This window comes from Oribacterium sp. HCP28S3_H8 (genome assembly GCF_052064775.1).
Classification (GTDB): Bacteria; Bacillota; Clostridia; order Lachnospirales; family Lachnospiraceae; genus Oribacterium.
In genome coordinates, this window is record NZ_JBQHUZ010000011.1 from 1 (window position 1) to 54,249 (window position 54,249).

General features: G+C 47.2%; 60 protein-coding genes and 1 pseudogene. 57 read left to right on the top strand and 4 right to left on the bottom strand.

The features are described from left to right. Nucleotides 1-114: 114 nt before the first annotated feature. The 4 genes from ACTNEN_RS11695 to ACTNEN_RS11710 form a co-directional block, all read right to left on the bottom strand. Entirely contained in the window at nucleotides 115-336 is a 222-nt protein-coding gene (locus ACTNEN_RS11695) for a hypothetical protein (protein ID WP_441206681.1), read from the bottom strand. A 141-nt stretch (nucleotides 337-477) separates the two neighbouring features. Further along, nucleotides 478-2,313, bottom strand: coding sequence for an AAA family ATPase (locus tag ACTNEN_RS11700; protein ID WP_441206683.1), 1,836 nt, complete (start codon nucleotides 2,311-2,313; stop codon nucleotides 478-480). Beyond that, nucleotides 2,310-2,771, bottom strand: coding sequence for an ABC-three component system middle component 2 (locus ACTNEN_RS11705; RefSeq protein ID WP_441206685.1), 462 nt, complete (start codon nucleotides 2,769-2,771; stop codon nucleotides 2,310-2,312). The genes ACTNEN_RS11700 and ACTNEN_RS11705 overlap by 4 nt, the downstream gene beginning before the upstream one ends. Then, a complete protein-coding gene (locus ACTNEN_RS11710; protein WP_441206686.1) occupies nucleotides 2,759-3,697 on the bottom strand; it encodes an ABC-three component system protein in 939 nt (312 codons plus the stop codon). The genes ACTNEN_RS11705 and ACTNEN_RS11710 overlap by 13 nt, the downstream gene beginning before the upstream one ends. A gap of 586 nt (nucleotides 3,698-4,283) precedes the next feature. Between ACTNEN_RS11710 and ACTNEN_RS11715 the strand changes: the two genes are divergently transcribed. The 57 genes and pseudogenes from ACTNEN_RS11715 to ACTNEN_RS11995 all read left to right on the top strand — a co-directional run bounded on the left by ACTNEN_RS11715 (nucleotide 4,284) and on the right by ACTNEN_RS11995 (nucleotide 54,090). Further along, on the top strand, nucleotides 4,284-4,910 hold the full coding sequence (locus ACTNEN_RS11715) for a hypothetical protein (RefSeq protein WP_441206688.1): 627 nt from the start codon (nucleotides 4,284-4,286) through the stop codon (nucleotides 4,908-4,910). Between the two features lie 96 nt (nucleotides 4,911-5,006). Beyond that, nucleotides 5,007-5,375 (top strand): DUF3846 domain-containing protein, encoded by a 369-nt coding sequence (locus ACTNEN_RS11720; protein WP_441206690.1) that lies wholly within the window; start codon nucleotides 5,007-5,009, stop codon nucleotides 5,373-5,375. Then, entirely contained in the window at nucleotides 5,368-6,810 is a 1,443-nt protein-coding gene (locus ACTNEN_RS11725; RefSeq protein ID WP_441206691.1) for a DEAD/DEAH box helicase, read from the top strand. The genes ACTNEN_RS11720 and ACTNEN_RS11725 overlap by 8 nt, the downstream gene beginning before the upstream one ends. Before the next feature lie 32 nt (nucleotides 6,811-6,842). Beyond that, nucleotides 6,843-7,256: a gp33 family protein gene (locus tag ACTNEN_RS11730; RefSeq protein WP_441206693.1), complete on the top strand. Its 414-nt coding sequence runs from the start codon at nucleotides 6,843-6,845 to the stop codon at nucleotides 7,254-7,256. A gap of 80 nt (nucleotides 7,257-7,336) precedes the next feature. After that, nucleotides 7,337-8,122: a hypothetical protein gene (locus tag ACTNEN_RS11735; RefSeq protein WP_441206695.1), complete on the top strand. Its 786-nt coding sequence runs from the start codon at nucleotides 7,337-7,339 to the stop codon at nucleotides 8,120-8,122. Nucleotides 8,123-8,153: 31 nt separating this feature from the next. Further along, a complete protein-coding gene (locus ACTNEN_RS11740) occupies nucleotides 8,154-10,148 on the top strand; it encodes a bifunctional 3'-5' exonuclease/DNA polymerase (protein WP_441206697.1) in 1,995 nt (664 codons plus the stop codon). Between the two features lie 115 nt (nucleotides 10,149-10,263). After that, entirely contained in the window at nucleotides 10,264-11,043 is a 780-nt protein-coding gene (locus ACTNEN_RS11745; protein WP_441206699.1) for a phage antirepressor, read from the top strand. Between the two features lie 3 nt (nucleotides 11,044-11,046). Beyond that, nucleotides 11,047-11,505 (top strand): DUF7768 domain-containing protein, encoded by a 459-nt coding sequence (locus ACTNEN_RS11750; protein ID WP_441206700.1) that lies wholly within the window; start codon nucleotides 11,047-11,049, stop codon nucleotides 11,503-11,505. Beyond that, nucleotides 11,502-13,991, top strand: coding sequence for a phage/plasmid primase, P4 family (locus tag ACTNEN_RS11755; protein WP_441206702.1), 2,490 nt, complete (start codon nucleotides 11,502-11,504; stop codon nucleotides 13,989-13,991). The genes ACTNEN_RS11750 and ACTNEN_RS11755 overlap by 4 nt, the downstream gene beginning before the upstream one ends. A gap of 436 nt (nucleotides 13,992-14,427) precedes the next feature. Continuing rightward, complete coding sequence (locus ACTNEN_RS11760) at nucleotides 14,428-14,730, top strand: VRR-NUC domain-containing protein (protein WP_441206704.1); 303 nt, start codon at nucleotides 14,428-14,430, stop codon at nucleotides 14,728-14,730. Continuing rightward, nucleotides 14,727-14,963, top strand: a complete 237-nt coding sequence (locus tag ACTNEN_RS11765; RefSeq protein WP_441206706.1) for a hypothetical protein — start codon at nucleotides 14,727-14,729, stop codon at nucleotides 14,961-14,963. The genes ACTNEN_RS11760 and ACTNEN_RS11765 overlap by 4 nt, the downstream gene beginning before the upstream one ends. Continuing rightward, nucleotides 14,960-15,385, top strand: a complete 426-nt coding sequence (locus ACTNEN_RS11770; RefSeq protein ID WP_441206708.1) for a sigma factor-like helix-turn-helix DNA-binding protein — start codon at nucleotides 14,960-14,962, stop codon at nucleotides 15,383-15,385. Before ACTNEN_RS11765 ends, ACTNEN_RS11770 begins: the two co-directional genes overlap by 4 nt. 156 nt (nucleotides 15,386-15,541) lie before the next feature. Beyond that, on the top strand, nucleotides 15,542-15,901 hold the full coding sequence (locus ACTNEN_RS11775; protein ID WP_441206710.1) for an HNH endonuclease: 360 nt from the start codon (nucleotides 15,542-15,544) through the stop codon (nucleotides 15,899-15,901). Nucleotides 15,902-16,186: 285 nt separating this feature from the next. Further along, complete coding sequence (locus ACTNEN_RS11780) at nucleotides 16,187-16,456, top strand: hypothetical protein (protein ID WP_441206712.1); 270 nt, start codon at nucleotides 16,187-16,189, stop codon at nucleotides 16,454-16,456. Next, the gene (locus ACTNEN_RS11785) at nucleotides 16,368-17,624 is read left to right on the top strand and encodes a site-specific DNA-methyltransferase (RefSeq protein ID WP_441206714.1); all 1,257 of its coding nucleotides are present in this window, start codon (nucleotides 16,368-16,370) and stop codon (nucleotides 17,622-17,624) included. The genes ACTNEN_RS11780 and ACTNEN_RS11785 overlap by 89 nt, the downstream gene beginning before the upstream one ends. A gap of 121 nt (nucleotides 17,625-17,745) precedes the next feature. Continuing rightward, nucleotides 17,746-18,489: a virulence protein gene (locus ACTNEN_RS11790; protein ID WP_441206716.1), complete on the top strand. Its 744-nt coding sequence runs from the start codon at nucleotides 17,746-17,748 to the stop codon at nucleotides 18,487-18,489. Continuing rightward, nucleotides 18,486-18,710, top strand: a complete 225-nt coding sequence (locus ACTNEN_RS11795) for a DUF4314 domain-containing protein (protein ID WP_441206717.1) — start codon at nucleotides 18,486-18,488, stop codon at nucleotides 18,708-18,710. Before ACTNEN_RS11790 ends, ACTNEN_RS11795 begins: the two co-directional genes overlap by 4 nt. A gap of 1 nt (nucleotide 18,711) precedes the next feature. Then, complete coding sequence (locus ACTNEN_RS11800; RefSeq protein ID WP_441206718.1) at nucleotides 18,712-18,891, top strand: DUF5049 domain-containing protein; 180 nt, start codon at nucleotides 18,712-18,714, stop codon at nucleotides 18,889-18,891. Between the two features lie 241 nt (nucleotides 18,892-19,132). Continuing rightward, nucleotides 19,133-19,456: pseudogene (locus tag ACTNEN_RS11805) on the top strand (DUF7698 family protein); the annotation flags it as partial. Between the two features lie 180 nt (nucleotides 19,457-19,636). Beyond that, the gene (locus tag ACTNEN_RS11810; protein WP_441206719.1) at nucleotides 19,637-19,864 is read left to right on the top strand and encodes a DUF7678 domain-containing protein; all 228 of its coding nucleotides are present in this window, start codon (nucleotides 19,637-19,639) and stop codon (nucleotides 19,862-19,864) included. 145 nt (nucleotides 19,865-20,009) lie between these two features. Further along, on the top strand, nucleotides 20,010-20,483 hold the full coding sequence (locus ACTNEN_RS11815) for a phage terminase small subunit P27 family (RefSeq protein WP_441206720.1): 474 nt from the start codon (nucleotides 20,010-20,012) through the stop codon (nucleotides 20,481-20,483). Between the two features lie 20 nt (nucleotides 20,484-20,503). Next, nucleotides 20,504-22,099 (top strand): terminase large subunit, encoded by a 1,596-nt coding sequence (locus tag ACTNEN_RS11820; RefSeq protein WP_441206755.1) that lies wholly within the window; start codon nucleotides 20,504-20,506, stop codon nucleotides 22,097-22,099. Nucleotides 22,100-22,113: 14 nt separating this feature from the next. After that, entirely contained in the window at nucleotides 22,114-23,487 is a 1,374-nt protein-coding gene (locus ACTNEN_RS11825; RefSeq protein ID WP_441206721.1) for a phage portal protein, read from the top strand. Further along, complete coding sequence (locus tag ACTNEN_RS11830; RefSeq protein ID WP_441206722.1) at nucleotides 23,484-24,338, top strand: head maturation protease, ClpP-related; 855 nt, start codon at nucleotides 23,484-23,486, stop codon at nucleotides 24,336-24,338. The genes ACTNEN_RS11825 and ACTNEN_RS11830 overlap by 4 nt, the downstream gene beginning before the upstream one ends. Nucleotides 24,339-24,351: 13 nt before the next feature. Further along, nucleotides 24,352-25,545, top strand: a complete 1,194-nt coding sequence (locus ACTNEN_RS11835) for a phage major capsid protein (protein WP_441206723.1) — start codon at nucleotides 24,352-24,354, stop codon at nucleotides 25,543-25,545. An 81-nt stretch (nucleotides 25,546-25,626) separates the two neighbouring features. Further along, the gene (locus ACTNEN_RS11840; protein ID WP_441206724.1) at nucleotides 25,627-25,896 is read left to right on the top strand and encodes a head-tail connector protein; all 270 of its coding nucleotides are present in this window, start codon (nucleotides 25,627-25,629) and stop codon (nucleotides 25,894-25,896) included. A gap of 12 nt (nucleotides 25,897-25,908) precedes the next feature. Beyond that, nucleotides 25,909-26,241: a phage head closure protein gene (locus tag ACTNEN_RS11845; protein ID WP_441206725.1), complete on the top strand. Its 333-nt coding sequence runs from the start codon at nucleotides 25,909-25,911 to the stop codon at nucleotides 26,239-26,241. Beyond that, nucleotides 26,238-26,609 (top strand): HK97 gp10 family phage protein, encoded by a 372-nt coding sequence (locus ACTNEN_RS11850; protein WP_441206726.1) that lies wholly within the window; start codon nucleotides 26,238-26,240, stop codon nucleotides 26,607-26,609. The genes ACTNEN_RS11845 and ACTNEN_RS11850 overlap by 4 nt, the downstream gene beginning before the upstream one ends. A 15-nt stretch (nucleotides 26,610-26,624) precedes the next feature. Then, nucleotides 26,625-26,951: a hypothetical protein gene (locus ACTNEN_RS11855; protein WP_441206727.1), complete on the top strand. Its 327-nt coding sequence runs from the start codon at nucleotides 26,625-26,627 to the stop codon at nucleotides 26,949-26,951. Between the two features lies 1 nt (nucleotide 26,952). Further along, nucleotides 26,953-27,603, top strand: a complete 651-nt coding sequence (locus ACTNEN_RS11860; RefSeq protein ID WP_441206728.1) for a major tail protein — start codon at nucleotides 26,953-26,955, stop codon at nucleotides 27,601-27,603. A gap of 15 nt (nucleotides 27,604-27,618) precedes the next feature. After that, nucleotides 27,619-27,993 (top strand): hypothetical protein, encoded by a 375-nt coding sequence (locus tag ACTNEN_RS11865; protein ID WP_441206729.1) that lies wholly within the window; start codon nucleotides 27,619-27,621, stop codon nucleotides 27,991-27,993. 32 nt (nucleotides 27,994-28,025) lie between these two features. Then, complete coding sequence (locus ACTNEN_RS11870) at nucleotides 28,026-28,160, top strand: hypothetical protein (protein ID WP_441100600.1); 135 nt, start codon at nucleotides 28,026-28,028, stop codon at nucleotides 28,158-28,160. 55 nt (nucleotides 28,161-28,215) lie between these two features. Continuing rightward, a complete protein-coding gene (locus ACTNEN_RS11875; RefSeq protein ID WP_441206730.1) occupies nucleotides 28,216-30,867 on the top strand; it encodes a phage tail tape measure protein in 2,652 nt (883 codons plus the stop codon). 3 nt (nucleotides 30,868-30,870) lie between these two features. Beyond that, nucleotides 30,871-31,239, top strand: a complete 369-nt coding sequence (locus ACTNEN_RS11880) for a hypothetical protein (RefSeq protein WP_441206731.1) — start codon at nucleotides 30,871-30,873, stop codon at nucleotides 31,237-31,239. A gap of 15 nt (nucleotides 31,240-31,254) precedes the next feature. Beyond that, nucleotides 31,255-33,384 carry a hypothetical protein gene (locus ACTNEN_RS11885; protein WP_441206732.1) on the top strand — a complete coding sequence of 710 codons (2,130 nt, stop codon included), beginning with the start codon at nucleotides 31,255-31,257 and terminating at the stop codon, nucleotides 33,382-33,384. After that, nucleotides 33,381-34,841: a hypothetical protein gene (locus tag ACTNEN_RS11890; protein WP_441206733.1), complete on the top strand. Its 1,461-nt coding sequence runs from the start codon at nucleotides 33,381-33,383 to the stop codon at nucleotides 34,839-34,841. The genes ACTNEN_RS11885 and ACTNEN_RS11890 overlap by 4 nt, the downstream gene beginning before the upstream one ends. Next, entirely contained in the window at nucleotides 34,838-35,689 is an 852-nt protein-coding gene (locus tag ACTNEN_RS11895; RefSeq protein ID WP_441206734.1) for a hypothetical protein, read from the top strand. The genes ACTNEN_RS11890 and ACTNEN_RS11895 overlap by 4 nt, the downstream gene beginning before the upstream one ends. Nucleotides 35,690-35,706: 17 nt before the next feature. Then, nucleotides 35,707-36,036, top strand: coding sequence for a hypothetical protein (locus ACTNEN_RS11900; RefSeq protein ID WP_441206735.1), 330 nt, complete (start codon nucleotides 35,707-35,709; stop codon nucleotides 36,034-36,036). Nucleotides 36,037-36,039: 3 nt separating this feature from the next. Further along, nucleotides 36,040-36,309: a phage holin family protein gene (locus ACTNEN_RS11905; RefSeq protein ID WP_441206736.1), complete on the top strand. Its 270-nt coding sequence runs from the start codon at nucleotides 36,040-36,042 to the stop codon at nucleotides 36,307-36,309. A 129-nt stretch (nucleotides 36,310-36,438) separates the two neighbouring features. Beyond that, nucleotides 36,439-37,200 carry a LysM peptidoglycan-binding domain-containing protein gene (locus ACTNEN_RS11910; protein WP_441206737.1) on the top strand — a complete coding sequence of 254 codons (762 nt, stop codon included), beginning with the start codon at nucleotides 36,439-36,441 and terminating at the stop codon, nucleotides 37,198-37,200. Between the two features lie 147 nt (nucleotides 37,201-37,347). After that, nucleotides 37,348-38,250: a hypothetical protein gene (locus ACTNEN_RS11915; RefSeq protein WP_441206738.1), complete on the top strand. Its 903-nt coding sequence runs from the start codon at nucleotides 37,348-37,350 to the stop codon at nucleotides 38,248-38,250. Beyond that, nucleotides 38,250-39,962 carry a recombinase family protein gene (locus tag ACTNEN_RS11920; protein WP_441206739.1) on the top strand — a complete coding sequence of 571 codons (1,713 nt, stop codon included), beginning with the start codon at nucleotides 38,250-38,252 and terminating at the stop codon, nucleotides 39,960-39,962. The genes ACTNEN_RS11915 and ACTNEN_RS11920 overlap by 1 nt, the downstream gene beginning before the upstream one ends. 220 nt (nucleotides 39,963-40,182) lie before the next feature. Beyond that, nucleotides 40,183-40,995, top strand: coding sequence for a PD-(D/E)XK nuclease family transposase (locus tag ACTNEN_RS11925; RefSeq protein WP_441206740.1), 813 nt, complete (start codon nucleotides 40,183-40,185; stop codon nucleotides 40,993-40,995). Between the two features lie 104 nt (nucleotides 40,996-41,099). Then, nucleotides 41,100-41,303 (top strand): hypothetical protein, encoded by a 204-nt coding sequence (locus ACTNEN_RS11930; RefSeq protein WP_441206741.1) that lies wholly within the window; start codon nucleotides 41,100-41,102, stop codon nucleotides 41,301-41,303. Between the two features lie 655 nt (nucleotides 41,304-41,958). Continuing rightward, nucleotides 41,959-42,747, top strand: coding sequence for a glycosyltransferase family 2 protein (locus ACTNEN_RS11935; RefSeq protein ID WP_441206742.1), 789 nt, complete (start codon nucleotides 41,959-41,961; stop codon nucleotides 42,745-42,747). Beyond that, the gene (locus tag ACTNEN_RS11940; protein ID WP_441206743.1) at nucleotides 42,738-43,826 is read left to right on the top strand and encodes a glycosyltransferase WbsX family protein; all 1,089 of its coding nucleotides are present in this window, start codon (nucleotides 42,738-42,740) and stop codon (nucleotides 43,824-43,826) included. Before ACTNEN_RS11935 ends, ACTNEN_RS11940 begins: the two co-directional genes overlap by 10 nt. Further along, nucleotides 43,816-44,703: a glycosyltransferase gene (locus tag ACTNEN_RS11945; protein ID WP_441206744.1), complete on the top strand. Its 888-nt coding sequence runs from the start codon at nucleotides 43,816-43,818 to the stop codon at nucleotides 44,701-44,703. The genes ACTNEN_RS11940 and ACTNEN_RS11945 overlap by 11 nt, the downstream gene beginning before the upstream one ends. A gap of 151 nt (nucleotides 44,704-44,854) precedes the next feature. Next, the gene (locus ACTNEN_RS11950; RefSeq protein ID WP_441206745.1) at nucleotides 44,855-45,955 is read left to right on the top strand and encodes an EpsG family protein; all 1,101 of its coding nucleotides are present in this window, start codon (nucleotides 44,855-44,857) and stop codon (nucleotides 45,953-45,955) included. 5 nt (nucleotides 45,956-45,960) lie between these two features. Continuing rightward, nucleotides 45,961-47,010 (top strand): glycosyltransferase family 2 protein, encoded by a 1,050-nt coding sequence (locus ACTNEN_RS11955; RefSeq protein ID WP_441206746.1) that lies wholly within the window; start codon nucleotides 45,961-45,963, stop codon nucleotides 47,008-47,010. Between the two features lie 4 nt (nucleotides 47,011-47,014). Then, nucleotides 47,015-47,815, top strand: a complete 801-nt coding sequence (locus ACTNEN_RS11960) for a glycosyltransferase family 32 protein (RefSeq protein WP_441206747.1) — start codon at nucleotides 47,015-47,017, stop codon at nucleotides 47,813-47,815. Between the two features lie 305 nt (nucleotides 47,816-48,120). Beyond that, nucleotides 48,121-48,549, top strand: a complete 429-nt coding sequence (locus tag ACTNEN_RS11965) for a DapH/DapD/GlmU-related protein (protein WP_441206748.1) — start codon at nucleotides 48,121-48,123, stop codon at nucleotides 48,547-48,549. Between the two features lie 117 nt (nucleotides 48,550-48,666). Continuing rightward, on the top strand, nucleotides 48,667-49,257 hold the full coding sequence (locus tag ACTNEN_RS11970) for a glycosyltransferase family A protein (protein ID WP_441206749.1): 591 nt from the start codon (nucleotides 48,667-48,669) through the stop codon (nucleotides 49,255-49,257). A 10-nt stretch (nucleotides 49,258-49,267) separates the two neighbouring features. Continuing rightward, the gene (locus ACTNEN_RS11975; protein ID WP_441206750.1) at nucleotides 49,268-49,717 is read left to right on the top strand and encodes a hypothetical protein; all 450 of its coding nucleotides are present in this window, start codon (nucleotides 49,268-49,270) and stop codon (nucleotides 49,715-49,717) included. Between the two features lie 10 nt (nucleotides 49,718-49,727). Continuing rightward, the gene (locus tag ACTNEN_RS11980) at nucleotides 49,728-51,143 is read left to right on the top strand and encodes a lipopolysaccharide biosynthesis protein (RefSeq protein WP_441206751.1); all 1,416 of its coding nucleotides are present in this window, start codon (nucleotides 49,728-49,730) and stop codon (nucleotides 51,141-51,143) included. Between the two features lie 2 nt (nucleotides 51,144-51,145). Continuing rightward, nucleotides 51,146-52,258, top strand: coding sequence for a polysaccharide pyruvyl transferase family protein (locus ACTNEN_RS11985; protein ID WP_441206752.1), 1,113 nt, complete (start codon nucleotides 51,146-51,148; stop codon nucleotides 52,256-52,258). Between the two features lie 5 nt (nucleotides 52,259-52,263). Beyond that, nucleotides 52,264-53,256 (top strand): glycosyltransferase family 2 protein, encoded by a 993-nt coding sequence (locus ACTNEN_RS11990; RefSeq protein ID WP_441206753.1) that lies wholly within the window; start codon nucleotides 52,264-52,266, stop codon nucleotides 53,254-53,256. 6 nt (nucleotides 53,257-53,262) lie between these two features. Next, on the top strand, nucleotides 53,263-54,090 hold the full coding sequence (locus ACTNEN_RS11995; RefSeq protein ID WP_441206754.1) for an SDR family NAD(P)-dependent oxidoreductase: 828 nt from the start codon (nucleotides 53,263-53,265) through the stop codon (nucleotides 54,088-54,090). The last annotated feature ends 159 nt before the right edge of the window (nucleotides 54,091-54,249 follow it).

Here is a 54,249-nt window from a genome sequence, read left to right on the forward strand (position 1 = left end):
ACCTTAATCCGCAAATACGGGCGAATTCATCTTCATCGTCAGGCTTGATTCTTCAAAGCCTCTGATTTTCTTACAAACGGTACTACATAACACAGGTACCGCCTTCTCCCTCACTCACCCTCTCAGTTTCTCAATCGCCTGATCAATTGAAAGCCCTTGTTCTTGAATGACGCTCAAGACTTCATCAATTCTCTGCGCGTTCAGTTCTTCCTGAAGTTCCTCGATCTGCTTGGTTATACTATCCAGCTTCTGTGTGTATTTTTCTTTGTCAGCGTTCAGCTTCGCGAGCTTGTCCTGAAGCACCTCTGAGCGTGAACGGCGAGTGCGTTTTTCCATGATGGTATACTTCCTTTATGTGTGGTGGATGATGGATACATTTGTGATAATTATAGCACAGTATAAGCAGAAACTAATAGCAGAAAAGCCCCGGCCTAGGAAATTTTCGCTCCTAAGTCGGGGTTTTTTTTGTGGCTTCGATTATTTGATTTCGTCCTGATACATATCCGGCACAAATCCATAGATGCCGTGCTCTCTGTTATGTGTATATTCTATTACATTTACCCTTGTATTACCGCTGATTTTTAGGCGATCAGTATGATCCGCGAGGATCACCTGACCGTTGATCTTGCCGTTCAACAGATACTCGGTAAAGTTATGCTGGATCGTTTCTTTTTCTGCTTCATACTGTGATTCCGACAGCGATGTGAGAGGAGAATCTATAAAAACACATCCCGGCACATATTTACCGGAGTCTATCAACCACTGTTCATAAGCTATGAGCACACAGGCATTGACGATAGAGCAGAATCCACCACCCAGGATGCCCGTCTTACTTTTTTTGCCAAAGGCTACGTCAAAAGAAGACATATCCCAGAAAGCCGAGGATGCATTTGGGAAATGTACTTGCTCTAGAATGTCACGCAGATATTTTCCAAACGCGCCGATAATATTCTTGTTAAAATCGTTTTCAATTTGATAGATCTCATCTTTTGGCTTCTCCATCGCCTGATTCTTATCAAGGTCTTCATGAAGAAGATCCACCTGACCTGAGACCACATTAAGCTCAGTAACTATCTGATCATATTTGCGTCTCAGTTCAATCTTGGATTTCAAATTCTGAATCTTCGGGATGAGTTCCTGATTCAGTCGTATTTCTATGATGTGGTGCTTACTTTCAAGATCTGAAATCTCTTCTTTTATCTTATCACGTCTTTGCATAAGGTCGGCTTGCGCAGTCTGCAGGTCGGCCATTTTTTCTTTTTTCAGCTTCGATTCCGCAACGATGGCAGGGGCATACTCAGGATGATGCTGCCCTTGCTGCAAAGGCTGACCACAGACAGGGCAGATGTTCTTTCCGGGATAATTCTTTATCTTTGTTTCGCTCTCAAGGATCAGGCTCATCCGTCGGATGTCCGATTCATATTGCGTCTGCAGTGATCTAAACTGCTCTTCGATCGTATTAGCCTCTGAGAGCTTGCTGTTCTTTTCATAGATTTGAGCCATGATACTATGGCTTTCCTTTATGGCTGTATCGATCTGCTTCTGTATTTCTTCTACCTGAGCATCCAGATTCTCATCAAATGAAACAGAGAGAGCCATCTTGTTACGTAATGAAGTTAATTGGTCCATTCTGGGACCGAGAGAAGACAGCCGCCTCTCAATATACAGCTTTTCGCCTTCGTTTCTGGCTTTTGAAATCTTTGGATCCTCTGTCTTCTTAAAGCCGTCACAGTTGTTCCCGTTCAATAGAAATAGGAAGAGAGCTGGGCCAGTGATGGTGGCACTGGGATCATCTGGATTATAGAATATCGAACGCTCGGTTGCGATATGGCCCTGCCTGACATAGAAATTTGTTAGAAGCCCACGAAAAGAGACACTGTTTGGAGGTGCACTGGCTTTCTTTTTTGCACGGATTAAATGAGGCTCACGAATTCCAAGGAGACCAAGAAGAAAGTCGTTCAGCTTAGGCTGACTTTTACTTTTAGTGCTTATGTAATAAGTAGCCCCATTAATCAGTACATGATTATCGTTATCTATGGCACGTACAATCTCGAAGCTTCCTTCCGAGGTCTTAACCGTTACGTGGACAGCATTGTAACCATCCAAGGCTTTGATTTTCTCTGCATAATCCGTCTGCTTCGCATTGTGATGCACATATCCAAAGCAATAATCGATACATTCGAGTATGAGAGACTTTCCGGAATTTGAAGGTCCAAGTATCACATTAACGCCATCTGTAAACTCTACGACAGCATCCTTTTTTCCTTCTCCCGTTATTTTCACTTGAGATATATAAAAACCCTTACGCATCATAACTTAATATCTTTCACTGAATCCTGAATTCTACGTGTTATCATTCTGTGCAAATTTCTGGTCGGCTTATCCTTGAAACGATAATCAACTCTGTCAGCAACTTCTGCATATAGGCTCACATAGGAAGAGTCCAGACTATTGATAAAATCATTTCCATTATCTGTGATGGCATAGAAGCATCCCTGACTGGTTGGCTTAATGTGAATCAGTCCACGCTGAGCCAATTCCAATAGTGCCTTATTAGCAGTTAATGCTCTGGATGTAAATTCACCGAATCGGTACCCACCGTTTCCGTGCAGGTTACTGGACCCTATTCCAAAGTCAGCTGCATACGTTGTTATGAAATCAAGACAGTTTATTCGGTCTTCCGATAGTGGTTCATCCACAGTATACATTAATAAAAGGTACCGTATGGCTTGTTCAAATACGGACCCGATTCCAACACTTATTGCTTCCATACCATCTTTTTGTCATTTACAAGAAAATGACACACTCCTTGTTTCACTTTGTTACTGATCCAGTACTTGGAACTGCTCAGGATGTAAGCATCTACGGGAACAGCAGCTGCCTTATCCATTACTTCCAGCATCCGGTCGTAGCCGTTTATATCTTTGTTGCGTGCTACTTTCCGATAGGTGTTTTTCACTCCGTTCCATGTCTCAGACTTCAATACATCAAACTGGCCGCCCAACTGTGCCGAACATAATTCATCAATGCTGCATCGGATGGATTCTGCTGCAAAGAAATCAATCCGTCGTTCACTCAGATCTTCAGCATATTCTCCACTACAATTGTCTGCATTAATCTCATACCCGGCATCATCACCATAGGCGTCATAGAGAGCATTGATATAGGTGCGCTCACGCTCTTCGTCAATATCATCTGGTACTGGTATTGGAGTGGGCTTTGGAATAGCAGCGATATAGGCATCAAGTTCTTTTACCGCGTCAGAGGGCTCGTGGACATCTTTTGGAACAGCGCTTTCTGAAGGAAGCAATGTCTTCATCGTGGCAATAAAGCCCTCTATCACCTTGTCCACGATAACATCTTCATCCGGAAAATTCTTCTCCGTATCAAAACTCAGCTCTTTAGCCAGTTGATCCTGCGCATCTCCGGAGTCAGGTAGTCTGCTTATAAAGAATTTATCCAATGTATTCACAGATAGGTTCCTCTTGAAGTATCGCAGGTGCTCCTTATTAAAAGTCTTCCCATCAGAGCTGAGAATATTGTCGTAGAACTTTGCCTTGTGGTCAGTAAAGAAGCTGCAGTCACTTTTATCTTCGTTCACCATGGAAGAGAAAAGTGCAACCATAAAATCAGCTTTACTCTCATGTCCATTAGCAAAGTTGTCATACAAAAAGTTAAATTCACCTTTAAACCCCATCTGATCGTCCTCCCTCATAGTACGTTAGGAAACCCTAGGAATTCAAAGGAACGCTAAGGAATCAGCAACTAAGTCGGTTTGTTATGCTTATCTCAGAAAGCGAGGATTAATAAATTCACATGTGTATATTTTAACAATTTTCCGTCATGAATTCAATTTGATTTGGTAAATATGCTTAAGAAAGCGCGAAAAAATCAGCTGATTCATGCGAATAATTTCTATCACAGTCATATATAAGTAAACCTTTCTGAAAGGAGAAGGAAATGATGAGGAAGAAAAGAATAATGATCCGGCCACCGTAGAAAAAGGCCGTATTGCAGATGCAATTTCCTATTTCCCGGGAGGAACGTTCAGGAAAGAACGGCCTCCTACATTACCAATAAATCTATCTCAAAGTCTGAGTGCGCATAAGACGGCGGGAAGCACATAGAAGCAACAAGAATCCGATACCGGAATCTTGCCTATAAGTGCTTTTCACCGTTCTTGTCGTACACATTTTCAGGTGCCAGGAGTCGGTGAACTATCAGCCGGCTCCTTTTTTTGTGCTTTCCCGCCGCAGCAACAGCTCAGCGGAAAGGAACAAAAGATGCCAAGAGGCAAGAGTAAGGATTATTCCGACCAGTTCGGAGGACTGGATATCGCAAAGGACCGCTACGACGAGAACCGGGAAGGTTTCGTCGATGAGCAGGGCAACTACCACTACGTGACGGGCATTGGTATGGGTGCGGCAGTGCCGCCTGTTGTTCCGCTCCATGGCAAGAACGGAGAGGACAATTCTGAGTGGATCAAGATACTGGCAGAAGAAGATCACAAGGTGAATATCCAGAAGCGCAATGACAAAGATCATGCGGATGGCCTTTATATCTGTTACAAGAGGCGGCAAGACACAGATGACAGAGGGCTTAACGCTGGATGCAGTCCAATAGATAAGGAGACATATCTTCGGTGGGAAGCAAAGCAGAACGGAGAGGAAGACGATGATGAGGACTCTATCTTAGTGTTTGTCCATGAATTTCTCTGCAGCCTGAATGATGCGGACCAGACCATCATGTTCGGAGTTTTTGGAAGTGAACGGAAGCAGAATGAGGTTGCGGATGAGCTGCATCGGGATCCGAAGTCGATCAGCCGCAGCATCCAGCGAATTGAGAGGCGTCTTACGAAGGCTCTGGCCGATAAGCTTGGTTACCACGGAGAAGATCGTCACAAGGAATAAGACCGGTTGATTTTTATGGCTCCTTTACGGGGGAAGAGGGACGATTCCTTCTTCCCTTGTATTTCATTCATTTCTCAGAAAGGAGAGAAACACACGATGAACACATGGAAAGTTGTTGTTGCAAAGCCAGGCAAGAAGGCGGAGATCAGAGTGATTCCAGCAGTCTATGAGTCACTGAAGGAATTGGTCGGAGGCCCTGTCGAGGTGACGGAACCGCTGTCGGAGGATACCGCTGTTCTCTGCAATGAAGAGGGAAAACTCATGGGACTGCCGATGAACCGGATCATCAGGGGCGATAATGGAAATCCCGTGGATGTCTACTGCGGAACAATCGTTTGTATCGGCAGCCGCCCGGAGAATGAGGAGTTTGATTCCCTGACAGATATAGAGGCTGCCATCTACAGGATGATGTATGACGATCCGGATTTTATGTACCGCAAAGAAAGTGAGGACAGCGATGATTGATCGGTCGATGTCACTTCCAATGCCGGTCAAGGTTCGTCCTTATGCTCATCAGCAGGCGGGGTATGACTTCGCCTGCCGCATCTTCGGCTTATATGACGGCAGGATAAGGTCGCACGGGGTGGCATTTCTCATGGAAATGGGAACCGGAAAGACGCTGACGAGCATTGGAGTTACCGGTGCCCTCTATCAGTTTGGACTGGTGAACCGGGTCCTTGTGGCCTGCCCGCTGTCAATCACAGGGGTATGGGAAGAGGAGTTTCAAGCGTTTGCCGACTATCCGGTCAATATCACGGTATTGAAAGGCACTAGTGAAAAGAAGAAACAGCAGATCTCTAAGATCCCGTTGGATGGTATGCAGGTTCTCATTGTAAATTACGAGTCCGCATGGAGGCTGGAAGCGGAGCTTTTGAAGTTTGATGCTGATCTCATCATTGCCGATGAAGGCCATAAGCTGAAGGACAACAGGTCCCGCCAGTCAAAGGGGATGCAGCATCTTGGGGATAAGGCAAGATACAAGCTGCTTCTTACCGGAACGGTCATTACCAACCGGGAGATGGATGTGTTCTCACAGTATCGCTTCTTAGACAGCCGGATTTTTGGCACGAGCTTTTATGCCTTCCGAAATCGCTACTTTGACATGACAGGATACGGGAACCATATCCCGGTCTTCCGGCAGTCGATGGCAGATGACTTCCTAAAACGGATGCACTGCATCGCATACCGCGTGACCAAAGAGGAATGCCTGGACCTGCCACAGATCCGGGAGGAAGTACGAAAGATTGATCTGGAGCCGAAGGCAATGAAGATGTATGAACAACTGCAGGAGGATTGCTTCACTCAACTCAAAGGCTCCGATGTGACAGCAGCCAATGTCCTGACAAAGATGCTCAGGCTCTCCCAGCTTACAGGCGGCCATCTGACGGATGATGAACACCATGTCCGCCCGGTCAGCCATGCGAAGCTCGATGCCTTGTCGGACATCATCGATGCGGCGGTAAGCGATGGCCAGAAACTCGTTGTGATGGCACGGTTTGTGGCCGAGATGGATGACATCGAGGAGCTGCTAAAAGGCAAAGGCATCGGATACGCCGTGGTTCGCGGTGGGGTAAAGGATCGGGATGATGAAGTAAAGCATTTCCAGACGGATCCTTCCTGTCAGGTTTTTGTCGGTCAGATCGCAGCAGCAGGACTTGGGATCACACTTACGGCGGCACACACCATGGTGTTCTACAGCCTCGATTATTCCATGAGTAACTTTGATCAGGCCAAGGCAAGAATCCACAGGGTAGGGCAGAAACAGAAGTGCCTGTATATCTATCTCATTGCCAGAGGAACGGTCGACAGTAAGGTGCTCCGGTCGCTCCGAAAAAAAGTAAATCTTGCCAAAGCGCTCGTGGATGACTACAGAAACGGAAGAAACCCGTTTGATGAATAAATATACATCAAATATGCATTATGGAGGAAGACATGATGGAACAGACAGAAATATTTAAGATGGCTGACGAACTGAAGGCGGCAAAGGACGAAAAGAAGGAGCTGGAGGCAAAGACCAAGGAGGTCAATGCCAGGATCGAGGAGCTTGATCAGGAGCTTTCGGATGCCATGGCAGATGCGGAATGTGACAAATTCACCAGAAACGGCAGCACGTTTTATCTGAATTCGAGGCTCTATGCGTCTCCGGCGGCAGGAGGAAGGGATGCGCTAATTCACGCTTTAAAGGACAACGGCTACGGGAGTATCGTGACCGAAACAGTCAACGCTAATACCCTGGCTTCCTTCTGCAAGGAGCAGATGACCGCGAATGAGGATGAGCTGCCGGAGTGGCTTTCCGGTGTTGTGAATACATTCGAAAAGGTCACGGTTGGTATCCGGAAGAAATAAGCGGTTGATTTCTATGTCCCTATAACGGGAAAGAGAGGTTCTTTCCCGTGTAAAGGACTGTAAAAAAGGAGGACAGCAAGATGTCAGAAGAAAATGCAGTTATGAAAACAGAGAAGAAGGAACTCGCAGAGCAGAACAGCTTCGCATCCGGTGGGAATCTCGAGATTCTTCAGGACGCATTAGGCGGTGGTGAATGCACCGGCCTTACCTTCCGCTTCGATCGCATCAAAATCCCTTCTGGCGGGAGCCTTGCCTTTGAGGTGCCGGGAGATGAGGAAGAGACCGAGATGGCAAAAACCATCACGGCGATCATTGCGTTCCATCACCCGGCTTTCGGATACTATGCAACGAAGTTTCAGGGCGGCTCCAACCCACCGGACTGTGGATCATTTGACGGTATTCATGGCACAGGAAATCCGGGCGGCCTCTGCAGGGCATGCCCGTATAACAAGTTTGGATCCGGCGGGAACAAGTCCAAGGCCTGCAAGAACCGCCACATGCTCTATCTTGTGCGCGAAGGCGAGATTTTCCCGGTGGTGATTTCACTTCCAACCGGGAGCCTTAAGAGCTTCACCGACTATGTGAAGCATCAGCTGACCAAGGGCAGGAAACTTTCCAACATCGTGACACAGATCTCTTTGGAGAAGGCGACGAACGATGAGGGAATTGTCTATTCCAAGGCGAAGTTTAAGTTCGTCCGTGTCTTAAATGACGATGAGAAGAAATTCATCGGAGAGATGACAGGCCTTATCCGGAATTATGCTGATAGCCTTACGGTAGGCGACATGACAGACGAGGAAGCTTCCGCAGAGGAGCCCCCGTTTGTGGATACGGAGACCGGTGAGGTCATTAAGCCTCTGAAGTGACAAAAGCCTTTATGACAGGATGATCGAAGAGATGAAAGAGACAGGACTCCGGGAGAATGAAAATCCCGGAGTTTCTTTTAAGGAGAACAGCATGGATAAGAACTATAAATCCGTTACGGATATCGAGGAACTGAAGCACTATATCGGGGATGCCAGGGTCGTGTCATTTGACTATGAGACAGCGGCAGACAAGGGACACCGGAGCGAGGAGAAGGCGGCGCTCGATCCGCACAAGGCGCATATCACAGAGTGCAGCTATTCGGTGCAGGAAGGGACCGGAGTGTCTGTACCGCTAAGGCATCTAATCGGAAAAAACATGGACTGGGACGACTGGCTTTCCTTCCACAAGGAGCTATTGGAGAGCCACAAAGTAGTCAAGGTCTGTCACAACATCGCGTTCGAGTCTACCTTTTCTTATCACCTCGGGATCGTGATCCAGATTCCGGTGTATGACACCATCTGTGCGGCACAGATGACGCAGAATGGGGACTACTCGTTCAGAAGGCTTAAGGACAGTGGCCTTAAGACCTTGTCGGAGGAGCTTCTCGGTTACAAAAGAAAGACCTTTGCCGAGACTACAGACGGAAAACCCTTTGATGAGCTGGATCCGCAGAATCCTGAAACCATTGCATACGCCTGTGAGGATGCGGATCAGGCCCTTCAGCTGATGAGAATCTTTAACGACTGGTTTGACAAATTCCTGCCAAGGCACAGGTGGATCGTGGAACACCTGGAGTCACCGACGGCAGTATATCTTGGCATCATGAAACATAATGGTGCGCCACTTGATATCCCGCTCATGGAGGAGAAAAAGAAGGAAGCGGAGGAGACGATGGAGAAGCTTCGTCAGGAGATTGCTTTTCTGATCGGGGATGTGAACATCGGAAGCAACTGCAGTACGAAGGCCTTTAAGGAGTATCTCTATGGAACGCTAAAGCTTCCGGTCCTAAAGACGACACTTACGGATCGTGAAGCAGCGGATGATCAGACGATGACCATGCTAAAAGAGTGGTGCGATGAGAACCGTCCGGAACTTTCAGAGCTTTTTACTCTGGTGCAGGAATATCGGAAGTGGGGCAAGATCAAATCGACCTATATTGATGGATATCTGAAATTCTTAAATCCGGTGACAGGCTGTGTGCATCCGGACTTTTTTGCCCTCTCGACGGATACCGGGCGATTTAACTGCCAGCACCCAAATGCTCAGAACATGCCGCGGAAGACAAATGACCCCATTGGCGTCAGAAACTTTATCAAAGCACCAGAAGGCCACATCGTCATCAGCTTGGATTTTTCCCAGATCGAACTTCGTGTCGGGGCATTTTATCTGTCACAGGCCGGAGACGATACGATGCGCGAGGTCTACCTTCACAACCTGGACCTTCATGCCAAGACTACTTCAGTCATTTTCGGGGTGCCATATGAACAGGCGCATGACAAAAATTCAGAGAACTACAAGGAGCACCGGACGATTGCAAAAAACGTGAATTTCGGTGTTTTCTATGGTCTCTTTCCACGCGGCCTGCAAAAGACGCTGAAGTTTAAGGCAGGAATTGATCGTTCCTTTGAGGAGTGCTCTCAAATGATCGACAACTTAAAAGAAGGTTATCCTGGTCTTTCCCGATGGCAGGAGAGCGTGAAGGCGGATGCAGCGCGGCGCATGTACACAGAGACCTGGCTTGGCAGAAGAAGGTATTTGCCCAATATCAGGTCGGAGGACTGGGGACAGAAATCCTTCTCAGAGCGCTGTGCCATGAACACCCCGATTCAGGGAACAGCGGCGGATATCTTAAAGATGGCGGTTTGTCGGATCCTTGCCGGGCTGCCTGATCTGCCATGGCTTCGGCCTATTCTGCAGATCCATGATGAGCTTACCTTCATTATCCCGGAAGATAGGCTCTCCGATGCGATTTCATTTGTGAAGCGGTGCATGGAGGAGAAGCCTTTCCCGGAATTTAACTTACCTCTTATCGCCGAGGCATCCGCCGGACCTACATTCGGCACCATGGACGAACTGGACGTGTAAATCTGATTGAAATCAGGGCGCATAGGACCTGGTTGATTTCTATGGCTCCTTTACGGGAGGAACAGGGAGTTCCTCTCAAAGGAGTCTTTTTTATTCAGTCAGGAGGTCTGATCCTATGGAACTTACAACATTTACCAGTAACGATTTTGGAAGAATCCGTGCGATGGAAGTAAACGGAACGCCTGCTTTTGTAGGCAAAGATGTCGCAGAATGCCTCGGGTATTCTAACGCCAGCAAGGCAGTAGTGATGCATGTTGACGAGGAAGACAGGTTCAAGGTGATGCTCAGAGCAGATTCCCAAAATGGGAAGGTGGTCACAGAGACAACGATGATAAATGAGTCTGGGCTGTACAGCCTGATTCTTTCCAGCAAACTGCCGGGAGCTAAAAAGTTCAAGAGATGGGTTACGGCAGAAGTCCTTCCTACGATCAGAAAGCATGGCATGTATGCGGTCAATGAACTTCTGGATGATCCGGATGCCATGATCACCGTGCTTGAGGCGCTGAAAGAGGAACGTAAAAAACGTAAGAATCTGGAGCTCACGGCAGCGGTCCAGAGGCAGCAAATTGCGGAGCTTCAGCCGAAGGCCAGCTATTATGACCTGATCCTGCAGAACAAGAATACGGTTCCAGTGACCCAGATCGCAAAGGACTATGGCATGAGCGGAAGGAAGTTCAATCAGCTTCTGCATGAAATGGGTGTGCAGTACAGGCTCAGAGACACATGGATTCTTTATCAGGAGTATGCAGAGCTCGGTCTGACACAGTCGAGGACCTTTGCAGTAGATTCCAACAAAAGCGTTATGCATACGTACTGGACGCAGAAGGGAAGACTGTTCCTGTATGACCTTCTGAAAGGCGAGGGAATTCTCCCTCTTATCGAAAGGGAGGGATAAACCATGTATAAGAATTACGAAGGATTTTCTGATCCGACTGCCGGTCTGGCGATGAGTCATGTCGTGAAGGAATATAGGGAAGAACGACGGAGAACCTGGCGGAGGGAAACAGAGATCAAGGAAAGGCCAAAGGTCTACATGGCATCAAAGTATGCGGGCGATATCGAGAAAAACCGTAGAGACGCCATCCGTTACTGCAGGGCAGCGATAAAAAACGGGTATATCCCCATTGCCTCACATCTTCTCTATCCTCAGATCCTTGATGACAAGGATTCCCGTGAAAGAGAGCTTGGACTTCTCTTTGGACAGGCGCTTCTTGCCTGCTGCGATGAGGTCTGGTTCATCGGTAACAAGGATAAGAACGAAAAAATTGAGATGTCTGATGGCATGAAGGCAGAGTATCGCGAAGCAAAGCGCCTTCATAAAACGATCCGGATCATGGATGGAAAGGAACTTAGATGAGCAAGGTATCAGCGGAAGATGTGGTAAGAAGCCTCTTTGATCCAGGTGAAACCGTCCATGTCCGTATCTTTGATGATAAGAAGTCTGGGACTTTCACCGGCATGAAGCTTGCCGTTGAGGCAGGAAAGTTCTCCTCTATCATGGAGCAATTAAAAAAACACAACGCCTTAAACCGCGGCATCTTTTTTGTGGTCAATGCTGGTGGAGATGATGACAAGTCGATCACCAGAGTGAACGCACAGTTTGTGGAGTGCGATGATCTGTCCATGGAGGAGCAGATCCGGCAGGTCGAAGCATTTCCTCTGCCTCCATCCATGGAGATCAAAACGCGCCGTTCGCTTCATACCTACTGGTTCATTAAGGATGGAGACGTTTCGCTTTATCGTCCGATCCAGAAGGCATTGGTAGAAAAGTTCCATGGAGATCCCGTGTGCGTCAATGAATCCAGAGTGATGCGCCTCCCGGGATTTTATCACTGTAAGGCTGATCCGGTAGAGGTAGAGTGCATTTCTTTTCACCCGGAGCGCAGGTATACCCAGGAAGAACTCATGCAGCTGCTTCCGGTAAAGCAGGAAGAAAAGCTTAAGGAGACGAATCCCATCGGGACAGAAAAAGGACTGGCACTTGTTCTTACAGGCTGTGATTTTATGAAGCACTGCAGGGAAGATGCGGCGACACTTTCCGAGCACGACTGGTATGCGATGCTTACAAACCTTGCCTCCTTTGAAGGCGGTACGGAAAAAATCCACGAGCTGTCAGCCCCTTATCCGAACTACAAGAGGGAAGATACGGACGCGAAGATTCAGCACTTTTTAAAGAGTGGTACGGGACCTATGACGTGTGCGGTGATTGCAGAGAAAGGTTTCAAGTGTCCCAGGATGGGAACCAAGGACTGTACCTGCAAGGCACCTGCGGCCATGTGCTATCAGCCAATCACCACGGATATGGCAACGAGGCTTATTAACACGCTTCCTGTCTCTTCGAATGCTGTCGAGAACTTAAAAGTAGTACAGCGCTTTGTGACGGAATATCTTTACAATCTTGATACCGCGACAGCGCAGGGCATCATTAACCATATCCTTCGTTCAAAGTTTTCTCTGACCGTAGCGGATGTGCGTCCGGTCATTGCAGAACAAAAGAAGATGTATGCAGCGTTTCAAAAGAAGCAGGAAGAGAAAAAGCGTCAGGCATCACAGGGTCAGATTCCTGCCTGGTATGAGGTGACGGAACGCGGGCTTCGCTTTATGCCAGATGTCCTGGCAAAACACATGGCGGAGAACGTGCATGCCTTCTACGCGGCAGAGCAGTTTTGGCGTTATGAGAGCGGTGTCTACAAAGCAATGTCGGACCTTACAGCAAAGAGCATGGTTCGCGCAAAAATGCTCGAGGGGCATGCAACCATGGTGCAGATCTCGGATGCGACCGGTCAGTGGAAGCTGGCGGTTTTGAAGGATTCAAGAGAGCTGAATGCCAACCCCTACATGATCAATGTCCGGAACGGCATTTACAATGTACTGGAAAATAAGCTCACAAAGCACACGCCGGAGTTCTTATCAACCGTGCAGTTAAATGTCAATTTCTCCAGTCAGGCAGATTGTCCCCGCTTCAAGGAATTTCTGCATCAGTGTGTCGATGATGATCAGGTGCCACTTTTGCAAGAGATGCTTGGATACTTTCTTGTCCCGGTGAACAAGGCTCAGAAGTCCTTCGTTATTGTGGGTGAGGCTGGTGCCGGAAAGTCCGTTCTGCTTCGTGTATTAAATGAGATTCTTCTCGGCAAGGAAAACGTGAGCAATGTCTCGTGGCAGGCGCTGAACGAGAGGTTCAAGACGGCGGAGCTCTATGGGAAGCTCGCAAATATCTTTGCAGATCTTCCGACAAAGAACATTGATGATAATGGTATCTTCAAAGCTCTTGTTGGAGAAGATTTCCTGACGGTCGAGCGCAAGAACAAGGATCCGTTCAACTTTCAGAACTATGCAAGGCTGCTGTTTTCCTGCAACGAGATACCAAAGAACTTTGGCGACCGATCGGAAGGGTTCTACAGACGTCTGATCATTATTCGATTTCCACATGCCGTACCTAAGGAAAAGCGGGATCCGATGCTTCTGGAAAAGTTCAGGGCGGAGGCAGATGGAATCTTCCGGTTTGCACTGGATGGACTGATCCGGCTCATGAACCAGAACTGGCGATTCTCAGAGACCAGGAGCAACATCGAAGAAAGACAGAGATACCGTGAAGAGTCCAATAGTGCGCTTTCCTTTGTGGCAGAGTGCTGTGAGCTTGGGGATGGGTTCGAGGTCGGAAGAACCGAGTTCTATTCCCAGTATCAGATGTTCTGTAAGGACAGCGGCTTAAGCCCCTTCTCTCAGACCAGATTCAATAAGGAAATCGAAATCGGATATCCGGGTGTTGCCAGAGCCAAGGACAAGACCGGCAGGAGGAAGACCTGGCGCGGGATCCGATACGTGGACGATGCGGATTAAAAACGGATTTCTTACCACAGGCAGCGCATAACAATCTGCGCTGTCTTTTTTTTTCGTGGGACAAAGGGCAGAGATCCTTGCCACAGGGATTAGGGAGCAGGAATCGATGGGATTCCACGGCAGATTTCTGGACGGGTTTTAGGGTACTGGACGAGTTCTTCTTATTCTTCTTATTTACATTCAAGAAAAAAAACATGGTGTATTTAAAAGGAAATATATAAAGGGGTATGGGGGAAAACCGTCCCGTCCCAAAGTCGTCCAATGGCAGAAAACGCAGTGTCTATGCGGGTTTGCGCGCCTTTGCCGTGGATAACTTTTGGACGGGTTTTGTATTGCATAGATCATGAATGTCTGACCTTCCTGTTTGTGGTTGATTTCTATGGCTCCTTTACGGGAAAGAAGAGCCCTACATTCAATGGAAAGGAGTCGCAGGAACATGAGTAGACAGGAACTGGTAAAGGAATCGGTTATAGTCAGGTCCATCCTAAAGCACTTAAAGAGTATGCCGGATTGCTTTGCGTGGAAAGAGCATGGCGGCATGTATGGTACGGCAGGCATACCGGACATCATTTGCTGCATTGGTGGCAGATTCTTTGCCTTTGAGGTGAAGAATGAAAAAGGCACTGTGACAAAACTGCAGGAAGCAACGATTGACAAGATCAAAGCCGCTGGCGGGACTGCAGCAGTCGTTCGCTCGGTAGAAGATGTGAAACACGTAGTTGGGAGGTGCTGCGAATGATTAGAAGAAATGAAGGAGATCCGTACGAAAACCTCGCCAACGCTATCGTGGCACAGGCAGCAGATGATTATCTGACGGCGCTTCGTAAATTAAAAAGACATCCGGGTAATAAAGCAGCCATGACAGACGCTATGGAGCTGGAGCACTTCTTCCATTCTGGTTGGTATGGGGTTCTTACCAATGTGGATCCGGATTATCTGATCCGGAAGCTGAGAGAGAAGGTGGCGTCATGACAGCGAGGGAATATCTCGGTCAGGCGTACCGGCTGGAGCAGAGGATCCGCCTGAAAAAGGAAGAACTGGAGAACTTAAGAACACTATCTGTCTCTGTTGGAAGCCCTGGATTCGATGAACACTACAATCCGAACCGTCCGACGGATGCATCTTTTGTAAAAACGCTGGATCGGATCTGGGAAGAAGAAAAGGAAGTGAGCAACGCTTTGTGCCTCCTCCTGAAACTGAAGAAGGAGATCCAGTCGGTGATCGATCAAGTGGATAACATAGATGAGCGGCTGGTTTTAACCTACCGGTATCTGAAAGGGTATACCTGGATGCAGATCGGAGACGAGCTTCTAGCAGATGAGAGGACCGTCCGCAGATGGCATGACAGAGCACTTGCCCATGTGCGGGTACCGAAAAAAAGTTTGATGGCGTAAAATGCGCCGGAAATGTCCGCAAATGTCCAACAATGTCCGGGTGCCAATTATGATATAGTAAAATCAGCAAGATAGGATGAAGAAAGCAGAAAGCCTCGAAGGATAAAACCTCCGGGGCTTTTTACGTGGGAGAAATCAGGAACGGAGGTGACGGACATGCCATACAAACCGAAGGTTCCCTGCAGGCATCCCGGCTGTCCGAATCTCGTGCCCGCCGGACAAAAGTACTGCGAGGAACACAAGAGGATGCATTCGGAAGAAATACGGTCTGCTGCGGCACGAGGATACAACAGCCGATGGAGACGGGAGAGCAAGAAGTTCTTACAACTCCACCCTCTTTGTGAGGAGTGCCTGCGGCATGGCATCGCTACACCAGCGACGGTTGTGGATCACATCATTCCGCACCGAGGAGACCCGAAGCTCTTCTGGGACAAGTCGAACTGGCAGGCGCTGTGTAAGAAGTGCCACGATAAAAAGACCGGAAGAGAGGACAGCAATCCGACGTATCGATACTGAAAGCGTGGAGGCGGGGGAGGTCATAATCCTGAAAACTAGAGGCACAGGTGACCGGCGCTCCCTCTTGCGTTGATTTCCGCGAAATTGATACCCCGGGGTCAGAGGGCCGCCGGACGGGTCCCGGAAAGGTACATTTCGCGTGAAAAATCCGCGTAGAATGCGGGTTTGTTCGAAAATAGATTTCATTTACAGGCAGTGTTGGAGCAAGATCCGCCACTGCTTTTTTCATGCCCAGAAGTCCTTTGTTTCCAAGGCCTCGGGCATTTTTGCGGACAGGAGAACAGTATGGAAGACATCGAAAGAAAGCAGGATCTTTCCCTGTTCCTCGAGTCCTGTGCGAAGCGGTTCTGTCCGGAGTGTGGGAAGCCGATCGAAGAGAATCGGCGAGGCAGGCCCAGGTGCTTCTGCAGTAACCGCTGCCGCTGGGCATTCAACAAGAGGATGGAACGGGAAAGGAGAAGAGAACGTGAAGACAGCAACGTTAAAAACAATACCAGTGAAGGATCTGAAACCGGCAGCCTACAACCCGAGAAAGAAACTGAAACCGGGAGATAAGGAATACGAGAAGATCAAGAACTCCATTCAGGAGTTTGGCTTTGCGGATCCTTTGGTTGTGAATGCTGACATGACGATCATCGGAGGACATCAGCGTTTGACAGTAGCAAAGGATCTCGGCTACACCGAGGTTCCCTGTGCAGTCGTCGACATCGATAAAACCAGAGAGAAGGCATTAAACATTGCGCTCAACAAGATCACCGGTGCATGGGACGAAAACCTACTGGCAGATCTTCTGCATGATCTTGAGGCGAGCGACTTCAACACCGCGCTCACCGGCTTCGAGCCTCCGGAGATGGAGCAGCTCTTTAACAAGGTGGCGTCGAAAGAAGTCAAAGAGGATGACTTTGATGTGGACGAGGAGCTGAAGAATCCGACCTTCTCCAAAGCCGGGGACCTTTGGTTCCTGGGACGGCACACTGTTTTCTGTGGTGACTCCACGGATCCTGCTTCCTACGAGAAGCTGATGGACGGTGTGAAGGCAAACGTCATCGTGACGGACCCGCCTTATAACGTAAACGTGGAGGAGACGGCAGGGAAGATCCTGAATGACAACATGGCCGACGAGGACTTCTACAAGTTCCTGCTTGCTGCCTATACCTGCATGCATGACAACCTCGCCGATGACGGTTCCATCTACGTATTCCATGCGGATACGGAGGGACTGAACTTCCGCAGAGCATTTGCGGATGCAGGCTTCTACCTTTCCGGCTGCTGCATCTGGAAAAAGAACGCGCTGGTCCTTGGACGCTCCCCCTACCAGTGGCAGCATGAACCATGTCTGTTTGGCTGGAAGAAAGGCGGCAGGCATGAGTGGTACTCGGACCGCAAACAGACCACCATCTGGGAGTACGATCGTCCGAAAGCATCCAAGGATCATCCGACGATGAAGCCGGTGCAACTGATGGCGTATCCAATCCGGAACTCCTCGATGACAAACGGAATTGTTCTGGATCCCTTCCTCGGATCCGGCTCTACCCTGATTGCCTGTGAGCAGACCGACCGGATTTGTCGAGGCATTGAGCTGGATCCCAAGTTTGTGGATGTCATCGTAAAGCGCTACGTCGAACAGGTCGGAAACTCCGATGATGCGTATGTACTTCGTGACGGTCAGAAGCTCACGTTCGATGAAGCGATTGCGGCGATGCCGAAGGAGGAGAGCGCGTGAGCATGTACACATCTGCCAAAAGCTCCGCCTGATCTTTGTTCATAATTCCTGCCAGTATGAGTTGCTATTCCGGTGCTCCTGAGTGATGTATGTACTACCAAAAGAAAAGGAGGCACACGCCATGAAAGCAAACTACAACCTGACAGGAACTAAGAGAAAAGAGCTGGTGCATGCGATCGAGGAGATCACCGGAGAGAAAGCCGACTACATGCGGATGCCGACCTGCGCCTACGAGATCGGAGACATCACGGTTGACAAGGACGGCGGGGTAAGCTGCAGCGATGAGGAGAAGATGCAGATGGTGATGAAAGCATTGAACGAGAAGGGATTCACCGCTGAGGAAGATGCCGAGACCAAGCAACCCGAGCAGGCGGAGACCACCGATCAGGAAGCCGCCACAGAGCAGGAACCCACCACCGAGGAAGAGAAGGAAACAGCCGAGGATGAGCAGGAACCGGCGCTGACGATCAGCCTTCCGCTTGCATCCGCAAACGTCGGAATCTTGAGAAACCTGATCAGCGCAAAGGAGAGCCTCATCAAGAAGGCGCTCGGAATCACCGACACCCGGATCAACATCACGGATGAGAAGATCGAGTTCCCCTGGTTCGACTGGGAGCTGACGCCGGAAGAGACAAACGCCTACATGCTTTTTCTCACCCAGCTTTGCAAGCTCTCGAAGGAGCTGAAGCACGCAAGCAGCAAGCCGGTAGAGACAGACAATGAAAAGTACGCCTTCCGCACCTGGCTTCTTCGGATGGGCTTCATTGGACCGGACTTTAAGAAAGCACGGAAGATCCTATTGAAGAACCTCTCCGGAAGCTCCGCCTTCCGAAACGGCGCTCCAACAAAGGAGGTGGAAGCATGAAGCTAATCAGACCAGAGGAGTTTGAAGAACTCCGCAAGATCTATCCGAACGGCACCCGTGTGGAGCTGCTTCAGATGAACGACATCCAGGCACCGCCTGCCGGAACGAAAGGAACCGTCTATGGTGTCGATGACACGGGGTCCTTGCTCGTCCACTGGGATAACGGTTCAGGACTAAGCGTGATCTACGGCGAGGACATCGTGCGGAAGGTGGTGGACTGATATGGATGAGAAGATCAGGAAACAGATTATTGCGATTCGAGACAGCGGCCTTACGAACATGTTCGACCTGCCCTACGTGCAGCGCCTCGCCTTCGACCGGAGCTACTACGATCTGGTGCTCTTTATTGAGGAGCACCGGGACGAATACGTCCGCTTTATTCTCCATGGAGATGTCAGATAAGCACAGGATTTTCGGTACATCTTTGTGCAGGTTATGAGGCTTATTTCCTTGCTATATATCGCCTGCAGAGTGATATATGTACATGCCAAAAGGAAAAGGCAAACAAGCAAAAAGCAAGGAGGACAAAGCCATGACGAACATTTTTGAAGAAACCTACAACACCATCGCAGAAGCAAAGAAAGCCTACTAGGAAGCCACCACTGCAGAGGGCAGGGATGCCGCAAGAGAAGCCGCGAAGGCAGCCGAGGATCGGATCATTGAGATGGGCGACATTGCCTGCAAGGTTTGGAGAGCCTACCGGAATTCCAGAGACAACGAGAACGAGATCCTCGACTTCGACGACATCATCTGGGATCGGGATGTGGAAGCCATCACCACCTGCATGAAGGAGAATGGCATCAAGGCCTTCACCTACTCCTGCCGGGCAACGGACGCGGTCGAGACGCTTTGGCTTTTTAAAGAGGCTGGCTGCACGATCGGCGAGATGGTCGAGGTCAACCTCCGGAAGGACTTTTTCGGAAAAGGCTACGAGAAGGGCCACGCCTTCAGAATGACACTGAACTGAAAACGGAAAGGGAGGGAGCCCCGCAAAAGGGGCCTCTTCCTCGTACAAAATACACAGTTTCCGGGGCGAATCTTTGTGACACATATCCGGCTGATCTCCTTGCTATATAAGCCTTGCAGAGTGATATATGTACATGCCAAAGGAAAAGGCAAACAAGAACAAAACAAGGAGGAAAAAACCATGTGGAACAAAGGAAGCATCAAGATCGAGAACCAGACATTCACCTACAGCGCGAAGGTTTACGGAGAGCCGAGCGAGGATTACGGGATTGAAGGTGGCAGGATCAGCAAGCTTGAGATTCGCCTCGGAGACTTCCCGGTCGCAAGATACGACAGAGGATGGGACATCGAGCCGGAGACGGAAAACGCACAGCTTGCGCTCCTTGCCATCCTGCAAAACTTCAACTGAAAAGAAAACGCTGAATTGAAAGCAACTTCCGGGAGGAGAGCCACACGGCTCTTTCTCTCGTTCACATATACCGCAATACACACACCACATGGGACGGGATCGCTTCGGCGGTCCTTTTTTGATGGACAGAAAGGAGGTGTTCCCTATGGCAACCAGAGGAAGAAAGCCAACTCCAACCGCAATCAAGGAGTTGGAAGGAAATCCCGGGAAAAGAAAACTGAATGAGAATGAGCCAAAGCCAGAGCGGAAAGCACCTGCCTGTCCGAAGTGGCTCGATAAGGATGCCAGAAAGGAATGGCACAGGCTGGCAAAGAAGATGGAAGCCATCGGTGTCCTCACCGAAGTCGATATGGCTGCCTTTGCCGCATACTGCCAGTCCTATGCAAGATGGAAGGAAGCTGAGGAGTTTATCACCGAGCACGGCACTCTTGTCCGGACACCTTCTGGCTACTGGCAACAGGTCCCGCAGGTCTCCATCGCACAGACCTACATGAAGCAGATGGGAAAGTTCGCGACCGAGTTCGGTCTTACTCCGGCATCCCGTTCCCGCCTGATCGCAGATGCCGGGAAGCCAACGCCAGGAGATGAGATGGAGGAGCTGTTGGGAGGTGATCCGTAATGGAGAAACGTCCCAATGATATGCCAAAGCTGACCGATTACCAGCCGACAAAATTCATGCTTCCAACATCTCACTATGACAAGCTCAAAGCAGACCGGGCGGTGAAGTTCATCGAGATGCTCCGGCATACCAAAGGCAAGTGGGCCGGGAAACGCTTCTGGCTGCTTCCTTGGCAGGAGCAGATCATCCGGGATCTCTTCGGTATTGTGAAGCCCGATGGGAACCGGCAGTTCCGGACAGCCTACATCGAGATTGGCAAGAAGAATGGAAAGTCAGAGCTTGCAGCCGCAGTTGCCCTGTACCTGCTCTACGCAGACAACGAACCTTCTGCAGAAGTTTATGGCGCTGCCGCAGATCGCCAGCAGGCATCGATCGTTTTTGATGTCGCACACCAGATGGTAAACATGACACCGGCGCTTTTAAAGCGCTCCAAGATCATGGCCGCCAGCAAGCGAATTGTGAACTACCCGAATGCCGGATTCTACCAGGTGCTGTCCGCAGAGGTGGGAACGAAACACGGCCTGAATGTTTCTGGCCTTGTGTTCGATGAGGTCCATGCGCAACCTACTAGAAGACTCTTCGATGTACTTACGCAAGGCTCTGGTGATGCCCGTGAGCAGCCGTTGTATTTCCTGATTACGACTGCAGGAACCGATAAGAACTCGATCTGCTACGAGCTGCACCAGAAGGCAAAAGACATCCTCTCCGGGCAGCGTGTAGATCATACGTTTTATCCAGTTGTCTACGGACTGGAAGATGATGAGGACTGGCACGATGAGAAGAACTGGTACAAAGCAAATCCAAGTCTCGGGCAGACGATTGACATTGAACGTGTCCGGGAGCATTACCACGAGGCAATGGAAAATCCGGCGGAGGAGGCGGTGTTTAAGCAGCTCCGACTCAACATGTGGGTATCTTCAACGACCGCCTTCATTCCGGAGCAGGTCTTTGATCAGGGCAATGAGACGATTGATCTGGACTCGCTCAAGGGTCATGAGTGCTATGGAGGTCTAGACCTTTCCAGCACCGGCGACATCACCGCACTGGTTCTGATGTTTCCACCGAGGGATGAGAGGGAGAAGTACATCTGCCTGCCGTTCTTCTGGGTTCCGGAGGACACCATTCCAATCCGGGTGCGAAGGGCCTCTGTTCCCTACGATGTCTGGGTAAAGCAGGGATACATGAAGGCGACGGAAGGAAATGTGATCGACTACAACTTCATCGAGAAGTTCATCCTGGATCTCTACAAGATCTACAACATCAAGGAAATCGCGGTCGACAGGTGGAATGCGACCCAGCTCATTATCAACCTGCAGGATGACGGCTTGACGATGGTGCCCTTTGGACAGGGCTTCAAAGATATGTCCGCCCCGACCAAGGAGTTCTACAAACTGATGATGGAAGGAAAGATCATCCACGGTGGTAATCCGGTCCTTCGGTGGATGGCCCTGAACGTGGTAGTAGATCGGGACGCTGCCGATAACATCAAGCCGACCAAGGCAAAGTCACCGGAAAAGATCGACGGTATCGTTGCATCGATTATGGCGCTGGATCGCTGTATTCGGCAGGAACAAGCAGAGAGTGTTTACGACAGCCGAGGGCTGATCACATTTTGATGGAGGAAGGATCGATGGGATTTAAGGATTTATTTCACAGAAGGAAGGCAAGAGCGGATCCGCAAGACTCTACCTCCGGCAGTGTCTACCGCGCTTACTATGGACACACCTCATCCGGCAAGACCGTGACAGAGCGAAGCTCGATGCAGGTGACTGCCGTGTATGCCTGTGTCCGGGTGCTGGCAGAAGCTGTGGCAAGCCTGCCACTTCACCTCTACAAAGAGGAGGATGGGAGCAAGGTAAAGGCAACGGATCATCTGCTGTACTTTCTTCTTCACAGTGAGCCGAATGAAGAGATGACGGCTTACACCTTCTGGGAGACGATCCTCACACATCTTCTCCTGTGGGGTAATGCCTATGTGCAGATTATCCGGAATGGAAAAGGCGAGATCACAGCACTGTATCCTCTGATGCCAAACCGCATGACGGTGGACCGGGATGAGAACGGACATATCTACTACCAGTACCTCTGGTCCAAGGGATCGGATGCGCCGACCATGAAGGAGACGATCGTCAAGCTCTCTCCCCATGAGGTGATGCAGATCCCGGGCCTTGGGTTTGATGGCCTTGTGGGGTACAGCCCGATTGCGATGGCAAAGAACAGTATCGGTCTTTCGATGGCCTGTGAGGAATATGGCTCTAAGTTCTTCGAGAACGGAGCCGCGCCTTCCGGAGTTCTCGAGCATCCCGGTATCCTGAAGGATCCGGAGAAAGTACGGGATAGCTGGCAGGCTGCCTTTGGCGGGAGCCAGAATGCCGGGAAGGTTGCGGTGTTGGAAGAGGGCATGAAGTATTCGCCGATCTCCATCAATCCGCAAGAAGCGCAGTTTCTGGATACTCGAAAGTTCCAGATCGATGAGATCGCAAGGATCTTCCGGGTGCCGCCGCATATGATTGGAGATCTTGAGCACGCGACTTTTTCTAATATTGAGGAACAGTCGCTGGAATTTGTGACCTACAGTCTGCAGCCGTGGCTTGCCAGAATCGAGTCTGCAATCTCTCGCTCTCTCCTTACCCCGGAGGAGAAGAAGATCTACTATGCGCGTTTCAACGTGGACGGTCTTCTTCGCGGCAACTATGAGAGTCGTATGCAGGGCTATGCGACCGGAATCAGCAACGGCTTTTTGTGTGTGAACGATGTCCGGCGCTTAGAGAACATGGATCTTGTCCCAGACGAGGAGGGCGGGAACCTGTTTCTTGTAAATGGATCGATGACGCCTTTGAAATCGGCAGGAGCGGCCTACCAGACTTCCGGTGGTGGAAGTAGTCCTCCGGAGCAGGATGAGCCCGATGAAGAGCCTGAGAAGAAGCAGGAGGATCCAGACCAGGAGCCGGAAGAAGATACCAAGAACAATAAGCCCCTAAGAAGGGGAAGGAGGAACACATGAACAAGTTTTGGAAGTGGGTGCGGAACAAGGCACCGGATGGAGAAGATCCGGATCTTGCCGCACGCACACTGTTTTTGAACGGAACCATCGCTTCGGAGAGTTGGTTTGACGATGACGTCACGCCAGCTCTTTTTAAGTCCGACCTTGATTCCGGGAAAGGACCGATCACGGTCTGGATCAACTCTCCGGGCGGCGATGTCTGGGCGGCAGCGCAGATCTACAACATGCTCTTGTCCTATGACGGAAAGGTCACCGTGAAGATCGACGGCCTTGCAGCATCAGCGGCATCGGTCATTGCGATGGCAGGAGACGAGGTTCTTGTCTCTCCGGTGTCGATGCTGATGATCCACAATCCGTCCACGATGGCAATGGGGGATAAGGATGATCTTGCGCAGGCCATCTCGATGCTCGATTCCGTCAAGGATTCGATCCTGAATGCCTACGTCAAGAAGACCGGGCTCTCCAAGAACAAGCTCAGTAAGCTCATGGACGATGAGACCTGGATGGATGCGAGCAAGGCAGTGGAGCTTCATTTTGCAGACCGTGTGATGGAGAGACCGGATCTCTATCGCAGGGAACAGGAAGAACAGGATCAGGAAGAGGACGATCCTGCCAAGGAGAATCCGGAGGAATCTGAAGGTAATCCTGAGAAGAAGAACGAAGATCTGCTTGTTGCGGGTTTTCTTTATTCCAGTCGTCAGATGGCGGCTGCATTCACCAACAAGGTGAAGGAACACTACAAGGTTAGAAACAAGGCACAGGATGGTCCTGATGCCGAAAGCAAAGTAGAGGAAGGCCGGAGCGTGGATGCTCTGATGGATCGCCTGAATCTGCTGCACACGATGATGTGAGGAGGAGAACACAATGAACGTACAGGATTTGATTGCAAAAAGGGCAAGAGCGTGGGAGGCAGCAAAGGCCTTCCTCGAAGCACACAGAGGAGAGAACGGCGTCCTTTCTGCCGCCGATGGAGAAACCTATGACCGCATGGAAAAGGAGATCACAGATCTCACCAAGGAGATCGACCGTCTGAATCGTCAGGCTGCTATTGAGGCACAGCTGAGTCAGCCGACCTCTTCTCCTCTTTCCAACATGCCTTCCGCAGGCAACGATAAGCCGAAGAAGCAGGGACGCGCTTCCGATCAGTATGCCAAGGATATGCTGACCGCCATGCGCACGAACTTCCATCAGGTTTCCGACATCCTGCAGGAGGGTGTGGATGCCGATGGCGGATACCTCGTTCCGGAGGAGTGGGACAGCCGCCTCATCGATGTCCTGAATGAAGAGAACATCATGCGGGGCCTTGCAACCCACATCACCACTTCCGGCGAGCACAAGATCAACATCGCGGGAGCCAAGCCGACGGCAGCATGGATTGAAGAGGGTGGTGCGCTTCAGTTCACCGACGCGAAGTTTGGACAGAAGATCATGGACGCCCATAAGCTCCATGTGGCAGTGAAGGTTACCGAGGAGCTTCTGTATGACTCCATGTTTGACCTTGCAAGCTACATCACCACACAGTTCGGAATCGCCATTGCCAATGCCGAGGAGGATGCTTTCTTAAACGGCGATGGGAAGGGAAAGCCCACCGGTCTCTTTGATGAGACTAATGGCGGCACGGTCGCAAAGACCCTGACCGGCACCAAGCTTGGCACCGATGATGTGCTGGATCTGGTCTACGCGTTGAAGCGTCCGTACCGGAAGAAAGCATCGTTCATCATGAACGACCAGACCCTTGCAACTCTCCGGAAGCTTAAGGACAACAACGGCGCTTACATCTGGCAACCGTCCTATCAGGCAGGGGAGCCGGACAGACTTCTTGGCTATGCGGTTCACACCAGCGCCTTTGCACCGGAGCTTGCGGCAGGAAAGCCTGTGATGGCCTTTGGTGACTACAGCTACTACAACATCGGCGATCGCGGGAGTCGTTCCATGCAGGAGCTTCGTGAGCTCTTTGCCGGAAACGGCATGATCGGGTATGTCGCCAAGGAGCGTGTCGATGGCCTTCTGGTTCTTCCGGAAGCCGTGCAGATCCTGAAGGCAGGAGCATCTGCCTGATCTGCAGAAGTAATTCAGAAATGATGGAGGCTCAGAGTGTCAAAGCTCTGGGCTTTCTTTCTAATTTGAAGGGAGGACAGGATGATCACGCTGGAGGAAGCAAAGAAATATCTCCGGGTCGATTCTGGTGACGAAGATGACATCATTCAGCAGGAATTGGATGCCGCTGAGAACTTAGTTGCTGCCGTTCTCCGGAAAGACAGCCTCGAAGATGAGAGCAGCCCGATCACAGTTGTGGCAGTCCTCTATACCCTGGCCTATCTCAATGAGCACCGGGAGGAAGCGGATCATCACGCCCTGACCATCACGCTTCGAAACCTTCTCTTCGGAGAACGGGATCCAAGGTTCTGACGGAGGTGCGGGATGAATATCGCAGCAATGAATGTAAGGCTTACGATCCAGAAGAATGAGGTCATCAAAGACAAGTATGGCAATCACACCAACACCTGGACAGACTTCTACACCTGCTGGGCAACACCGGTACAGAGCGGAGGATCCGAAAAGCAGGAGGCGGGAACCACAAACAGCACGGATGCGATCGACTTTACCGTCCGGTATGCAAAGTGCCTCGAAGGGCTCGACTCCACAAAGATCCGGATCCGGCTGGGAGACAATATCTACAACGTGACCGCCATTGACCCGATGGGCTTTAAGAAACGGAGCATGAAATTCAAATGTGAGAAGGTGAAGCGATGAAGGTGAAAGTAGATGATCTAGCGGCGACGGCGGAAAAGACCCTCTCGGACTACGCGGAGGATGTGAACGACATCGTAAAGCAGGAGATCAAGGATGCCGGGAAGGAAGCGGCAAAAGAACTGAAGGAGAAATCGCCAAAGCGCACCGGAAAGTACGCAAAAGGATGGCGATCTACCGTCCAGAAGGAGACGGCGGTTGGCGCAGAAGTGGTTGTTCACAACAAGATCTATAGACTCACGCACCTCTTGGAGAAAGGCCATGCCAAGCGTGGAGGTGGAAGAGTTGCAGGCATTCCACACATCGCTCCGGTCGAAGAAGAGATCACCGGGAAGCTATCAGATGAGATTGAGAAGGAATTAAAGGGCTGAGGATGGGAGGAAGCAATGGACAAGATCATACAGATTCTGGAGGAGTTGGAGAAGCAAGGGATTCCTTATACCTATGATCACTTTGCGGAAGGGGAAGGGCCGGATCCTCCCTTCCTCTGTTTCCGCTGTCCGAACAGCGATAACTTTGCCGCGGATGGAACCGTATATTTCCCGATCACAGAGATCGACATCGAGCTCTACACGGATAAGAAGGATCCGGAGATAGAAAAGAGACTGGAAGATCAGCTGATCCAAAGCGGGATCTTCTTTGAAAAGACAGAGACCTGGATAGATTCTGAGAAGCTCTACGAGGTCCTGTATTCATTTGAACAGGAGGTCTGAAATGGCAAGTAAAAAGAACAAGGTCAAGTACAACCTGAAAAACGTACATTATGCCATTGCAACGATCGCGGAGGATGGGACCGCCACCTTTGCGGATCCGATTGCATGGCCGGGTGCGGTATCTCTCTCACTGGATGCACAGGGAGACCAGACGATCTTCTGGGCAGACGGCGTGCAGTATTTTGTCACCAATGCGAACAGCGGCTATAACGGGGACTTCGAGTCTGCGATGGTACCGGAGGACTTCCGGGAGAACGTGCTCGGCGAGATCAAGGATGGAAACGGAGTTCTGGTTGAAGATGCGGATGCCCAGCCCATTCACTTTGCGCTTCTCTTTGAGTTTGATGGCGATGTGAATGAGATCCGCCACGTCATGTATAACTGCACGGCAACAAGACCGTCTGTGGCATCCAGCACCAAGGAGGACTCCATCGAGGTACAGACCGAAAGCCTTACCATCAATGCGACATCGATCAGGGATGCCACGCTTGGAAAGAACATCGTAAAGGCCCGTTCCTGTGCAGATACCACCGATGCCACCTACCAGAGCTGGTACAGTAAGGTCTACACGCCTGCTGCTGCAAAGGCGTCAGGAGGTTCTTCTACGTCTGGCGGTAGTACCACATCTTCGACAACGACAAGCTCTAAGTGATAAGGAGGAGTAGACATGTATCAGGAAATTTCCCTCCGGCTCAATGATGGGTCGGAGCAGAAGTTCCCGTTTCTCGCAACGGGGACCACAGCATACCGCTATAAGCAGGTCTTCCACCAGGATCTCATGATCCTCTTAAACAAGATGGAGAACAGCGAGGATGACCAGACGGATATGACCGTCGGCGACAAGCTGGCCTTTATCATGAACGCGCAGGCAGAAAAGCGTGACATGAATAAGCTGAACGAGGACGCCTTCCTCGAATGGGCGGATCAGTTCGACGGGGCAGAGCTCTTTCTTCACATGCAGGAGTTCGTCACGCTCTACCTTGGATCACGGAGGACAAGCTCCAAGCCAAAAAAAGAAGCCGCCCAACGGAGCGGGAAGTAAACACGGCGGTGTTTCTCCTGAGGGCGAAGCAGATGGGACTGACGTTGTCTGAGCTGGATGAGCTGGACGAGGGGACTGTGATGGATATGATCATTGAGTCTGGGAACGACTTCTGCGACGATGAGTACCGGCAGGTGGCGACACAGGAGGATTTCGATTCGTTTTAATTCGCATCGGTGATGAGCCGATGCTTTTTTCATGCCATGAAGGGAGGAGTAGGCTATGGCAGATCGTATTAAAGGAATCACAATCGAGCTGGACGGCGATACGACCAAGCTCTCCAATGCCCTGAAAGGCGTGAACAAGGAAATCCGGGATACCCAGAGTAACCTGAAGGACGTGAACAAGCTCCTCAAGATGGATCCGGGCAATGCAGATCTTCTGGCACAGAAGCAGAAGTACCTGACCGAAGCGATCGATGCGACCAAGAAGAAGCTTTCCGAGGAGAAAGAAGCCCTTGCCCAGCTTAAGGCTGGTCCTCAGACTGAGGAGACGCAAAAACAGCAGGAAGCACTGACCCGGGAGATTGAAGCCACTAAGCAGTCCCTCGAAGGACTCGAGGACGAGTATAAGAAGTTTGGCTCTGTTGCAGGACAAGAACTTCAGGTCGCCGGGGACAAGATGAAAGAAGTCGGCGGCAAGATCAGTGATGTCGGTGAAGGACTCACTAAAGGCATCACGGTTCCAGTCGCTGCAGTCGGTGCTGCCTCGGTTGCCGCGTGGAAGGAAGTCGATGAAGCGCTCGATACTGTGACGCAGAAGACAGGAGCAAGCGGTGCAGCCCTTGAGGACATGCAGAAGCGTGCCAAGTCGATCGCAGAGACGATTCCGACGGACTTTCAGACTGCTGGGGATGCCATTGGCGAAGTAAACACCAGATTTGGTCTGACGGGGGATGCACTTGAAGACCTCTCTAAGAAGTTCGTGGAGTTCGCAACCCTCAACAGCACGGACGTCAGCACCTCGGTTGATAACGTCTCTTCCGTCCTCAATGCCTTCGGGCAGTCGTCCGATGATGCCGGAAACCTCCTCGATGCCTTAAATCAGGTCGGACAGGCGACCGGTGTGTCGATGGATACGCTCTCGCAGGATCTTTCCAAAAATGCTGCACAGTTCCAGTCGATGGGACTTTCTGCCGAGCAGGCCGCTGGGTTCATGGGTGCGGTGGAGATGTCCGGCCTTGATACCTCGACGATGCTGACCGGCCTTACCAAGGCGCAGAAGACCGCGACAAAGAATGGACAGTCTCTTAGCGATGCACTGAAGGATTTCTCCAAAACCATGAACAGCAATGCCTCCGATACCGAGAAGCTGCAGGCAGCCTACGACCTTTTTGGCTCCCGTGCCGGTGGTGCGATCTACAACGCGGTGCAGAGCGGGAAGCTCTCGCTTAGCGACCTCTCTACCACGCTGGGAGATTACGCGGGATCGGTGGAGAGTACGTTCAATGAAACTCTGGATCCGCTCGACCAGATGACAGTTGTGATGAACAACTTAAAAGACCTCGGCGCGGAGATCGTAGATGCGTCGGCACCAATGATCACGGAAGCGATGACCCAGATCAAAGATGTGGTGACGGCTCTCAAAAGTGCGTGGGATGGTCTGTCCCCGGGAATGCAAGAGGCAATCGTCAAAGCCGCACTTATCGCTGCAGCTGTTGGTCCGGTCGTCGTCGGTGTCGGCAAGGTTGTCACCGCTGTGGGTTCCGTCACAAGTGTGGTCGGAAAGCTGGTCGGATTTCTTTCTACAACGGCGATCCCGGCGATCACAGCAGTTTCCGTTCCGATCCTCCCGATCATCGCCATCATTGCGGCGGTCGTGGCTGCTGTAGTCGCGGTGATTGAGATCGTGAAGCACTGGGGAGAAATCTCCGAGTGGTTTGGCGGTGTCTGGTCTACCGTCTGTTCTGGTGTACAGAGCATTGGTGAAGGCCTCGGCGACTTCTTTTCCGGCCTCTGGGATGGGATTAAATCTACTACAGAATCGGTCTGGAACGGCATCAGCAGCTTCTTCACAGGACTTTGGGATGGGATCAGTACGACAGCAACCACGGTCTTTACTGGGATCTCTGATTTCCTTTCGAATACCTGGTCGACGATTAGCTCTACAGCATCGACAGTATGGGGCGGTATTACATCCACTCTCTCCGGTGTGTGGGACGGGATCAAGACGACAGCAGGCACGACCTTTGACAACGTCAAAACCACGATCGGTACTGCGTGGGATACCATAAAGACGAACACCGGGAATGCCTGGGATGCGATTCAGTCGTCCATCGATCAGCACGGCGGCGGGATCAAGGGCATCATCGGAACAGCTGTGGATGCTTACAAGTCGATCTGGGAGACGGGCTTTACTACCATCAATAATCTCACAGGCGGGAAGCTTGGTGATGCGCTTTCTTCCGCACAGGGGAAACTTGGTGAGATCAAAGGAGCTTTCTCCTCCATGATCGAAAATGCCAAGAGCATCGTGAGTGGCGGCCTGGATCGGATCAAGGGATTCTTCTCCGGCTGCCATCTGGAGCTTCCACATATCAAGCTCCCGCACTTCTCGATCAGCGGTAAGCTCTCCATTAATCCGCCCTCGGTTCCGCATCTTTCCGTCGATTGGTATCGGAAAGCTATGGATGATGCCTACCTCTTAAACAGCCCGACGATCTTCGGCGCTGCAGGTGGAAGACTCATTGGTGGCGGTGAAGCAGGGCAGGAAGCTGTGGTTGGTACGGATAAGCTTGCGGAAATCGTGAAGGGTGCCCTCGCAGGAGTAGGTGGCGGTGACATCATTATCCCCGTCTACATCGGGCAGGAGAGGATTGATGAGATCGTCGTCCGGGCGACCCAGCGGAGCAACTATCGGTCAGGAGGTCGATGATGCATGCTAAGTGATTACCCAATCTACTTTGATGATGTAAAGCTCTTCACACCGGAAAGCTGGGAAGAGAGCTATTCTGTTGTGGAGAGTACCAATCAGACCGAGGCAGGAACGGATCAGGTCATTGTCACCAGGTATGACAAGCTGTCCGTCTCTGCCTCTTTTCCATGTTCGAGCCGGTGGGCAGCTATCTTTGCCACGTTCCGGGATAAGGATTCGATACAGGTGAGGCTCTATGACCTGAAGACGCAGGGCTACAAGACAAGAACCATGCGGATGCGGAACTTCAAAACCGGACCGGAGAAGCATTCAGAAAAGACAAGAGGGACGAATGGACTCTACACCGTAAGCTTCGATCTGGAAGAGTTCTAAGGAAGGAGGCGCTTCATGTACGCTGTAAGTGAACAATACAAGGCCGCCATGAAGCAGCCGGTACAAAGCTTTCGTATGAAGGGAACGATTGGAGCAGTTCCTTTTTGGGATGAAAACATCCTCTCTGGGTCTTTTTCGATTACGAATCAGTGCTCGGATGAAACAACCGTGGGGATCGGACAGGTTTATATCGGGCAGTTAAAGGCAACGTTTAATGGTCTTCATTTAGAGAAGAGAACACTTCTCGGAAAACCGATAACTCCAGTCTGTGGGCTAAAACTTGCGGACGGAAGCTACGAGGACGTGCCGCTTGGTGTGTTTTACATTGCCGAAGCAAACTGGACCTTGTCGGGAGTTGAAATCACAGCCTATGACGGGATGAGCCTGTTTGATAAGACGGTTTCTCTGTCATCCTCCCAAGGGTCTATTTATGATTTTCTGCACTTGGCGTGTAACGCCTGCGGTGTGTTGATGGCACAGAGCAAGACAGATCTTCAGTTATTCCCAAACGGCAAAGAGAATCTCGCCGTGTATGAGGACAACGACATAGAAACCTGGCGGGATCTGGTGAGCTGGACCGCTCAGGCAGCGGGTTCCTTTGCCACAATGGATCGAGAGGGAAAGCTTATTCTTCGACGGTACACAAAGGAACCGGTGGATACGATCGATTCCAGGCATCGCTATACTGGAGCGAAGTTCTCAGATTTTGAGACTCGCTACACAGGCATCTCAAGAGTGGATATCGCAACACAGACAACGAAATACTACTGTCTTGATGCGGATGATGGCTTAACCTACAACCTCGGCGCAAACCCTCTGCTCCAGTATGGCGTTTCCGATACGCTTGAGCAGCAGACCAGGGCTGTCCTTAGTGCGCTTTCTGCAATTGATTATGTGCCAATGGAAGTGTCCATGATCGGTAACCCAGCCTATGATCTTGGAGACGTACTGGTATTTTCTGATGGGATTGCAGATGGAGATAAGCTCTACTGCATCACAAAGTACGACTGGACATATGGCGGTGAGTACAAGGTAAAAGGTGTCGGTCAGAACCCGGCACTTGCAAGCGCCAGAAGCAAGGTGGATAAGAACCTCGCGGGGCTTATGAACCGAGTCGATGGAGATGCAGTCCACTATTACGATTACCAGAATGCACAGGACATCCACATCGGGGATGGCCAGAGTGGAAAGATCATTGAATTTCATTACGTCACGACAAAAGACGCTCATGTGGACTTTCATGCAGAGATCATCTATCAGCTCAATACAACAGAATCCATTCTGGAAGGTACCTTTTCCGAACAGGAAGGAATCCTGAAGGTCAGCTACGAACTAAACGGCGAGTCAATCACAGACTACTATCCTGTGGAAACCGCGTCAGACGGAACGCATCTGCTTCATCTGTTATACACCTGGAACTCTACGGCAAATATCATCGGATCCTTTCTTGTAAACATCACGATGGAAGGCGGAGAAATCGACATCGGCATGGCGCAGGCGAGGGCATATATTTCCGGTCAGGGACTTGTAGGGGATGGTGCCTGGGATGGGACGACCCAGGTGGAGGATACGCTTCCTGCAACGGATCTTCGGGAAGTGCTTCTTGGAGATTTTGAGGATTCTGTTTCTTCTGTATTCGCGGCAGCAAAAGACTTTGCACTTAACGACCAAATCAGCCATCTCGATGTCGCAGAGGTACTGTTGAGAGCATTCTCAGATGCAATCGGTCCTATTTTCCGGTTGCATCAGTTCACAGTATCCTACGCAAAGGATGTCATGGCTTATGACAGAGTCACTTATGACGGAACGGTTTGGAAAAACGCGGATGGGGCAAGCCAGGGAACCCTGACCACGCCCGTTTGTGAAGTTTCCGCTATTATGCAGATTACATCCAAGCATTCTGGGGATGATGTCGCATACCTGGTGTCATTTGATAAAGGAAAAAGCTGGTGGACTTATGCGGATGAGTGGGTGACACCGGATTATACCCAGGATGTGTACGGCATGTTTGAGGGAACAATGCGCTCGATTACCCCTTCGGCATGGGCAGAAAAATGCACCGGTTCCGTGATGGTGCGCGCGATTCTGACAGAGTCCGCAACCGTTACGGACATTCAGATTTATGAGGAGGAAATATCGGCATGAGAGGGATCACAACGATAGAACTTTTTAATGCAAAGACGGGGAAGCTGGAGAAGAAGGCAGAGCATCATAACCTCGTCACGGATGCGCTCCGGTACGTGATGAATATCGCGCAGAACTGCGGGGCCAATTTGGACAGCGAGGTGTTTCCGATTGCGACCAATGCCCTCGGCGGCATCCTTCTTTTTGATGGGATGCTTACGGAGGACATCCGTAACGTACATTTTCCGACAAAGGACGTGCACCTCGTAGGATATGCAGACGGCTCTACAAACACATCGGATATCCACAGAGGCTCGTTTAATGCTGCAGAATCGGGACCTGTGGAGAATGGATATAAAAGCGTCTGGGACTTCGGTACGTCACAGGCGAACGGGACGATCAAAGCGTTGGCACGTACCAGTAATTACGCGGCTTCCAATCCGCTGATCAATTACATGGGCTACTACAGCAGCTCGTCCAATGGAAGCCCTTCCACAGACGGAAGCTGGTATCCAGTTCGATATGATGGGGAATACCTGTATATGTTTAAAAATGTCAAGGACTCGATTCGGGTATCTCGTGTCCGCAGAGCTATGCTCCACCATAACGTGTACGACTTTGCTTCCCGCGTGGAGGATTATGAAGCGGTTACGGAATTTGACACGACGTGCTGTTCTTTCACATATGTATCGAGCAGTTCCGGAGCAACGAATTCCTATACCTACCGCTGCCGGAACGAGAAGCTGTATTTTGATGGCGGAGACGGATTCCTTTACTGTGTTTACGCGGGATTTGATCCCGAAAAAGAGCCCGGCCACGTATTCAACTGGTTTACCATCAAGTATTCAGATGGCTCTTACAGCAAATCTGACATCCACACGATGACGATAGCGCCGAGAGTTTTATGCAATTATGACACGGTATCCGTCTATGACAAAACAAAGAAAACCTATGTGACGCAATATGTCAGTTACTTCAGCGATCCTTATCAGATCCGGGTTCGGAATGGCTATCTGTATGTGATTGCGGTAAACCAGAAAGAGGTGCTTAAGGTGAGTCTCAAAAATCCTGTGGATGTCAAAGCAATCCGGGTGATTGAGGACGGATCCAGTGACTATATCTACAGTTTTCAGCAGATCACCCCTTATAACGGAGGTGTTCCGCTGAACCTCTATCATTACACCAAGGACGGCTATGAATGGCGAAACGGTCTGGTGTATGAAGACGGAACTGTATTCCTCCATATCTTTAAAGGCACCCGCCGCGAGTCAGACTGGTCGGATCATTTCCAGGTATGCGGGGACCATCTGGAGTGTTTTGGCTATTATGACTCGTCCCGGATCTACCGTGGTTATGTTGCCAACTATCTCGGGACAATTGCCAACCTCTCAAGTCCTATCGAAAAGAATGCCTCACAGACGATGAAGATCACATACACGCTGCTTGATGAGGATAAGACAAAGGAGGCGGGCTCATGAATTTTTTCCGGATTGCTTACAAGGGGAAATCTAAAATCCTTAAAAAGTTATGCGAGCTCTCGAACGCTCTCGTTGATGTGGTTTCTTCCTTTGATGCAGACGGGGACGGAGTTGTGGACAATGCTGCCAAGGTGAACGGACACACGGTAGCCTGCGACGTACCTGAGAATGCAGTCTTTACGGATACCGCCTATGACGATACGGAAATCAAAGCTGACGTGAAGGAAAACACCGATGCCATCAAGAAAAATACAGAAGCTCTTGGCGGGCATACTGTACAATCGGATGTCCCGGAAGGAGCCGTCTTTACGGATACGACCTACACCTTTGAACTAAGTGACAGCAAGCTCACGATCCGCTCCTCGGAAGGAACCAAACAGGTGCTGACTCTTCCAGCATCCGGATCTGGAGGATCCTCCGGTGAGGTCACGGAAGTAGGCAAGCCCTCCTTCGATCACATCAAGAACGTCGCTGCGGTGACAAAGCTTGCGCTGGACGTGGATGACGGGAGGGGCTTCATTACCTATCCCGCAAACAGCGCTGTGCATTTGAAGAGATCCTCAATCACGAAGAGTGATCCGGATATCCGCTTGAAGGTCGTGGAAGTACGGCTTTCGGACGGAACCCTGTCAACGGACATGGATACCTATAACGGATTCCGGTTCTATGCCACAACAGGAAAGTGCATCGTAGATAGCGAAGACAACGGAACAACCAGCTACCCGGATGCGGACCAGATCGGGCATTTCAAGTTTGCCGATGGTGTTGCCAATGATGAGACAACTCTGATGGCTTATAACCAAGCAACGCTTAAGTACAAGTACCTGATGGTATATGTGGAGGATTAAGGAAGGAGGTGATTCCATTGATCGACTTTATCTTGAAATACTGGATTCAGGAGCTCTTTGCCCTGATCCTTGCCGTCCTCACTTGGCTCTGGCGGACGCTTCTCCGGCGAAAGCAGGAGAACGACGAAATCAAAGAAGGAATGATGGCCCTGCTGCATGACCGTATTTATCAGGCCTGCAGCTTTTTTATTGCCCGGGGATGGTGCTCTCCGGATGACCGGAGCAACCTAGAGTACCTGTACAAGCCGTACAAAGCACTCGGCGGGAATGGTACGGGGGAGTCCCTGTACAAGAAGTGTCTGGAACTGCCGCTTACGGCAGACAGAAATAAAGAAAAGGAGGAATGACTTATGGACTTTGGAATCGCAAGTGTGGCGGCAATCACAGTGATTGCGTATCTTGTCGGCATCGGTTGCAAAGCAGCTGGCTCGGTAAAGGATGAGCTGATCCCGGTGATCTGCGGATGCGTCGGTGCGGTGCTCGGCATCGCGGGGCTGTATCTCATGCCGGACTTCCCGGCAAAGGATGTCATTAATGCCCTTGCTGTCGGCATTGTGTCCGGTCTTGCAGCGACTGGCGTGAACCAGATCTACAAGCAGCTCACCAAGACAGATGCGTGAGAGGAGGTGAACCTCGTATCTCGGCTGCTCCATCCGTTAATGGAGCATTGTTATGTTTGGCTCTTCGGGCTTCAAAACCCGGAGGGCTTTTTGATTTGCGGGAAATAGAAGTTTGAGGAGGAGAAAATCATGAGTAAAACAGAATCTGCCATCCAGTGGATGGAAAATCATGCAAATGACAATCGATACGGTTACGACCAGAGGTATCGCTGGGGTGAGAGAGGAGACTTTGACTGCTCCTCGGCAGTGATCTCGGCATGGCAGGCAGCCGGTGTTCCTGTGAAGACAAGGGGTGCTACCTATACTGGCAACATGCTCTCGGTCTTTTTGTCCTGCGGCTTTGAGGACGTAACCGGCATGGTGAACCTTGCAACCGGAGCAGGCCTTAGACGCGGCGATGTCCTTTTGAACACTGCGCACCACACTGCGATGTACTGCGGAAATGGAAGAGAGGTTGAGGCTTCCATCAATGAGAAGGGAACAGCAGTTGGTGGCGCTCCCGGTGACCAGACCGGACGTGAATTCCTGATCCGTTCGTATCGGAACTTCCCTTGGAACCGTGTGCTTCGCTACAAGGAGAATACCGCGACGAAGTCCGTAGATGAGCTTGCACGTGAAGTGCTGGCAGGGAAGTGGGGGAACGGTGCGGACCGAAGGAACCGTCTCTCGTCTGCTGGCTATGATGCTTCCGCTGTGCAGACAAGAGTGAACGAACTGCTTCGCGCAAAGAGCAAGCCACAGGCAGTGTACTATACCGTGCAGCGAGGAGACACCCTCTCCGGAATTGCCAGAAGGTATGGAACCAGCGTATCCGCCATCCAGAAGCTGAACGCATCCCTGATCAAAAATGTGAACCTGATCCAGGTGGGATGGAAGATTCGGGTGAAGTAACCGAAGATATAGTGCCTGCATTACCCCGTAGATCTACCAATTTCTGCCCTTTTGTGAAGGGTCAGGTTTGGTGGTTTCTGCGGGGTTTATTCGTTGCTATAAACAGGCTTTAGAGTGATGAATAGACCAGAAAGGAGACGTGCATACATGGAATACACAATCATTACCGATAAGAAAAAAATCATCAAACGGCTGATGGATCTTACCGGACAAAAATCAAAGTATCTCGGAATTCCGAGTATGGCCTACCAGGTCGGGAACTACACGGTGGACAGCAACATGATTTTGTCCTTTGAAGAGGATGCGCAAAATGTGGTTCCGACTCTTGCGAGGGAGAGGATGATCCTCACAGATGAGGTGTTTGAGGAGACCAAGCCGGAACAGGTACCGGAAGAGCCAAAAAGGCCAGAGAAAAAGCGGGTGATGCCACAATCAAAGGAAACCGAAGTCGGGATCGCCGTGCCGCTGAACCAGCACACCGGAAACAGCCTGCTAAGGCTAATTCACCTGATCCGCGCACACCAGACCGTTATCAACCGAGCCACGCTTGGACACTTTGCGATCGATGACGATTTCCTTGCATGGATCAACATGCAGGATGAGGCGGTCTATGGAGTCCGAAACTTCCTTACCGCTGTGGAAACCTACGAGGAAGAACACGGAAAAGCGATTCAGGGCCTTACCGTAAAGGGAGACCTTCTGATCTACACCGGATACGGAGATGTTGATCTTCATGCCTGTCAGACCCTTACCAATTTCATCAATGCGGCGGCGATCAATCAGAGAAAGGCAAGCAGCTTCGAGAACCGGGACGGGAGCGACAAGTTCATTTTTCGAAGCTGGCTGGTGCGTCTTGGGATGACAGGCCCGGAGTATAAAGAGGATCGAAAGCAACTGTACCGCCACCTTACCGGATACACCGGCTTTCCCACGAAGGAGAAGTATGATGCTTGGAAAGAGGATGCCATGCCAAAGATCCTCGAAAGAACAAGGAAAAACCGAGAAGCATTAAGGGCTGAGAGACTGCTAAAAAGAGAGGAGGCCATGTAATGAGTGAGATAACTGTACTACCGGCGACCAAGAAATTCTTCCAGACTGCCGATACCCTGGAGCGGTCCAAAGGAGTCCGTGTGGCTGCTTACTGTAGGGTTTCCACAGACGAACAAGATCAGGAAAACTCCTATCAGAACCAGATGGACTACTACAAGCAGTACATTGCAGCGCAGAAAGACTGGATCTTCGCGGGGATTTATGCAGACGACGGTATCTCCGGCATGAGCACCAAGGGAAGAGACGGCTTCAAGCAGATGATCGCGGATGCAAAGGCAGGTATGTTCGACTACATCATCACAAAGTCCATCTCCCGATTTACCAGAAACACCGTAGATGGATTAACCATTGTGAATGAACTCCTGCATCAGGATCCACCGGTCGGGGTCTATTTCCAGAAGGAAAATCTGGATACCATGCAGAAGGGCGTTGAGTTTCTGCTCACAATCATGACCGGCATTGCCCAGAGCGAGAGCGACTCTACGGGAGAGAACATCACCTGGACCATCCGCAGAAAGTTTGCTGCCGGAGATCCGCTGGTCAACCCGAACCGAATCTACGGATACCGGAAAGGCGAAGATGGAAGCTGGGAGATTGATCCAAAGCAGGGGGAAGCCATTCGGTTTATTTATGAGAAATACCGGGAGGGCTGGGCATCCAGAGACATCGCAAAAGACCTGATGGATAGAGGCGTTCCGGCACCGGGTGGGAAGATTTGGTATCCGTCTACCGTGATCCAGCTGATGAAGAACGAGAAGTACAAGGGCGATGTCCAGATGCAAAAGACGATCACTGTCGACCGGAAGAACAAGATCTGCAAGAAGAATGAAGGAGAAGCGAAATCCTACTACATCAAGGATCATCATGTGCCGCTAGTTTCCCGGGAGCTCTGGGAAGAATGCAACCAGATCACAAAAGACAGAGAAGCGGCAAAACTTGAGAACTTTAAAAAGAACCGGGCGAAACCGCCGTTTAAGCTGTTGAACCTTATACACGACAAAGACTATTACAAATCTCGTAATGAACGGTCAGTACAGAACTATGAAGACGAGCGGGGAGAAGGACACTACTACTTCCGGCGAGAATTTATAAGAAAGCACAGTACCGGCGAGAAATGGTATGCGTTTACGTTGGAGCAGAGCTTTATGGAAATGCTCTACGCCTGCAAGGAAGACTACGAGACCTATGGAGACGGATCCGACATTGCGATGGACTTCAACGAGAAGTACGATGCGGCACGGTTGAGCCAAGCTCCACAGGGTGAAGTAGACCAGATGATGGAAGAGTACCAGGACTTTCTGAAGGCGCTCTCGGAGTTACCGACTATCACAAAGACCGGAAGACCACTCATGGTCAACGGAGTCAACGCGCAGGGAACATTGATGCGGACGGTGGAAGGGTACATCATCCCCGGAGCCTATTCCATGGTGAAGCACGGAAGGACCAAGGTGACAGACGACAAGATCCAGAAAACTCCTGACATCTTAACCTTCGACAGAGCCTTTGCAGAGAGGTACTTTACGAACATGGACCTGATCGGCGATGAGGCAGAGTACACCACGAGGTTCGGTGTGAAACTGAAGAGCATAAGGAATCAGCGAACCCTGAACGCCTTCATGGGATACCGAAAGTTCGATGAGCAGGGCAACGCCTCCCTGGTGATGGAAGAGTATCAGGTGGTTCTGGATAAGCCGATGTTCAGGGAGAAGTGAACAAAAAAAGGAGCCCGACGCATCAGGCTCCCTCTAGGTGTTGTCCGAAGACGACCACCGCAATTCGTGTAACTAATATAACATCGTGTGGTATGCGGTGCAAGTTCTTCAGCCCCTGCGGAAATTGGAAGAGTTAGACAACTTAGCTTTAAATTTTTAGATTTTCCTGATATAATAAAGTCAGGGTAGTATATACAAATCAAGAAAGAACGGCGGTGGCATGAACAAAGATTTAGATTTTGAAGGAAAGCATAAAGAAGATCTGGAGCGTCTTCACAATTTTCGCCTGCTCGATGATGACTTCATGACGAAAGTCTTTGAGGACACAAAGTGCGCTGAATTTCTGCTCCAGATTATTCTGAAACGTGATGATCTGAAGGTCACAAAATCCACCAGCCAGTATGGAATTAAAAACCTTCAGGGGCGCTCCGTCAGACTTGATATTCTGGCGGTCGATCAAAAGAATCATGTGTACAACATCGAGATCCAGCGCAGTGATCATGGCGCAGGGGTGAAGAGAGCCAGATACAACAGCAGCCTGATCGATGCAAACGTAACAGAACCTGGAGAACAATATGAAGCGCTCAATGAAAGTTATGTAATCTTCATCACAGAAAACGATGTGCTGGGGAAGAGCCTTCCGATTTATCACATAGAACGCACGGTCATGGAAACCGGAGAGCCCTTTGGAGATGAAGAGCATATTGTCTATGTGAACTCACAGATTAAAGATGAAACTTCTCTCGGAAAGCTGATGCACGATTTCGCTTGTATAGAGGCGAAGGATATGTACTATCCGGTGCTGGCTGATCGGGTTAGATATTTTAAAGAAGACGAGAAAGGAGTGACGGTTATGTGCAAGGCTATGGAAGATATGAGAAATGAAGCTGCTAGAGAATCTGCTAGAGAAAATACACTGCAAATAGCTAACAATATGCTAGGTATGAAGAAATTCACCTACGAAGACATTGCAAGAGCAACCGGATTGACTGTAGATGAGATTAAGGAGCTGGACTCAAAGAAGTCCGCTTGATGTTTTTGACCGATAAGGTCGCCTTGAGGCATTTCCCTCAAGATGGGGTGTAGTTAGACCGCACCCCTTGTTGTAATATCATCTATGATCAAGGAGTGACGGTTATGTGCAAGGCTATGGAAGATATGAGAGCTGAAGCAAGAGCTGAAGGAAGAGTCGTAGGAAGAGCTGAAGGTTCAAAAGAAAACGCCATTAGTGTAGCTCGTAAAATGCTCAAGACTGAAAGGTTTAGCCATGAGGAGATTGCAAATTTTTCAGGACTAACCGTTGATGAAGTAAAGGAACTGGCAACCAAACAGCCTGCATAACAAATTGAATCAGCTTCTCTAAGGAAGATCCCTTCTGTGGGGGTCTTCTTTTTTTGTCCTTTTCGAATGAGTTTCTTCCTTATTATATATACACATTTCGAGCGACCTGCTGCCACCTTCCGGGCAGAGGAATTTAGTCTCACCTCCCAGAGCCGCTCCATCATTCTTAAACCTCACAATCGGGAACGAGTTTCTTCCTTATTATATATAGTCCATAATCAAGCTCATAATCAGACTCATAATCACGATAGGGGTGATTATGACTTATAGACTATAGTACCTATCTATCCCTTTTTCAAAATCTCCTATTCCCGGGCATTTCTGCCGATTCCCACGATCCTTCCCTCATATCGTGGTAATACCCCTTAAAAAATCAAAATCTAGTAGCTGCACGAATTCGATACCGCAACATATAGTGAGGAACCGATTTGTGGGGTGTCTTTTCTTCACTGAGCTTAACAATCGCTTGCTTATGAACGTTTGTATACCATGCTCCGGCATTCATTCACGGGCTGGTCATTGATTGAATGGCGAGAGAATGATTAGACCCTCGGGTGAATGGAAGAGTATCTGTAATTTATAAGTGGATATATCTTCCTAAACAGTTTAGGCGAGAAAGTAGATGAGTTTTGAAGAGGGAGAGTGAAAAGAAGTTATGTCAGACAGGCTGAGCGTTTGCATCGTAGCGTACCACAATTACGATGACATCGAAAACGCGATCCGCACAATGGAAAAATACACCTCTTCAAACATATCTAAAAAAGTCTACGTTGTTGATAACGGTAATACACCTGATGTAGAAAAAGAGAATAAAGAGTTCGTACATTTTTTGAAGAATTATCCAGATGTCATTTATGTAGATGCAAAAAAGAATCTTGGATTTGGTGGAGGCCACAATAAGGTTCTCCAGTATCTGGATTCTGAGTATCACTGCATAATGAATCCGGATATTTTATTTTTTGAAGATGCTTTCAAATCTATTCTTCGATACATGGATGATAACAAGCAGGTTGGAATGGTGATTCCGAACATTGTAGATGAACAGAATCATCGGCAGCTGGTTTACCGCAAGGAACTCACTGTGTTCGACATGTTCATACGTATGTTTGCCAAAAACCTGTTTCCTAAGAGAATAGCATCTCACACGTTGCAAGATATGGACTACTCGAAGCCGTTTCAAGTTCCATTTGGACAGGGCAGCTTTCTTGTGATAAGGACAGAATTGTTTAAGCAAATTAATGGATTTGATGACCGCTTTTTCATGTACCTGGAAGATGCTGATCTGTGCAAGAGAGTAAATGAGGTTTCAAAACTCATGTATTACCCGGGAGCTTCAGTGATCCATAAGTGGGAGCAGGGGTCACACAAGAACAGGCAGCTTTTTAAGTATCATGTTCAGTCGATGAAATACTACTTTAATAAATGGGGTTGGAAATGGAAATGAGAAAAGATATTAAAGTATTAGCAATGCATCTACCACAGTATCATGCTATCCCTGAAAACGATATCTGGTGGGGAAAAGGTTTTACTGATTGGGTTAATGTGAAGAAGGCAAGGCCTATATACAAAGGACATAAGGAGCCTGTTGTTCCGCTTAACAACAATTACTATGATATGACTGATGTAAGGACACTTCAATGGCAAGCCGATCTGGCTAATAAATATGGTGTATACGGTTTTTGCTATTATCATTACTGGTTTAACGGAAAAATGTTGCTTGAGAAGCCTTGCGAGATACTTTTGCAGCATCCTGAAATAGATGAACATTACTGTTTCTGCTGGGCTAACGAGTCTTGGGCGAGAACCTGGGATGGTAAAAATACGGATATTTTAATTAAGCAGGAATTTGGTGGTCAAGATGATTGGAAGAAACATATTGACTACCTGATTCGGTTTTTTGAAGACCCGCGCTATATTCGAATTGAAAATCGACCGGTTGTATTCTTTTATTCGTGCGCAAGAATCACGCAATTCAATGAAATGATTTCATATTGGAATGAGGTTTTAGCGGAACATGAAATCCCTGAAATCTATGTTGTTGAGTTTGTAAACTCATTTAATTCTGGAAAAAATGACATAAATTCTGATGTGCTGGTTGAGTTTGAACCTCATTGTGCTACGAGATATGCGATTTCAAATATAATGAAAGCAAAAAGAGTACTTTGTAAGAAATTAGGCCTGACGGATTTTCTGTCATATGACTATGTGTGGAAGTGCTTGCTTAAAAATAAAGAAGACTATGGAGGTAAAAAACTCTGGAGGGGAGCTTTTGTTGGGTTTGACAACAGTCCAAGAAAAGGAAAAAAAGGAATGATTATCAAAGGCTCCAATCCTAAAAAGTTTTATTTTTATATGAGACAGCTTTTAAATGATACAAGCCGTAATTATGATGATAATTTTGTTGTAGTAAATGCGTGGAATGAATGGGCCGAAGGAGCAATTCTTGAGCCAACCGAGCAGTATAAATACGATTATCTGAAGGCAATAAGAAAATTGGTTAGTGGTCAAGAACATGCAGTATAAAGTGCTAATTTTACTGTCAGTATTTAATGGACAGAAATATTTACAGGAACAGTTAAATAGTCTTTATAACCAGCGTGGCGTAGATGTATCTATCTTGATCCGTGACGATGGGTCTTCGGATCATTCTATCGACATCATTCGTGAAAATCAAAAGGACCACGATATTAAGTTGATAGAGGGAAAGAATATTGGTTTTGCTCAAAGCTTCTGGGAGCTTGTCCGAAATGCAACAGAAGCGGATTATTATGCATTCTGTGACCAGGATGATTATTGGGAAGAGAATAAGCTGCTAGAAGCTATCAATAAAATAAATAGCTTACATCATGAAGAAGGCATTCTTTATACTGGGAATGTAAAGGTAGCAGATCAGAATTTAAATATTATCAAAGATGAAGGGTTTCATGTTGAGGGAGTTTTGTCTTATATAGATTGTCTGCTAAGGTCGGTTGTACCGGGTTGCACTTTTGTTTTTGATAAGAAGATGCAGTCTGAATTTAAGAAATACTCTGGGCAGATGATTGCGCATGACTGGACAGCGTACATTATTGCCGAGTCGGTTGGTACTGTGATTTATGATCCAGTGCCACGGATGTGTTACCGACTTCATAATAATAATACAGTAGGAATTGACTCAAAGTTAGTGGACTTAAACAAAAAGATTAAAAGGTTTTTCAAGCCTACGTTTAAGAGATCAAGATCTACTGTTGCCTATAATATTTATACAATTTATAGCTCTGAAATGGAAGCAAGACAGAAAGATATCCTATATAATTTTGCGTTTTATATTAAAGACAAAGAGGCTTTCAGAAAACTATGGGAGCAAATAAAAAATAAAGGAATAATTCTTAAGATGTTGATCCTTCTAAGAAAGGTATAAAGTAAAAATGTTGGCGTTAATTATATCGGGAATAAAGTATGTGACTGTATTTTCAATAGTCTATTTTTGCTTCTATATAGCAGAAACTAAGTACCGAGTAGCTGATAGGAATATTGTCTTAAATAAAGAACATGTTCCCGGAAGAATAACCATGAGTCAATCACGTCTTCTTGGACATTTTTATATATTTTTCGGTATCCTTGTAATATCAATATTTGCAGGAATTCGTTCAAGTAGTGTAGGCGTAGATACATCAGGATATCCAGTAGAGTTCATGAAATATGGAGCCTTAAGCCGTTCATATTCTGAGCTTCTGCGAATAGAACCAGATCTAATAAATGAGTATTTAGGAGCATTGTTAGTATTCTTCTGCTCGCGGTTCACAGCCCAACCTGGACTTTTGTTGTTTTTTTATCAATTTCTAACAGTGCTACCAGTAGCAATCACTGCATATTTGTTAAGAGATAAGATTTCCATCAGATATTCGATTGCAGTCTATTTATTTTGGTTTTTTAATAATTCGCTTAATATGATGCGACAAAGCGTTTCATGTGCGTTCATTTTGCTCGGAACAATTATTTTACTATTAAAATCTAAGAGCAAAATAGGAGCACTGATATCCTTTGCCATAGCTGTACTGTTCCATAGATCTGGATTTTATGGAACAATCCTTGTGCTAAGTGTCTATATGGCTTCAAAAATCGGTCGGAAAAAACTGAGAATTTTGATTTATGGATTTATTTTATTAATCCCTAAACTGATGACAAGCTTTGTGCTTTTTCTATACTCTAATGGAATATTTAAAGACCCGCATATTTTGTATTATTTTGATGTGTTTTTTATGAATCGCTCAACAAATCTAGTAGGATTCATCAACCCATTTTCGCTGTACTCCATTACCTATCTAGTTACATGCATAGTACTTTTACTGATGCCTTCATTATTTAGATATGATTTTTTTACAAAGGTGAAGATTAGCCGTGATAAAGATGAACTAGTTGGAATATTAACCAGTTTTAATCTGTCTGGGTTCTTGATTTATATTGTGTTGTTATTAAGCATGCGAACAATGTATGGAAACCGCTTTTCTATATTCTTTGATTTCTTCTATATTGTTTCTATTCCGCTAGCTATTAATGGAAATAGAGCTAGGTTAAAAGGACAACTTCTCATAATGATTTTATTCATCCTTTGGGCTGTATGGATTATGAGAATGGGATGGAGTGGGTCTTCATTATATAAGATAGGATGATACATATGAATGGCAAGAAACTGATTAGTATAATAATACCTTTTTACAATACACCTATAGATTTGTTTGAAAAATGCATTGAAAGTGTTGTTCAGCAGGACTACAAGAATACCGAAATACTTGTAATTGATGATGGAAGCTCACCGGAAAATTTAAATAATATTTTGACAATAACAAAGAAAGACTCTAGAATTCGCGTTATTAGTCAGAAGAATGGTGGTGAAGGAGCCGCTAGAAACACAGGCATCAATGAAGCTCAGGGAGAGTATATTGTGTTCGTGGATTCAGATGATGGCCTTGGATATGAATGGTTGAGCTATGCAATGAGCGTTGTGGATAATTCACAGGCAGAGATTGTTAGTGGGAAGGTTGTAAGGGTTACAAGTATTCCAAACAGAGAAGATGCAGAGGCTGAAGAGCAAGCATCTTTCACACAGTTGGATAGGAATAGATTTTGGGAACTCCAAAGAGATTTTTTATATTTTTCTTCAGATCTGCAAAAGGACCTCCCTTCACTTGATCCAGGAGTATGTTCCAAGTTGATAAAAAGGAGTTGCATTGGTGACTTGAGATTTCCTGTTGGCATAAAACTGAGTTCAGATCAAGTCTTTAACCATTGTTTACTTAATAAAGCGGAAAAATATGCACTGACAAACAAAATCTCATATTATTATGTCTCAAACTCCGAATCAGTCTCACACGTATATCAACCTAAAGCTGCAAATTACATGATGCAATCAATGAGGCTAATACGTGATCAACTTATCGATAATAAAGAGGTAAGTCAAGCATTTTACTATAGGGTTCTTGCGGAGATAACAGAAGCCATACAATATGCATACTTTTCGGATAAGAATAAGCTGTGCTTAAAAGAAAAAGTACAAGGGGTCAGATACGCTGGATCTATAGATGTAGTAAAAAATTCCTTGGCTATAATGGACATAAATTCATTACCCAATAGACAATGGAAATTAAAGGCATGGCTGTTAAAACATCAGTTTTATGCCCTATTTGTTGTTCTCAAAATGATTTCAGATATTGGTGAAAAGAGATAAGTGTATGATACCAAAGATAATTCACTATTGTTGGTTTGGTGGTAATCCGTTAACGGATGATGCTAAAAAGTGCATAGCATCATGGAAGAAATATTTCCCAGAATATGAAATTAAAGAGTGGAATGAATCCAATTTTGATGTTAATAGTTGCAATTACGTAAGAGAAGCCTATTCTGCCAAGAAATGGGCATTTGTAAGCGACTATGCCCGTTTCTGGATTTTATACAAATATGGTGGTTTATATTTTGACACCGATGTTGAAGTAATTAAATCTATGGATGATCTTATAGAAAAGGGGTCGTTCATGGGCGAAGAAGCGGGGGCAGAAGAACTTCCAAAAGAACTATGTAATCCAGGACTTGGACTTGCAGCTGAATCGGGGCTTGATTTATATAAGGAGATACTTGAATACTATCAAAGTCAGCATTTTATAAATCCGGATGGCACCAACAATTTACATACTGTTGTAGAAAGAACAACAGAGATCTTAAAAAGACATGGATTCAAGGGCGATGGAACAATTGAACATGTGGATGGAGTGGATATCTACCCCTCAGAATATTTTTGCCCGATGAATTATATAACTAGGAAAATGAATATAACGTGTCAGACGCGTTCGATTCATCACTACAGTGCAACGTGGCAGAGTACGTTAGAAAAAATTATATATAAAATAGAACTATGTGATAAAGGGAAAAAATCCTCAGAGTATAAACTACGAAGATTAGCATCTCTTCCTTTTAGAGTTATAAACAAATATAAAAAGCATGGTATGCGCGGAGTCATTGATACGTTAAAAAGATAGTAATAGCTAATTGAAGATAGTGAGATAGACAATGCTTATATTGGAAATTTATAGAAAATTTAAATATGGAATTCGGTATAGTTCAGAATCTTATATTTCGCATTTAAGAAAGATTGGTGTGGGTATTGGCAATAGGACTACGATATTTGATCCACGTTCTACAATCATCGATGAATCTCGTCCTTGGCTTATTAAAATAGGGGATGATGTTCAAATTACGGCAGGAGTGACAATACTTACACATGGTTATGACTGGTCCGTTTTAAAGGGCGTTTATGGTGAGGTTCTCGGTTCGTCGGGGGGGGGTGGAGATCGGAAACAACGTCTTCATTGGAATGCACAGTACCATTTTAAAAGGTGTGCACATCGGACAGAATGTTATTATAGGTGCCAATTCATTAGTCAATAAAGATATTCCAGATAACTGTGTAGCTGCTGGTAATCCGTGTAGAAAGATCATGGATCTATCAGAATATCATCAGAAGCGAAAGAAAGCACAACTTAAAGAGGCAACAGAACTGGTACAATTATATAGGGAGAGAAAAGGAAAGGAACCTGATGAGAGAGCATTACATGAATTTTTTTGGCTCTTTTCCGATGATCCGGACAATCTTCCAGAGCTGTGGAAACATATGAATTCTCTAATAGGTAATGAAGCTTTAACAAATGAGGTTATGAAAAAACATCAAAAGAGTTTTACTGATATGGATGATTTCTTAAAAAGCATTAAATGAGGCCAGATTGTTCATCAATACAAAAAGAAAAGCTATTGGCTTACATATCCAGAATCAATGAACAAAACACGATGCTTGTGAAAAGAAGTTGCTGAAATATAGATAGGAATGCGAATCATGTCTCTAAAGAAAACTGCTAAAACTATATATCGCTTAACAGCACCATTTCATGTATCTCGCTCACATATGACAATGGCGATAGCTCGGCAGATTTTATCGGACTACACACCAGATCCTTTCACAACTTGTCTTACAAACAACCCCTTAAATCTTCGATATGATCTGCAGATAATTGTTCCTGCTTATAATGCGGAGCGGTTTGTAGCTGAAGCCTTGGAATCTGTGCTCACACAGAAAACTAAATATTCCTACATCATTTCAGTAGTGAATGATGGATCTACAGATAAGACACCAGAGATTCTTAGATCATATGAGATGAAGTATCCTGATCGGATGGAAGTGATCAATCAGGAAAACCGAGGATTTTCTGGCGCAAGAAATGCTGCGTTGAAGGTGTTGAAGGGTAGATATATCACTTTTCTTGATTCCGATGATGTTATGGCAGGAAGTGCAATCGAGGCACTACTAGATAAAGCAGACGGTAAAGATATTATCCAAGGTGGGTGGTATACATTCGAACAATCTGGGGGGGGGTACGCCGCAGGAAGTTCATCAACTCTCGGGTTATCCTTGGGGAAAGCTTTTTAAGGCTGAAGTTATGGAGCATTTTCAGTTCCCGGAAGGATATTGGTTCGAGGATACTCCAATTTCTTTCATGCTGTATGGAGCAGGATACAGTTCGAAGATCATTCCAGATGTGGTTTATGGCTATCGGTTAAACCCGGATGGCATCACAGCAAAAAGTGGAGAATCAAAGCGAAGCGTGGAGAGCTATTACATCACGGAATTATGCCTTAGAGAATTCCCACAGTTTGGAGTGAAGTATGACAAACGGGCATATGAATATTTCCTTCGTCAGTGTCAGATGAACTGGTCAAGGACCAGGAAGCGGCCGAAAGAGATAAGAGAGGCAATTTTTGTGCTGGAATGTGGACTAAGGGAAAAGTATTTCAAGGATCAGCATAGTAAAGTGAACATAGATATAGAGTTGGCGCTTCGGAAGAAGCAATTTCACAAATTTGAAGTGCTGGCAAGGACGAGACGATAAGTAAAGACAGATGGAAAGACAAGGTAAATACAAATATTTAGTAAAAAACATAGGACTATTGACGTTGAGCAGTTTTGCAACGAAGCTGCTGAGCTTCTTTTTGGTACCTTTATATACGAGTATTCTTACAACAGCCGATTATGGTACCTATGATCTCTTTAATACAACAGTCGGGGTGCTGATCCCAATTCTGACGCTCAATGTGCAGGATGGTGTTATGCGCTTTGCGATGGATAAGAATTACGATCGTAGAGCTATTGTGACGGTAGGATTTCGCTATATTCTTATTGGAACTACAATAACGGCTGTTGGCTTGGGCATTAATGGTGTTTTTGGCTTCAGTAGTTTAGCTAAGACATATTGGATCTTTTTTTTACTGATGTTCATTTCTCAGGCACTGGGTGGCATGATTCCATATTATATCCGTGGAATTGACCGGATTGCAGATCTTTCTGTATCTAGCGTTATAGCATCTGCTGTTACTATTGCCTGTAATATTTTATTTTTAGTTGGCTTTAAATGGGGGCTTGTTGGTTACTTCTTAGCAAATATCATTGGTCCAATGATCCAAAGTTTATATCTTGTGGTTCGGGCTCATATGTTTACGGATACTCATCTGCTCCGTTCATATAAAAAAGAGTCAACAGAAATGCTGACATACTCCCGACCACTGATTGCTAACAGCATTGCTTGGTGGGTAAACAATGCATCCGATAGATATGTAGTCGTATTTTTCTGTGGAGTAGCTGCCAATGGAATCTATTCTTTGGCTTCTAAAATTCCATCTATTTTAAATATATTCCAGACGATTTTTAGCCAGGCTTGGACTCTTTCTGCCGTCAAAGACTTTGATCCAGAGGACAAAGGAGGATTCTTTGCTAATACGTATAGGGCATACAATTGCTTGATGACGGTTATGTGTTCAGCAATTATTGTAGGAGATAAAATATTAGCACATTTTCTTTATGCTAATGACTTCTATGTTGCTTGGAGATATGTACCATGGCTTACAATCGCTATTGTATTTGGAGCACTTTCTGGATACATCGGAGGATTCTTTACAGCTGTTAAGGATTCCAAAATTTTTGCTCATTCTACTATCGTGGGTGCTGTCACTAACATTATCCTGAATTTGATCTTTACTCCAATCATGGGGCCGCTGGGAGCTGCCATAGCCACTACGATTTGCTATGTTGAAGTATGGGCTTTTCGTTTGTATCATTCAAAGAAATATATTAAACTTAAAATTAATTTGGTCAGAGATATCTTTTCATATCTTATCTTGGCTGCACAGTCTGTAGTACTTCTGATTGCTACAACTGATGTGCTTTTATATGGCCTTTTAATTGCTGGATTTTTAGCAATATTAGTTTCATATATTTCTGATATTAAGTTGCTGCTTAGAAAGATATTGAAAAGAGAATGACGATGAAAATTGGAGTTATCACATGGTTTCACTATGAGAATTATGGCACTATTTTGCAGGCAGCGGCATTGCAGGAATATTTGAAATCTATAGATACTGAGCCTGCATTGATAGAGATTCCATTTTATCAGATAGATAGCCGTCAGATAAAAGTGAACTTTTCTGAGCGTGTTAAGAGCCATATTTCCAATAAAATTGTTAGTAAGAGGTTTGGAAAATATTTTGCCGCTAAGTCAAAAAAATTCCATGATGCTATTTATGCCAAATATAATGTGATGCCGATTGAAGATACATTTTCAAAAACATGCAATATGTTTGATTTACTAATCTGCGGAAGTGATCAGATTTGGAGCCCGTACTGGTATAATGATTTCTATTTTGCTAATTTCCCGGACATTACAGCACCAAAGATTTCTTATGCTCCCAGTATTGGTGTGAAAGAAATTCCACCGTATTTACAAGGGACTTATTACAGTACGTTAAAGCACTTCAATAAGCTGTCTGTGAGAGAAGAGAGTGCGAGAAAAGAAATTGAACGCATTACAAGCCTTTCCTGTCAGACAGTCTTGGATCCTGTGTTTTTACTAGATAGAAATCAGTGGTTGGAGGTTATAGAAAACGTACAGGATTTGAAGTCGGATTATATCTTTTGCTATATGCTGGACGATAATGAGAATCACTGGAAGGCAATTCATGAATTCGCATCTAAGCATAATATGAAGCTTGTCATTATTCCGATGAAGAGCGGTTCTTATCTTGAAAAGGGAGAGCACTGTTATGATGCGGGTCCTTATGAATTTTTGAACCTGATAGCAAATGCTAGATATGTATTAACCGACTCATTTCATGCAAGTGCTTTTTCTATTATTTTGCAGAAACAGTTTTATGTGTTTGAACGAACAGCAAAAACAGATGCACATTCGCAGAATTCGAGAATATATAATTTACTGGAAATCAGTGGCTTGAATGACAGAATACAGGAATTTAACAATAAGAGAATTCAAGAGACTGAGGATATTGATTACCAGAAAGTAAACCTCAGAATGGGCCCTTTCATTCAGAAGTCTAAAAAATATCTGAAAGATGCAATTAAAGATGTTTCAGTAAGGAAGTAGTATTTATGGATAAAGTTTCAATTATTGTAGCTATCTACAATTCAGAAAAATTTCTTAGAAAAAATATAGAATCTATCATCAATCAAACTTATAAAAATCTTGAGATCATTCTTGTGGATGATGGTTCACCAGATGGATGCCCAGCAATTTGTGATGAGTATGCTGCAAAAGATGACCGCATTGTAGTTATTCACAAGAAGAATGGTGGTACTTGCGAAGCAAGAAACTATGGACTTGCCCGTATGACCGGAGAGTATGTCTCTATAATAGACGGAGATGATTGGCTTGAGCCAGATTATGTAGAATACTTGATGAATCTAATTAAAAAGACAGATTCAGATATGGCTATCACAGATCATATTTTCACTACCAGAGATAGAGAACAGGTAAAGAATGATAGTATTGAAACCTGGACAAATGAGGATACAGCTACGGCAATTATTTATCCTCGATTTGCTATTGGACCTTGGAACAAGATGTATAAGGTCAGTATGCTGAAAGAGCATAATCTTACATTTTCAGTACCATGGTCTGGCGAGGGCTTGTATTTTTCTTGCATGGCAGCACAATATTCGAATCATGTTGGAGTAGGCCATAAGAAAATCTATAATTATCGGTTAAACAATGCTGGAAGTGGACTTACCCATTACCGTGTAATTATGGGTACAAACGCCCTTGCTAATATAAAGAATATTGGAAAGGTATCAGTCATTCGCACCCCTAAGTTCATGCATGCCGTTCAATGGCATATCTGGAAAAACTACAATTATGTATTATTCTTGATAATTGCAACAAACTCTCAGCAAGAAAATAAAGAGCTCTATGATGATTGCTTAAAAAACATACGAAAGAGAATGCCGCGAGTATTAATTGATTCCAGCTATTTTGGCCTTAAAGGGAAAATGCGTATGCTGATGCAAGGACTGATGCCTGTTGCATACGCAAAAAGGGAACTTCAAAAGCAAAGAGATGCCCTTGCCAAGGATACAATGGAGTGATGAATTATGGGTATAAAGGGCGCAGTTTTATCTATTATAAGAGCAACAAGAGAAAAGAAGATCATTCCAGTTGAGAAGCCGGTATCAGAGCAGAAGATGCTTGAGGGAAAAGTAGCCCTGATTTCTGGTGGCAGCGGAGGCATTGGAATATCTATTGCAAAAGAATTACATGCGTGTGGATGCAAGGTTATTCTGGGCGGAACGAATGCCGCGAAGCTTGAAAAATGTAAAGAGAAATTTTCTGACGGAGGGGTTGAGTCCGTTATCTTCAACCTATCAAACACAGATTCTATTGTTCCTACTATCAAAGAAGCGGAAGGTAAGTTTGGTGCTATTGATATCTTCGTCAACTCTGCTGGTGTTCATAGTGAGAATGCTAATTTTTGGACGATGACACCTGCAGAATATGACCGTATTATGGATATCAATCTGAAAGGTGTATATTTCGCTTGTGTTGAAATGGCAAAATACTGGAAGAGGAATCATAGGAAAGGCCATATTCTCCTGATTTCTTCTTCCAGAGGGTCAGAACCTGCTTGGTCACCATATGGTATTTCAAAATGGGGAATCAATGGTATGACAAAGGGCTTGGCGGAAATTCTGACGCCGGAAGGAATCATTGTAAATGCCATCGCTCCCGGGTCAACTGCCACACCGCTGCTTGGAATTCATGAGGGAGACAGCATTTATTCAGAGGATAATAAACTCGGAAGAATGATTGTTCCGGATGAGATTGCCACATACGCGAAATTACTTGTTAGCGATGCAGGTGATATGCTTGCAGGCGAGACGATTCACATCTCTGGCGGCAGAGGAGTGTGGGACATTAGGTGATTCAATATTCCGGGCTCAGGGTACCGCCTTTCGCTTCATTCTGTCCGGAATACTGATACGGTAGATATCTCTCCTCACAAGTACTCTCGGATCGGACCTGCCCCGCAATTATTAATGTATTGAGGTGAATTTGATTTATTGTTTAAAAAGTATATTTCC

What these genes read in the sequence shown, in the direction of transcription:
- ACTNEN_RS11695 (WP_441206681.1), bottom strand. Translation starts at nt 336, where the DNA reads ATGGAAAAACGCACTCGCCGTTCACGCTCAGAGGTGCTTCAGGACAAG.
- ACTNEN_RS11700 (WP_441206683.1), bottom strand. Translation starts at nt 2,313, where the DNA reads ATGATGCGTAAGGGTTTTTATATATCTCAAGTGAAAATAACGGGAGAA.
- ACTNEN_RS11705 (WP_441206685.1), bottom strand. Translation starts at nt 2,771, where the DNA reads ATGGAAGCAATAAGTGTTGGAATCGGGTCCGTATTTGAACAAGCCATA.
- ACTNEN_RS11710 (WP_441206686.1), bottom strand. Translation starts at nt 3,697, where the DNA reads ATGGGGTTTAAAGGTGAATTTAACTTTTTGTATGACAACTTTGCTAAT.
- ACTNEN_RS11715 (WP_441206688.1), top strand. Translation starts at nt 4,284, where the DNA reads ATGCCAAGAGGCAAGAGTAAGGATTATTCCGACCAGTTCGGAGGACTG.
- ACTNEN_RS11720 (WP_441206690.1), top strand. Translation starts at nt 5,007, where the DNA reads ATGAACACATGGAAAGTTGTTGTTGCAAAGCCAGGCAAGAAGGCGGAG.
- ACTNEN_RS11725 (WP_441206691.1), top strand. Translation starts at nt 5,368, where the DNA reads ATGATTGATCGGTCGATGTCACTTCCAATGCCGGTCAAGGTTCGTCCT.
- ACTNEN_RS11730 (WP_441206693.1), top strand. Translation starts at nt 6,843, where the DNA reads ATGATGGAACAGACAGAAATATTTAAGATGGCTGACGAACTGAAGGCG.
- ACTNEN_RS11735 (WP_441206695.1), top strand. Translation starts at nt 7,337, where the DNA reads ATGTCAGAAGAAAATGCAGTTATGAAAACAGAGAAGAAGGAACTCGCA.
- ACTNEN_RS11740 (WP_441206697.1), top strand. Translation starts at nt 8,154, where the DNA reads ATGAAAGAGACAGGACTCCGGGAGAATGAAAATCCCGGAGTTTCTTTT.
- ACTNEN_RS11745 (WP_441206699.1), top strand. Translation starts at nt 10,264, where the DNA reads ATGGAACTTACAACATTTACCAGTAACGATTTTGGAAGAATCCGTGCG.
- ACTNEN_RS11750 (WP_441206700.1), top strand. Translation starts at nt 11,047, where the DNA reads ATGTATAAGAATTACGAAGGATTTTCTGATCCGACTGCCGGTCTGGCG.
- ACTNEN_RS11755 (WP_441206702.1), top strand. Translation starts at nt 11,502, where the DNA reads ATGAGCAAGGTATCAGCGGAAGATGTGGTAAGAAGCCTCTTTGATCCA.
- ACTNEN_RS11760 (WP_441206704.1), top strand. Translation starts at nt 14,428, where the DNA reads ATGAGTAGACAGGAACTGGTAAAGGAATCGGTTATAGTCAGGTCCATC.
- ACTNEN_RS11765 (WP_441206706.1), top strand. Translation starts at nt 14,727, where the DNA reads ATGATTAGAAGAAATGAAGGAGATCCGTACGAAAACCTCGCCAACGCT.
- ACTNEN_RS11770 (WP_441206708.1), top strand. Translation starts at nt 14,960, where the DNA reads ATGACAGCGAGGGAATATCTCGGTCAGGCGTACCGGCTGGAGCAGAGG.
- ACTNEN_RS11775 (WP_441206710.1), top strand. Translation starts at nt 15,542, where the DNA reads ATGCCATACAAACCGAAGGTTCCCTGCAGGCATCCCGGCTGTCCGAAT.
- ACTNEN_RS11780 (WP_441206712.1), top strand. Translation starts at nt 16,187, where the DNA reads ATGGAAGACATCGAAAGAAAGCAGGATCTTTCCCTGTTCCTCGAGTCC.
- ACTNEN_RS11790 (WP_441206716.1), top strand. Translation starts at nt 17,746, where the DNA reads ATGAAAGCAAACTACAACCTGACAGGAACTAAGAGAAAAGAGCTGGTG.
- ACTNEN_RS11795 (WP_441206717.1), top strand. Translation starts at nt 18,486, where the DNA reads ATGAAGCTAATCAGACCAGAGGAGTTTGAAGAACTCCGCAAGATCTAT.
- ACTNEN_RS11800 (WP_441206718.1), top strand. Translation starts at nt 18,712, where the DNA reads ATGGATGAGAAGATCAGGAAACAGATTATTGCGATTCGAGACAGCGGC.
- ACTNEN_RS11810 (WP_441206719.1), top strand. Translation starts at nt 19,637, where the DNA reads ATGTGGAACAAAGGAAGCATCAAGATCGAGAACCAGACATTCACCTAC.
- ACTNEN_RS11815 (WP_441206720.1), top strand. Translation starts at nt 20,010, where the DNA reads ATGGCAACCAGAGGAAGAAAGCCAACTCCAACCGCAATCAAGGAGTTG.
- ACTNEN_RS11820 (WP_441206755.1), top strand. Translation starts at nt 20,504, where the DNA reads ATGCCAAAGCTGACCGATTACCAGCCGACAAAATTCATGCTTCCAACA.
- ACTNEN_RS11825 (WP_441206721.1), top strand. Translation starts at nt 22,114, where the DNA reads ATGGGATTTAAGGATTTATTTCACAGAAGGAAGGCAAGAGCGGATCCG.
- ACTNEN_RS11830 (WP_441206722.1), top strand. Translation starts at nt 23,484, where the DNA reads ATGAACAAGTTTTGGAAGTGGGTGCGGAACAAGGCACCGGATGGAGAA.
- ACTNEN_RS11835 (WP_441206723.1), top strand. Translation starts at nt 24,352, where the DNA reads ATGAACGTACAGGATTTGATTGCAAAAAGGGCAAGAGCGTGGGAGGCA.
- ACTNEN_RS11840 (WP_441206724.1), top strand. Translation starts at nt 25,627, where the DNA reads ATGATCACGCTGGAGGAAGCAAAGAAATATCTCCGGGTCGATTCTGGT.
- ACTNEN_RS11845 (WP_441206725.1), top strand. Translation starts at nt 25,909, where the DNA reads ATGAATATCGCAGCAATGAATGTAAGGCTTACGATCCAGAAGAATGAG.
- ACTNEN_RS11850 (WP_441206726.1), top strand. Translation starts at nt 26,238, where the DNA reads ATGAAGGTGAAAGTAGATGATCTAGCGGCGACGGCGGAAAAGACCCTC.
- ACTNEN_RS11855 (WP_441206727.1), top strand. Translation starts at nt 26,625, where the DNA reads ATGGACAAGATCATACAGATTCTGGAGGAGTTGGAGAAGCAAGGGATT.
- ACTNEN_RS11860 (WP_441206728.1), top strand. Translation starts at nt 26,953, where the DNA reads ATGGCAAGTAAAAAGAACAAGGTCAAGTACAACCTGAAAAACGTACAT.
- ACTNEN_RS11865 (WP_441206729.1), top strand. Translation starts at nt 27,619, where the DNA reads ATGTATCAGGAAATTTCCCTCCGGCTCAATGATGGGTCGGAGCAGAAG.
- ACTNEN_RS11870 (WP_441100600.1), top strand. Translation starts at nt 28,026, where the DNA reads ATGGGACTGACGTTGTCTGAGCTGGATGAGCTGGACGAGGGGACTGTG.
- ACTNEN_RS11875 (WP_441206730.1), top strand. Translation starts at nt 28,216, where the DNA reads ATGGCAGATCGTATTAAAGGAATCACAATCGAGCTGGACGGCGATACG.
- ACTNEN_RS11880 (WP_441206731.1), top strand. Translation starts at nt 30,871, where the DNA reads ATGCTAAGTGATTACCCAATCTACTTTGATGATGTAAAGCTCTTCACA.
- ACTNEN_RS11885 (WP_441206732.1), top strand. Translation starts at nt 31,255, where the DNA reads ATGTACGCTGTAAGTGAACAATACAAGGCCGCCATGAAGCAGCCGGTA.
- ACTNEN_RS11890 (WP_441206733.1), top strand. Translation starts at nt 33,381, where the DNA reads ATGAGAGGGATCACAACGATAGAACTTTTTAATGCAAAGACGGGGAAG.
- ACTNEN_RS11895 (WP_441206734.1), top strand. Translation starts at nt 34,838, where the DNA reads ATGAATTTTTTCCGGATTGCTTACAAGGGGAAATCTAAAATCCTTAAA.
- ACTNEN_RS11905 (WP_441206736.1), top strand. Translation starts at nt 36,040, where the DNA reads ATGGACTTTGGAATCGCAAGTGTGGCGGCAATCACAGTGATTGCGTAT.
- ACTNEN_RS11910 (WP_441206737.1), top strand. Translation starts at nt 36,439, where the DNA reads ATGAGTAAAACAGAATCTGCCATCCAGTGGATGGAAAATCATGCAAAT.
- ACTNEN_RS11915 (WP_441206738.1), top strand. Translation starts at nt 37,348, where the DNA reads ATGGAATACACAATCATTACCGATAAGAAAAAAATCATCAAACGGCTG.
- ACTNEN_RS11920 (WP_441206739.1), top strand. Translation starts at nt 38,250, where the DNA reads ATGAGTGAGATAACTGTACTACCGGCGACCAAGAAATTCTTCCAGACT.
- ACTNEN_RS11925 (WP_441206740.1), top strand. Translation starts at nt 40,183, where the DNA reads ATGAACAAAGATTTAGATTTTGAAGGAAAGCATAAAGAAGATCTGGAG.
- ACTNEN_RS11930 (WP_441206741.1), top strand. Translation starts at nt 41,100, where the DNA reads ATGTGCAAGGCTATGGAAGATATGAGAGCTGAAGCAAGAGCTGAAGGA.
- ACTNEN_RS11935 (WP_441206742.1), top strand. Translation starts at nt 41,959, where the DNA reads ATGTCAGACAGGCTGAGCGTTTGCATCGTAGCGTACCACAATTACGAT.
- ACTNEN_RS11940 (WP_441206743.1), top strand. Translation starts at nt 42,738, where the DNA reads ATGGAAATGAGAAAAGATATTAAAGTATTAGCAATGCATCTACCACAG.
- ACTNEN_RS11945 (WP_441206744.1), top strand. Translation starts at nt 43,816, where the DNA reads ATGCAGTATAAAGTGCTAATTTTACTGTCAGTATTTAATGGACAGAAA.
- ACTNEN_RS11950 (WP_441206745.1), top strand. Translation starts at nt 44,855, where the DNA reads ATGAGTCAATCACGTCTTCTTGGACATTTTTATATATTTTTCGGTATC.
- ACTNEN_RS11955 (WP_441206746.1), top strand. Translation starts at nt 45,961, where the DNA reads ATGAATGGCAAGAAACTGATTAGTATAATAATACCTTTTTACAATACA.
- ACTNEN_RS11960 (WP_441206747.1), top strand. Translation starts at nt 47,015, where the DNA reads ATGATACCAAAGATAATTCACTATTGTTGGTTTGGTGGTAATCCGTTA.
- ACTNEN_RS11970 (WP_441206749.1), top strand. Translation starts at nt 48,667, where the DNA reads ATGTCTCTAAAGAAAACTGCTAAAACTATATATCGCTTAACAGCACCA.
- ACTNEN_RS11975 (WP_441206750.1), top strand. Translation starts at nt 49,268, where the DNA reads ATGGAGCATTTTCAGTTCCCGGAAGGATATTGGTTCGAGGATACTCCA.
- ACTNEN_RS11980 (WP_441206751.1), top strand. Translation starts at nt 49,728, where the DNA reads ATGGAAAGACAAGGTAAATACAAATATTTAGTAAAAAACATAGGACTA.
- ACTNEN_RS11985 (WP_441206752.1), top strand. Translation starts at nt 51,146, where the DNA reads ATGAAAATTGGAGTTATCACATGGTTTCACTATGAGAATTATGGCACT.
- ACTNEN_RS11990 (WP_441206753.1), top strand. Translation starts at nt 52,264, where the DNA reads ATGGATAAAGTTTCAATTATTGTAGCTATCTACAATTCAGAAAAATTT.
- ACTNEN_RS11995 (WP_441206754.1), top strand. Translation starts at nt 53,263, where the DNA reads ATGGGTATAAAGGGCGCAGTTTTATCTATTATAAGAGCAACAAGAGAA.